Here is a 56,114-nt window from a genome sequence, read left to right as displayed (position 1 = left end):
TATCCCCTGAGGCACAGCACCGATACCCGTTCAATAGGATCGGCTTCGGGGAGCTCGTCGGGGAGGCGAACCGTATCGTGCATGAAGCGGTCGGCGTCGAAGTTGCGTTGCGTCTCGTCGGAAAGGAGCGACAGTGCAGGTTGCAGATCGAAGATGAGGTACTCCGAGGCGTACCTGAGGGCCAAGTCGCGGTCCCCGGCACGTGCCGCCCGCAAGACGTTAAGGAACCACGGGTACCCAGCGAAGAGTTCGTCGCCACCGGTACCGGAAATGGCTACCTTGACGTGCCGGCTAACGGCCAGCGAAACGAGGTACGAGTTGACGCCATCAACGGTCGGTTGGTCAAGGGATGCCGCAATGTGTGAGATCCGGTCGCGGACATCGCTTCCACCGATTTCCACCCGCGTATGGTCGCTGCCTACGAATTGTGCCGTACGCCGTGCATCGTCGGTTTCATCCATGGCGCTCCCTTCGGGGCCGAAACCGACCGAAAAGGTCTTGACGCGGTGGTCGGAGAGGCGAGCCATCATGGCTACCATGAGCGAGGAGTCCACCCCACCACTCAAGAAGGCACCCACTGGCACGTCGCTTACCATCTGGAGCCGTACCGATTCCTCCAACCGTTGCCGCACGGCGGCCACCTGCTCCTGGAAACTGGCGCCCCTGAGCCCGGGTACGCGATCGATCCCGAAAGACCAGTAGCGTTTGGTATTGCAGCAGCCATTCTGCATAACGAGGTAGTGCGCGGGGGGGAGCATGGTCACGCCGGTGATGGCGGAAAGCGGCTGCGGTATCGATCCCTTCACCAGAAGAAAGGGGAGTGCATCGGGGTTGAAGTTCTTGGGGACCAATCCGCTGGCGAGGATCGCCTTCATCTCAGAGGCGAACACGAGGCGGGAGTTGGCCAAATGATAGAGAAGCGGCTTGATGCCGAACTGGTCACGTGCGAGCAGTAGCCGTTCCCTGCCGGTGCCGGGGCGCTTGTCGTAGATGCCGAGAGCAAACATCCCGCGCATCCGTGAGAGGAAGGCATCGCCGTACTCTAGGTACATCGCCAGGACGACTTCGGTGTCAGACTGGGATCTGAAACTATGGCCACGCCCTTCGAGGATCGTCCGCTCTTCTTTGAAGTTGTAGAGTTCGCCATTGTAGATGATGAGCACGTTGCCATCATGGCTCAGCATCGGCTGGTGCCCCCCGGGAGAGAGGTCAAGGATGGCGAGGCGGGTCATGCCGAAGGCTGCCCCTGTCTCGACGTGAATACCGAAATCATCCGGCCCCCGGTGTCTGAGGGCCTTTACCATCGAGACGACAGCGCCGTGCCGACTTTCACCGATAATGCCGCATATGCCGCACATTCCTGCTCTCCCTCTATACCGGCTCTCACTGCATGCCGGTGCCTTCTTGCGCATTGTTGTGCCTGGATGCGGGGACATCCCGCGATGGGACACTGTCAGGGGACCACGTCATACGGCTAATCAAGGAGCCGCCGCAGTTGGTAGTTCAGGTGGTTCATCCCTGCAGGCCGATTCGGCTTCCTTCCAGGGCTTTGATGCTGATGTGGCATAGTGCCAGGGTCAGAATCGCATACAGTCTTAGCAATGTGCGTGCCGGCCTGTGCTTGTCGTGTTATGTGCCTGAAATGGCGAAGATAAATTTTGCGCGCGACTGCATGTCAAAAATATGAAAGGCTGGCTGGGGAAAACGGCGGACGGGATAGAGGCTCCGGTTTCAGCATTTCGCTGCCACCTGCAGGGTACCTAATGGCCGGGGTGGGGGCGTCGTCATAGTCCGCGACGGTAGGGGGATGTTTTTGGCTTCAATGTTTCTGCCACAATACTCTGCCTGGACCGGGTCATGGCTGTCCGGGGGCTCTAGAGAAGAGTAACGGGGGGCGTGGGGGGGCGGCCCGGCAGGCCAAGCATGTCGAGTGGCCGGAGGCGTTTCCACCTCGCGCGGCGAATGCTGACGCGAGAGTTAGAACGGTTCGTCGGCCGCGCCGGCGTATTCGTCCGCCGTCGGGTCCATGACCTTGCCGCGGGCATCGGTGCCGGTGAACTTGAAGACCATGTGCGCCGGATCGATGGTGGCGTCGCCGGTGGAGTTCTGGCTCAGCATGAAGGTCACGGTGGCGCTTTGTTTTTCCGGGTCGTAAATCACGCTGGTCGGGTTCTGCGGGATGTAGGCCTCGGTGGGGAGCACCGGCAGGAGGTTGTTGTAGTAACCTGCCGCGCCGCCGCTGGCCTTGGTGATGGTCCAGTTACTGGTGTCCTGCACCGAGTTGGCATCCATTGAGGAGTCGAAGTAGAAGGTGAGGCTGAACTCCTTGGCCTGGATGTTGGTCCCGGTGGTGTCGACGCCGAGGAGACTACCGAGGTCGGTACCGGCCTGGAGTGCAGGGGTGAATGTGTCGGTATCACCGCCGCCGGCGGCCACGAACTTGGGTTGGGCGATGGTCTGCTGCAGGAGGGCGCCCTGCGTCGCGTCAAGCTGGGTCACGGTGGTAAGCTCCGCCTGTGCGTTGGTGCTGTCCCCCAGGGCGGCGTAGGCGACCCCGAGTTCGAAGTGGGCAGCTGTCATCTTGGGACGCAGCTTCACCGCCTGGGTCAGCTGCTTGACCGCCTCGGCGTATTTGCCTTCCTTGTTGTAGGTCGCTCCCAGGCTGTAGTAGGGGTTGGGGTCGTTGGGGGCCATCCTGGAGACCTTCTTGAATTGCGTCTCCGCCTCGGCATAGCGCCCGGTCTGGACATAGAGCTGCCCGAGGGTGTACGGCGCCACCGTGTCGGTCGGGTTCAACCGTGCCGCATCCTTGAACTCCTTCTCGGCGAGGTTGTAGTTCTTCTGCTGCAGGTAGATGTTGCCGAGGTTCGTGTGTACCGAATCCTGGGTCGGATCGAGGGAAAGGGAACTCTTGTAGGTCTTGATCGCCTCGTCGTACTTCTTCTGCGCCAGGTAGGCGTTGGCCAGGTAGTTGTAGGACTGGGCGTTGGTGGGGTCCAGTGAGATGGCTCGCTTGAACTCGTTGGTGGCACGGGCGTAGTCCTTCTTCTGGAAAAAACCGGCGCCGCTGGCCATGGCGCTGGTCGCTGCCTGGGCCTTCATGCTGGTCTGGGAGGTCAACGTGTCGAACATGTCGCCCAGGTAGTCCCAGGCCGTCTTCTGGGTTGCCATAACATCCTCCGCGCTAGATGCTCATTAGCCGCCTGTCGTATCGGCATCCCGCGCTGTTAACTTTAATCAAAACTGCATTCACTAACGAAAACGCCCGGTTGCACCTTTAGGCCGCCGGGCGTTTTGGGCTCTTCTTGGCGCGCCTTCTTGCTAGGAGTTGGCGGCCTGCTTCAGGGTGTCCAGGCACTCGCGGGCGTCGCGGTTCCAGGGTTCCAGGTGGATCACCTTGCCGTAGAAGGTCTGGGCTTCCTCCGGCCGGTCCAGGATGGTGCAGATCTTGCCGAGGTTCATCAGCGTCTCGATGTCGCGGGGCTCTTTCCTGAGCTGCTCCAGGTAGATCTTGATGGCCCCGTCCACGTCGTATCCCTCGACGAAATAGAAGTCGGCAAGATTCTTCTGGAAGGTGCTGTTGCCCGGGGCCAGCGTCGCCGCCTTTTCGTAGTTGCGACGGGCGGTGTCCTTGTCACCGTTTTGGTAGGCGAGTACGGCAAGGTCATTATAGGCCGGCGCGAAATCGGGATAGAGTGCCACGATTCTCTGCAGTTCCCGATCGGCCCCAGCGAGGTCGCCCCGGTTCACCAGTTCCTGCGAGTTCAGGTAGTGGTCTTCAGCCGTGAGGTCGTCCTCCTCCTCGGCTGCTGGTGCCGGTGCTGCAGCTGTCGCCGGTGCCACAGGTACTGCCGCGTTTTGCCTTAGTTCGGAAAGCCGCTCGCGCACCGTCATGTTGGCCGGTTCAATCTCCAGCGCCCTTTGCAGGAACGACTCTGCTGCGTTGGGCTGTCCGACCCCCTCGCAGATGATGCCGAGGTTCAGCAGGGTCTCCACGTCACGCGGCGACCTCTCGAGCAGTTTCAGGTAGATGTTGATCGCCTCGTCCGTCTGTCCGGTCTCGACGTAGAGGAGGTCGGCGAGGTTCTTCAGGTAGACGTCCTCGTCGGACTCCAGGGCCACCGCCTCGCGGTAATGGACCAGGGCCTGGTCGGGATCGCCGAGCTGGTAGCTGACCGCGGCGAGGTCGTTGTGGGCGACGGCGTGCCGCGGATACTTGGCAAGGTGCTGCCGCAACATGGTGGCAGCCTGTTCGATGTCGTCGGCGGGAAACTGCGACCTCAGGGCGGCGTAAGCATCTTCGGCGCTCGGCACCGTGACCGGCCCAGGCGTCGGCATCGGGGCGGGCTCCGCCTGTAGCGGGGCTGTGACGGCCTGCGCCGCGGCGGGAGCACTCGGCACCTCCACCGGTTGCGGCGCCTGTTGCGGTGCCGATTGCGGGACGGCGGCAATCAGCTTGAGGCCGGTGAATTCGTTGATGTGCTGGATGCGGAAGCGCTCCAGCACATTGAGCAGGAACTCGCGCAGCCCGTGGTTCGGGTAGCCTTCGGGGAGGTAACCGACGCTGTCGTGCACCTCCCTGCGCCAGAGCAGGTGAGGGGCCACTTCGGAGAGCTGGGAGAGCTGCTGAGGGGTGTAGTCAGGCCAGATCACCTTGCCGTAGCTGGTGTGGTTGGCGAAGCTTTCGTGGGCGATCGCGGTGAAGCAGGTATCGCCGTAAGCGACCATGGCCGCTGCGTTTTGCTCCAGGACCAGCGCCAACTGCTCGTAGGCGTCGCGCCTGAGGCGATCGGTTACGTCAAGGATGGTGAGGTATCTCCCCGACGCCATCTTGAGAGCCATGTTGACCCCACGGCACACCGCCCCGGAAGGGAGCTTCAGCGCGGTGAGGTTCGCGTAACGTTGCTGCAGGTCCGCCACCACTGCCCATTCGCACTGCGCCGAGCCCGCGTCGACGACGATTACTTCCATCCTGCTGGAGACCGTCTGCTCCATCAGCTCGCCAAGGCATTCCCTGAGGTGGGCTTCCCGATCCCGGGTCACGACTATGGCGGAAACAAGCGGTCCATTCTCCATAACGGCAATCGCGCCGCTGGGGCGGGTGACTAACTGGCTCATGAATTTCTCCATTTGGGTTTGATGGCCTGCTGGTCCCCGTGTCTGGCAGGTGATGAGTGGACACGGGGTAAACAGAAATAAGGGAAGCAACTGCCATGCCAGCGTTGGCACTATCCCTGGGCCGGAAGCTTTTGGCAGGGCACGGTCCCACTCCGCCCGCTTCCCTTGCCCCGGTACGTCCGGGGATACTGCTGATCTTGCACGGTTTTTGACCGTGCGCGCATCGACGGTATAGCGGCGTGGCGTCAGCGATTCCCTGCGTGGTCAATTTTTTGAAAAGTGCGCCCCGCGACGTGAGTCAGAAACCCGACAGCTCCTTTTTCCAGGATCATCTCCAGTATCGGCAGGTGCACCTCGATGACGTAGCCATGCGGGTAGCCCTTGTAGTGGCAGGCGCTGGTGAGTTGGAAGTAGCGGTGGTGCAACTGGTGGCATGGGAGGATGTTGCACGCGTGATGTCCGTGGAAGGAGACAGCTCGATGACCATGGAGCGCTCCGGGGTTATGCCGGCGCCTTGGCCCGAAGAGGGGCGCGCCGTCATCCTCCGGCAACGATGAGGAAGACTCCCAGGAGCATGATGATAGTGGAGACGATGCCGCCGCGTTCCTTGAACAGGTAGTGGCCGTAGAGCACGCCGAAAAGGAGGCTCAGGCGCTTAACCGCTATCATGTAGGCGACGTTAGTGAGGTTGACGGCAAAGACGTGGGTGAGTGCCTGGAGGGCGTAGCAGATGGCAGGGAGGATGACGGCCTTGGCGGTTCCGTTGCGCAGCGCCGGGCCCAGTTCACCGCGGGACTTGTACAAGGCGAGCGGCGTGAGGACGAGCACCAAGAGGGGGAGGTAGACCCCGGCGAAGAAAAGGGGCGAGGAGGCCGCGATGGCGCGCTTGCCCAGGGTGGAAGTGACGCTGTAGATGGTGGCGACGGCGAGCATACAGAGCGCTCCTTTCTCCCTGGCCAGTGCTTTCAGCGGCGCGAGCACCCCGGTTTCGCCCCTGCCCGTGTTGAGCAGGTAGCCGCCCAGGGCGATCAGCAGGATTCCGATGCCTCCGGTGGGCGAGATCCTTTCGCCCAGGAGGAGGTACGGCACTACCAGCAGCAAAAGCGGCGTGAGCGAGAGCAGGGGCAGGGTGAGCGAGAGCGGCGAGAGCTTGAGGGCCTTGGTGTAGAGGATAATGGCCACCGCCTCCAGCGGTAGTCCCGCGAAGATGCAGAAGTAGAAGTCGTCGCCGATTTTGGGGATCGGAATGAAGGGGAGTGCGACCAGGAACAGCGGCAGGGTGGGGACGATGCGCAACCAGGTGACCAGGTACTCGTTCCTGCCGGTCAGCGCGCGCTTGGTGGTCGCGTCGCTGGTGGCGAGGAAGAAGGCGGAGAGAACGGTGAGCGGGAACCATAGTGGCATCATGGCGTTAATGATAACCGAAAAGCGGCGGGACGCAGCACCGCTTTGATAACCCCAGGCAGCACAAATATCGCCACTTCTGTTGACTGCGACCGGAATCGGGGGCCTAATTAAAGATGTGGGGTGAGGCAGTTAATCCTTCAGGGGAGGGCGTCATCATGGGCAACATTTTAATCCCGTCGATTGAACAGCGATTGCACGGCTTGATGGAGGTTGGCCGGAGGAACCTGCACGAACATGGCATGGAGCGGGCCAACCCGACGGTGACCATAACCCGCGAGTTCGGCTGCGAGGGGTACCCGGTGGCGGAAAGGCTGCAGGGCATCCTCGAGAAGCGCAGCGGCAAGACCTGGGTGGTCATGGACCGGGCCCTGCTCGACGCGGTGGCCAAGGACCATAACCTTTCCGAAGGAATCCTGCGCAACCTGGGCACCAAGAACCGTTTCCTCGACGACATGCTCTCCAGTTTCTCCTCGCGCTGGAAAAGCGACAAGGACTACTACCGCCTGCTCTGCCGCCAGATCGTGGCGCTGGCCACCGAGGGAAACGTAATCCTGGTGGGAAGGGGTGCTTCCATCCTCACCCAGAACACCGGCAACTGCTACCACTTTCGCATCATCGCACCCATGAGCTTCAAAGTGAAGGCTGTGGCCACCCGCTGCGGGATCTCCGCGGACCAGGCGCAGGACATGGTCACGGAGAAGCAGCGCCAGCGCGATGCTTTCCTGAAGGACTTCCTGGGGCGCGATATCGTCGACCCGACCCTGTACCACCTGGTCTTCAACAACGCCCGCCTGTCGGCGCAGCGGATCGCGGATATTATGGCCGACGTCGTCATGCCGACGACGCGCGACTAGCCCATTACCTCCTTTGCTGAGAACTGGGTGGGGTCCGAAGGGTACAGGGTTACCAGCGCCACTTCGGGAGGGTTGTTGATGCGGATCGGGACCCCACTCTCCCCCAGACCGCCGTTGACGATCATGGTGCTCTTCCCTTGTCGGTACAGGCCGTAATCCCACCTTGGCAGGTAACCCATGAAGGGAACGTAGAGGGCGCCGATCAAGGGGACGCGGATCTGTCCCCCGTGGGTGTGGCCAACCAGCATCAGGTCCACACCGTCCTGCACCGCCTGCGGGAAGGGGTGCGGCGAATGGGCCAGCAGCAGGCGCGGTTGGCGGGTATCAGTACGGCTTAGCGCCTGCGTCAAGTTCGCCCTTCCGGTTACGGGATCGTCCACCCCGGCCACCCAGAGCCGGTCCTCCCCACCTCGCAGCAGCTCCGCTTCGTTGGTCAGCACCCTGACACCAGCCTGTTCCAGTTCCGCGTTGACTTGCGGTGCCAGTTGCGCGCCCCATTCGTGATTGCCGCTCACCGAGAAGATCGGGCTCTTGGAAAAGCTGCGAATTCCCCTGATCAATTCGAGGGCTGCCTCCACCCTTGGCGAGGTCCGCAGCACCAGGTCTCCCGTGACGGCCACGAGGTCAAAGTGCAATGGACGCAGTATCGCAAGCAGATCCTCACCGTGGTCCCCGAATTCCTTGTCGTGCAGGTCGGTGATATGCAGGATGGTGAAGCCGTGGAAAGGTGGGGGTAGGTTGTGCACCGGCACCCGGTAGCGCCGCACCGCCACCGAAACCCGCTGGTAGTAGAGGTAGGGAAAAAAGGCGATCCCGCCGGCTAGGAATGCGCGCCTGCTGATAGCTGTCATAAACGCACCTCCGGAATCAGCCGGAGATTATACCAAGGAGGCCCAGGTTGTCGTTCCGCGACCTGCAAGGGCGAACAATTATTCTCCCTTACGGCGGCCCCGGACCTCGCTAGCCATCGGGCGGTGTGGGTGGGGCTTTGGCAGGGCAAATAGTTATTTGCCAGTAGCAATCTCTTTCGGGATTACGGGTGCTCCCGTTCGTCCTCTTGTCGGCACCTTTTGACTTCCCCATTGCCGGACGCTATCATGGCCGGACTCGAAGAAGGGAGGGGGCAATGGCTGATTTTGCGGTGAGCGAGGAAAAGAACCGCTGGCTGAAGGCGAAGATGGAACAGCTCGGGATCGCGGAGAAGGACCTGGAGGAGCGCTTTGTCCATTCCTCAGGCCGCGGCGGTCAGCACGTCAACAAGAGCTCGTCCTGCGTCTACCTGAAACACCTCCCCAGCGGGCTGGAAGTGAAATGCATGGAATCGCGCAGCCAGTCACTGAACCGGTTCCTGGCGCGGCGGCTGCTGCTGGAGAAGATCGAGGGGGCCGGCGGCGGCATGACCAAGAAAGAATTGGCTGCGGAAAAGCTGAAAAGGCAGAAGGCTCGCAGAAAGCGGCGCAGCGGTGCCAAGTATGGCACCGATACTGCAAAAGATGTTGACCAAGGCCCGGAAACGGGGTCTGTAGCGTCAACTATCCGGAATGAGAGCCAATAATTTGACCACCTTCAGCCGTGGAATCCCTGTAGGTTCCAGTTGTTCGGGCGCCGCCCCGGCTATAAAGGACGGAAAAAATAAAGTTGACAAGGTAACGAGGGGAAGGGTATAAATTCTCAATATCCTCAATAAGACCTTTTGCAGACACCTTTTAATACCCCAATTTTTTTCTCATACCGAACCGGTACCGACACCTCAAGAATAAATTCAAGGCGTACTTACTCACAGATCCTTTACACGATAGCGCTCGTCAGGCACGCCTCGCATGTTACCCATGCCGCATCGGTGAGACATTCCCATATTCCCAGTCAGGCATTTTGCCGTTAGATCTATATTTGCGCCATATCAGGAGAACAGATGAACCTACAGGAACTTAAAGAAAAGAAAATCAACGATCTCACGGCCATTGCCAAGGCGTTGAACATCGAGGGGGCGTCCAGTCTCAGGAAACAGGACCTGATCTTCGCTATCCTCAACGCCCAGACCGAGAAGAACGGCATGATCTTCGGCGAGGGGGTCCTCGAGACCCTGCCTGACGGGTTCGGCTTCCTGAGGGCGCCGGATTACAACTATCTGCCGGGTCCGGACGACATCTACGTGTCGCCGTCCCAGATCCGCCGCTTCAACCTGCATACCGGCGACACCGTTGCCGGCCAGATCAGGCCGCCCAAAGAAGGGGAGCGTTACTTCGCGCTCCTGAAGGTCGAGACCGTCAATCACGAGTCTCCCGAGGTCGCCCGCGACAAGATCCTCTTCGACAACCTGACCCCGCTCTACCCGGAAGAGAAGCTCATCCTCGAGACCACCCCGGACAACATGTCGAGCCGTGTCATGGAGCTGGTCGCACCGATCGGCAAGGGGCAGAGGGGCCTGATCGTCGCTCCGCCGCGCACCGGCAAGACCATGCTGATCCAGAACATCGCCAACTCCATCGCGCTGAACCATCCCGAGGTGTTCCTGATCGTCCTCTTGATCGACGAGCGCCCGGAAGAGGTTACCGACATGCAGCGCTCCGTTAAGGGTGAGGTCATCTCCTCCACCTTCGACGAGCCGGCCTCCCGCCACATCCAGGTGGCCGAGATGGTCATCGAGAAGGCCAAGCGCCTGGTCGAGCACAAGCGCGACGTCGTTATCCTGCTCGACTCCATCACCCGTCTGGCCCGCGCCTACAACACCGTGATCCCGCCCTCCGGCAAGATCCTCTCCGGTGGTGTCGACTCCAACGCCCTGCACAAGCCGAAGCGCTTCTTCGGCGCGGCGCGTAACATCGAGGAAGGGGGCTCGCTCACCATCATCGCCACTGCCCTGGTCGATACCGGCTCCAAGATGGACGAGGTCATCTTCGAAGAGTTCAAGGGCACCGGCAACATGGAGCTCCACCTGGACCGCAAGCTGGTCGAGAAGAGGACCTTCCCCGCCATCGACATCAACAAGTCGGGCACCAGGAAAGAAGAACTCCTTATCCCGCAGGCCTCTTTGAACCGCATCTGGATCCTCCGGAAGGTGCTCCATCCCATGAACGTGGTCGATTCCATGGAGTTCCTGATCTCCAAGCTGCAGGGGACCAAGACCAACCAGGCCTTCCTCGATTCCATGAGCAAGTAAAAAAGTGTTGAAATCTTGCAGTGAAGGTGCTATTTATGACTACTTTCCGGCAAGAACATCAAAGTTAGATAACGGGGTGCGCCCCGCCAGGAGGAAGATATGAAAGAAGGGATCCACCCCAAGTACGAAGAAATTACCGTAAAGTGCCTGTGCGGTAACCAGTTCCAGACCCGTTCCACCAAAGCGGAGATCTCCACCGAGATCTGCTCGCAGTGCCACCCGTTCTACACCGGCAAGCAGAAGCTCATCGACACCGCAGGCCGTGTCGAGCGCTTCCGCAAGAGATACAACCTGGAGAAGTAGGCTTTCGCGGTTGCGAATCCGTTCGGAGGGGATTTTGTCTATGGCGAAATCCCCTTGTTTCGTTTTCTATGGCCCGATTGCAAAACAACGCAGCATGTGAAGGATCTTCATGAAGGTTGCCCTTCTGCAGCACACCCCCGATCCCGAGTTGACCATCGCCCTGGCCGCCCGGCTCTGCTATTCGTCGGCCGACATCGAGGCGCTCAAGGACAAACTCTCCGGCGCTGACGTCAAAAAATTCCTGGACAAGATCATGTCGCTTGGGCACCAGTCGGTGCTGGAGCACGCCTCCTTCACCTTCGGTGTGGACGGGATCTCGCGCGTCACCAGCCACCAGCTGGTACGGCACCGGGTCGCCTCTTTCTCCCAGCAGTCCCAACGCTACGTTTCGCACAAGGAGCGCTTCGCGGTGGTTACGCCGCAGTCCATCGCGGACAATCCCAAGCACCTGGAGCTCTTCGAGGCCCAGGTCGCCTCGCTGCACGCGGCCTATGCCGCCCTGGTCGAGGCGGGTGTTCCGGCCGAGGATGCGCGCTACCTGCTCCCTAATGCCACCGAAACCAAGATCATCATCACCATGAACGCCCGGGAGCTTCTGCACTTCTTTGCCGTGCGCTGCTGCGAGCGGGCCCAGTGGGAGATCCGCGCCATGGCCATCGAGATGCTCCGTCTCGTGAAGCCTGTGGCGCCCACCGTTTTCGACAAGGCCGGCCCCGGATGTCTTGCCGGCCCCTGCCCCGAAGGTGCCATGTGCTGCGGCAAGATGGCCGATGTCAGGGAATTCTTCCGGGAGATGTAGGCCCACCCATTCCGGTTTCTCAGATTTTCTCAGTGTCTCCGTGGCTAAGGGTTTTACGAGGTAATACGTGTCAAAGATAAACATAGGCGGACAGGCGGTTCTGGAAGGTGTCATGATGCGGGCTCCGCGCTCGATGGCCATCGCGGTGAGAAGGCCCGACGGCGACATCTCGGTTAAGAGCGAGACGGTGATCCCGCTTTCCGAGCGTTTCCCCATCACCAAGCTCCCCATCGTCCGTGGAGCGGTGGCGCTCTTCTCGTCGCTCATCATCGGCATCAAGGCGCTCAACTTCTCCGCCAACGAGGCGCTCGCAGAGGACGAGGAGAAGGAAGAGGTCAACAGCTGGGCCATCGCCGGCACCATGGCCGCGGCCTTCGGCTTCGGCATCCTGCTCTTCTTCATCCTGCCGCTCTACCTGACCAAGCTGCTCGTCCCGATCATCGGCGACTCCAACATCGTTTTCAACCTGGTTGACGGCGTGATCCGGGTCGCGGTGTTCCTGATCTACATCATCGGCATCTCGCGCATGAAGGACATCCAGCGGGTGTTCCAGTACCACGGCGCCGAGCACAAGTCGATTTTCACCTTCGAGGCGGGCGAGGAGCTCACCGTCGACAACGTGAGGAAGTACAGCTGCCTGCACCCGCGTTGCGGCACCAGCTTCCTCTTGATCGTCATGCTGGTGAGCATCGTGGTGTTCTCCCTGATCCCGAAGCTGTGGCCCTTCTACTTCAAGGCCGGGTCCAGGGTGATCCTGCTGCCGATGATCGCCGGGCTTTCCTACGAGGTCCTCAAGTGGACGGCGAAGCACGACAACCACGCGCTGGTGAGAATGGTGATCGCCCCGGGTCTCGCCCTGCAGCGGCTGACCACCCGCGAGCCCGACGATTCCCAGATCGAAGTCGCCATCAAGTCGATGCAGGTGGCCCTCGAACTGAACGACGGCTTCAAGGACGATCGGCTCGTCGTGTAAATGAACTTCTCCCGCAAGGGGGGGTGACTAATTAAAATGAGGCCGTTGGCCTGTTGAGGAATATCGCATGTCCATGTTCGACAAAATAGCAGATCTTGAAACCCGTTTCGGCGAGCTGGAATCGCTCCTCTCCGATCCGGAGGTGCTCGCGAACCAGGTGGAGTTCCGGAAGCTCTCCAAGGAGCACGCCGGTCTGTCCGAGCTGATCGCGGCCTACCGCGAGTACAAAAAGGTGCTCTCCGACATCGAAGGCAACCAGGAGCTCCTGAAGGAGCCGGACCAGGAGATGCGCGAGATGGCCCAGGCCGAGCTCGAAACCCTGGAGGAGCGCCGCGAGCAGCTGGAAAGCGAGATCCAACTGCTCTTGCTCCCCAAGGACCCCAACGACGACAAGAGCGTCGTGCTCGAGATCCGTGCTGGCACCGGCGGCGACGAGTCCGCCCTCTTCGCGGGCGACCTGTTCCGCATGTACAGCCGCTTCGCCGAGACGAACCGCTGGAAGGTTGAGGTGATCTCCGCCTCCGAATCCGAGCGCGGCGGCTTCAAAGAGGTGATCGCCCTGGTCGAGGGCGACGGCGTCTTCGCGAAGCTGAAGTACGAGTCCGGCACCCATCGCGTACAGCGCGTTCCCGAGACCGAGGCGCAGGGTCGTATCCATACCTCCGCCTGCACCGTGGCGGTCATGCCCGAGGCCGAGGACGTCGACATCGACATCAACCCGGCCGACCTGAAGATCGACGTGTATCGTTCCTCCGGCGCGGGTGGCCAGCACGTCAACACCACCGACTCCGCGGTCAGGATCACCCACCTCCCGACCGGCACTGTCGTTGCCTGCCAGGAAGAGCGCAGCCAGATCAAGAACCGCGCGAAAGCGATGAAGGTCTTGAAGTCCAGGATCCTGGACAATATCGTGATGGAGCAGAACGCCAAGATGGCCGCCGACAGGAAGAGCCAGGTGGGCAGCGGCGACCGCAGCGAGCGTATCAGGACCTACAACTTCCCGCAGGGGCGCATGACCGATCACCGCATCGGGCTCACGCTGTATCGCCTCGATTCCATCATGGCCGGCGACATCGCCGAAATCGCCGACGCCCTGCGCGCCCACTACCAGATGGAAGCCCTGCAGGCTCAAAGCGAAGGTATGTAATCCCGCTGCCCGGCGCCGTGGTCACCACGGCATCGCATCCACAGCGCCCAGGTATTTTGACATGACCACCACCCCCGAAAAATGGGATGTCCTCAAGGTTCTCAATTGGACCAAAGGCTACCTTGCCGAGAAAGGCGTGGAAAACCCGCGTCTCGAAGCGGAGTGGATGCTGTGCGAGGCGCTCTCCCTGGACCGGGTCGGGCTCTACCTGAACTTCGACAAGCCTCTTTCCGACGCCGAGCTGGCCGCCTACCGCACCATGGTGGCGCGGCGCGGCAAGCGCGAGCCGCTGCAGTACATCCTGGGTACCCAGGAATTCATGGGGCTCGAGTTCCGAGTCACCCCGGCGGTCCTGATCCCGCGCCACGATACCGAGGTGCTGGTGACCGAGGCGATTAACCGGGCTACTGCCGCGAACAGCATCCTCGATATCGGCACCGGTAGCGGTTGCGTGGCGATTGCGCTTGCCAAGTCCATGCCGCAGGCCGAGGTCTGCACCGTGGACGTTTCCGCGGAAGCCCTCGAGGTGGCACGCGGTAACGCCGACCGTAACGAGGCCGCCGTGCAATTTTTCCAGGGCTCCCTGTTCGAACCGTTTGCGGGACGACGCTTCGACATGGTAGTATCCAACCCGCCCTATATTCCCAATTCCGAACTGGCCACGTTGCAGGCCGAAGTGCGCGGCTTCGAACCGATGGGCGCGCTCGACGGCGGGGCCGATGGTCTCGACTTCTACCGGCGGATCGTGGGCGACGCGCCCGGCTATCTGAACCCCGGCGGCTGGCTGATCTTCGAGGTCGGAGCCGGACAGGCACCCCAGGTGCTGGGGCTTTTGAAGGCCGGCGGTTTCGCCGGAGAAGCCTTCACCCAAACCGATCCCGCAGGCATCGAGCGCGTGGTCGGCGGCAGGCTGACCGCCTGAACATTTCCTTCCGCCCCTCGGGGCCTTGAACAAAAGAAAAGAGCACAGAGGTAACAGTGGAAAAACTGGTAATCAAAGGTGGCAACAAACTCTCCGGAGAAGTGACCGTCAGCGGGTCGAAGAACGCCGCCCTCCCCATATTCATCTCGACCATTCTGGCACCCGGGTGCCACACCATCAGTAACGTTCCCTTCCTGAGGGACATCAACACCACCATCAAGGTGCTGGAAAAACTGGGCGCCAGGGTCGACGGCCGCGGCAACGTGGTCAAGATCGACACCACCGACCTGAACAGCTGGGAAGCGACTTACGACCTGGTGCGCACCATGCGCGCGTCGGTCCTGGTTCTCGGCCCGCTTTTGGCCCGCTTCGGCCAGGCCCGCGTATCGCTCCCCGGCGGCTGCGCCATCGGCGCACGTCCCATCAACCTGCACCTCAAAGGCCTTGCCGCGCTGGGCGCCGAGATCACCCTGGAGCACGGCTATGTCGAGGCGAAAGCCAAGAAACTGAAAGGCGCCCGCATCAACTTCGACATCTCCACCGTCGGCGGCACCGAACAGCTCCTCATGGCGGCAGCCACCGCGCAGGGTGAGACCATCCTCGAAAACGCGGCCCGCGAGCCGGAGATCGTCGACCTTGCCGACATCCTTACCAAGATGGGCGCCAACATCGAGGGCGCCGGCACCGACACTATCCGCATCAAGGGGGTAGAGCAGTTGACGGCAGCCGAGCACGCCGTGATGCCGGACCGCATCGAGGCCGGGACCTTCATGATCGCCTCCGCCATCACCGGCGGCGACGTCAAGATCAAGAACATGCGCCTGGAGCACCTGGACGCGCTGACCTTCAAGCTGCAGGACGCCGGCGTGGAGATCATCAACAAGGACAACGTGGTCCGCGTCAAGGGGCCCAAGAAAATCCGCAACGTCAACATCAAGACCCGTCCCTACCCGGGCTTCCCGACCGACATGCAGGCCCAGTTCATGGCCCTCATGTGCATCGCGGAAGGTGCCAGCGTGATCTCCGAGAACATCTTCGAGAACCGCTTCATGCACGTCTCGGAGCTGCTGCGTTTCGGCGCGGACATCATCTGCGAGGGGAACAGCGCCACCGTGAAGGGCGTCAAGAAGCTCTCCGGCGCGCCGGTCATGGCCACCGACCTCAGGGCCTCCGCCTCCCTGATCCTCGCCGCCCTCGCCGCCGACAACACCAGCGAGATCTCAAGGATCTATCACCTGGACCGCGGTTACGAGAATATCGAGAAGAAGCTCGCCGGCCTCGGCGCGGATATCGTCCGCGTCCCGGATGTTGACGCGCCGTAGCAATTACCGGGGGGGCACAACACGCTGATGTTGTGCCCCCCAGCTTTACCCCCGGCGGATTCCCCGGGTCCGACAAATGCCATGCTCCCACGGAGTTTTTAAAATGACCGACTACGTCACCATCGCCATCCCGAAAGGCCGCATCCTGCAGGACTCCGTTGCCCTGTTCAAGAAGATCGGCATCGACTGTGAAGAGCTCCTCTCCGACACCCGCAAGCTGGTCTTCGAGAACCACGAGCAGAAGATGCGCTACATGATCGTGCGCGCCACCGACGTCCCCACCTACGTGGAGTACGGCTGCGCCGACCTCGGCATCGTCGGCAAGGACACCCTGATGGAGGCGGAGAAGGATCTCTATGAACCGCTCGACCTGAAGTTCGGCTACTGCCGCCTGATGGTCGCCGAGCCGGTCGAGCTCTCCAGCAAGGACGATCCTGCCGCCTGGAACAACATCAGAATCGCCACCAAGTACCCCAACGTCACCGAGAAGTATTTCGCGGCCAAGGGCGTGCAGGTCGAGCTGATCAAGCTCTACGGCTCTATCGAGTTGGCCCCGCTGGTCGGCCTCTCCGAGCGCATCGTTGACCTTGTTTCCACCGGCGAGACGCTGAAGCAAAACGGCTTGGCCGAGATTGAGACCATCGCCGAGATCACCTGCCGCCTGATCGTCAACCGGGCGAGCCTCAAGACCAAGCACGAGCGCATCTCCAAGATCATCGAAGGGCTGGAGCAGCATATATAAGAAAATAGGTGCGGAGGGTTCGCCAACCTTCTCCAAGCTCAATCCAGCTTCCCCTTTTGCAAAGGGGGATTTGACTTCGTTGCAGCCAGGATGCCGTGGCCACCTGGGCTAAATCCCCCCTGTCCCCCCTTCGCAAAGGGGGGTAAATGCCAGACTATATAAAATTTATTGCCACCATTCGCGAGGTTTAAAGATGCAGTTCCTCGACATCAGGGAAGCAGATTTTCAGGCGAAGTTCGATGCCATTGTTGAACGTGGCGAGGAGTCGGGGCGCGAGGTCGAAGAGGTGGTGCTGGGCATCATCTCGGATGTGCGCAAGCGCGGCGACGAGGCGCTCCTTGAGTACACCCGCCGTTTTGACCGGGTCGAGTGCGACGCGGCTGGGCTAGAGATCACCGAGGAAGAGTTCGCCAAGGCGTTCGCCCAAGTGGACGAGAAGGACCTCGCGGCGCTGAAGCTCGCCGTCGAGCGCGTCGCCCGCTACCACGAGAAGCAGAAGCAGCAGACTTGGCTTTCCACTGAGGAAGCCGACATCATGCTGGGGCAGAAGGTGACACCGCTCGCCAAAGTGGGCATCTACGTCCCCGGCGGCAAGGCCTGCTATCCCTCCAGCGTCATCATGAACGCCGTTCCCGCCAAGGTTGCCGGCGTCGGCGAGATCATCATGGTCGTCCCCACTCCGGGCGGCGAAACCAACGCACACGTGCTGGTCGCTGCCAAGCTTGCCGGCGTGGACCGCGTCTTCCGCATCGGCGGCGCTCAGGCCGTCGCTGCACTCGCCTACGGCACCGCCACCGTCCCCAGGGTCGACAAGATCACCGGCCCGGGCAACATCTACGTCGCCACCGCGAAGAAGCTGGTTTTCGGCCAGGTCGGCATCGACATGATCGCCGGCCCGAGCGAGATCCTGGTCATCAACGACGGCAGCGGCAATCCGACCCACATCGCGGCCGACCTTCTGTCCCAGGCCGAGCACGACGAACTCGCCTCCTCTGTCCTGATCACCACCGACCGTGGCTTCGGTGAGAAGGCGGCGGCGGAAGTAGAGCGCCAATTGAAGGAACTGTCCCGCGAAGCGATCGCCCGCAAGTCCTGGGAATCCTTCGGGGTCATCATCGTTGCCGGCAACCTGGAAGAGGCCATTGCCTTCTCCAATCGCATCGCCCCGGAGCACCTGGAACTTGCCGTGGAGAACCCTTTCGAGATCATGCCGCTTATCACCAATGCCGGCGCAATCTTCATGGGGCACTACACCCCCGAGGCCTCCGGCGACTACCTGGCCGGCCCCAACCACACCCTTCCGACCGGCGGCACGGCACGCTTCTTCTCGCCCCTCTCGGTGGATGACTTCGTCAAGAAAAGCTCCCTCATCTATTTCACCAAGGGCGGCCTGCAGCGGGTCGGCAAGGACATCGTCCGGATCGCAACGCTGGAAGGGCTGGAGGCCCACGGCAAGTCGGTCAGCTTCAGGCTCGACAGCTAGTTTGGAATTCATTGCGGCTTTGATCATCTAATTCAAGGAGGCAGCATGGCCCGGTCGGCAAACATCGAACGCATCACCAAGGAGACGCAGATCAAGCTCTCCCTCGAAATCGACGGCAAAGGCGAGGCGCAGGTCTGCACCTCGGTTCCTTTCCTGGACCACATGCTGGACCTTTTCGCCAGGCACGGCCTCTTCAACCTCAAGGTTGAAGCGCACGGCGACATCGACATTGACTTCCATCACACCGTCGAGGACATCGGCATCGTGCTCGGTTCGGCCTTCAAGGAAGCGCTGGGCGACAAGTGCGGCATCCGCCGCTACGGCCAGGCCACCGTGCCGATGGACGAGACCCTTGCCAGCGTCGCTACCGACCTCTCCGGTCGTCCTTACCTGGTCTACAACGTTCAGCTCCCCAAGGTGAAGATCGGCGATTTCGACGTCGAGCTGGTGCGCGAGTTCTTCCAGGGCTTCGTGAACCACTGCGGCGCGAACCTCCACATCAACGTCATGTACGGCGACAACGTGCACCACATCCTGGAAGCCTGCTTCAAGGCCGCCGCCCGCGCGCTGGACATGGCGACCCAGATGGATTCCCGAATCGAAGGGGTTATGTCCACCAAGGGCAAGCTGTAAAGGCGGCCCTCACCCCAGCCCTCTCCCGGAGGGCGAGGGGGAGAGTCCATCCCTTCCCCCGCCGGGGGAAGGTGCCCCGAAGGGGCGGATGAGGGCGCTGGCATCTCCTCAAATCTCGCCCTAGCAACAAAAACTGGTAGCAAGTGACAGGCACTGCAACGTGCCGGAAGGATAGATAGATGATCGCGATCATAGATTACGGCATGGGCAATCTGCGCTCCGTGCAGAAAGGGTTCGAGAAGGTTGGCTACGAGGCTGTGGTCACCACGGACTCGAAGGTGCTTCTGGACGCCGAGCGCGTCGTGCTCCCGGGCGTCGGGGCCTTCCGCGACTGCATCAGGAACCTGGAGGAGGGGGGCTTCGTCGAGCCGATCCTTAAGGTGATCAAGGAAGGCAAACCCTTCCTCGGCATATGCCTCGGCCTGCAGCTCCTCTTCACCGAGAGTGAGGAATTCGGCATCCACAAGGGGCTGGATATCATCCCCGGCAAGGTGCTCCGTTTCCCGGAAGGGATGGAGCAGGCGGGTGAGGAACTGAAGGTGCCGCACATGGGCTGGAACCAACTCGACATCAAGCGCCCCTCGCCGCTGTTCAACGGCGTCGACAACGGCTCCAACGTCTACTTCGTGCACTCCTACTACGTGAAGCCGAACGACGAGAGCGTGGTGGCGGCGACCACCAACTACGGCATCGACTTCTGCGCCGCCATCTGGCGCGACAACGTCGTAGCCGCCCAGTTCCACCCGGAGAAGTCCCAGGACAAGGGGCTCGCCATGCTCAAGAACTTCGCGGCAATGAACTAGCCTTCGCCCGGGTAGTTTGTCTCCCCTCGCCCTCCGGGAGAGGGGCGGGGGTGAGGGCAATGCAATCTGCAATAATGTCGCTCCATGGCAAATCCCTCACTCGGCCTCCGGCCACCCTCCCCCGGAGGGGGAGGGGGTTTGACAGGGGTGAGAATTGAAATATCGATGAGGAATTGAAATGATCATTATTCCGGCAATAGATCTGAAGAATGGCTGCTGCGTCCGCCTTGAGCAGGGGCTGATGGAGAAGGACACGGTTTTCAACGATGATCCGGGCGCACAGGCGGCCGAGTGGCAGCGCCAGGGCGGCGAGATCCTGCACATCGTCGACCTGGACGGCGCCTTCGCCGGCGAGCCGAAGAACCGCTCCGCCATCGAGTCCATCGTGAAATCCGTCACCATCCCGACCCAGCTCGGCGGCGGCATCCGCGACATCGCCACCATCGAAGCCTATCTCTCCCTCGGCATCGGCCGCGTCATCATCGGCACCGCCGCGCAGAGAAATCCTGCTTTCGTGAAGGAAGCCTGCGCCAAGTTCCCCGGCAAGATCGTGGTCGGCATCGACGCCAAGAACGGCATGGTCGCGGTCCAGGGTTGGGCCGAGGTGACCGGCATCACGGCCACCGAGCTCGCCAGGCAGTTCGAGGGTGACGGCGTCTCCGCCATCATCTACACCGACATCAGCCGCGACGGCATGATGCAGGGGCCGAACATCGAGGCGACCAAGGCGCTGGCCGAAGCCATCAACATCCCGGTGATCGCTTCCGGCGGCCTCTCGTCGCTGAAGGACATCGAGAACCTGATCGCGATCGAGTCCTCCGGTGTCACCGGCGTCATCACCGGCAAGGCCATCTACTCCGGCGCCATCAACCTCGCCGAAGCCATCGCACTGACCAAGAAGCAGCGCTAAAACAAAGCTGGAGTTTTAAGATGCTTACAAAAAGAATCATCCCCTGCCTGGACGTAAAAGGTGGTCGTGTAGTTAAGGGGGTCCAGTTTCTGGGCCTGCGCGACGCGGGCGACCCGGTCGAGATCGCCGAGCTGTACGACCAGCAGGGCGCCGACGAGTTGACCTTCCTCGACATCACCGCTTCCTCCGACGAGCGCGACATCATCATCGACGTGGTGCGCAGGACAGCGGAGCGCGTGTTCATGCCGCTCACCGTCGGCGGCGGCGTCCGCACCGTCGACGACATCCGGCGCCTGCTCAACGCAGGTGCCGACAAGGTCTCCATCAACACCGCGGCGGTGCACCGTCCCGAGTTCGTGAACGAGGCGGCGGAGCGGTTCGGCTCGCAGTGCACCGTGGTTGCCATCGACGCCCGCTCCCGCGCCAATGGCGGCTGGGAGGTCTACACCCACGGCGGCCGCAACCCGACCGGCATCGACGCCATCGAGTGGGCGCAGCGCATGGAAGAGCTGGGCGCCGGCGAGATCCTGCTCACCAGCATGGACCGTGACGGCACCAAGGACGGCTACGATCTGCCGCTCACCCGCGCGGTGGTCGACGCGGTCAGCATCCCGGTCATTGCCTCGGGCGGGGTCGGCGGGCTGTCGCACCTCTACGACGGTTTCACCCAGGCCGGCGCCAGCGCCTGCCTGGCCGCATCCATCTTCCACTACCGTGAGTACACCATCGAGGAAGCCAAGACCTATCTCCGCGAGCGCGGCGTGCCTGTCAGGCTCTAATCCCTTGACTATTCTTGCTCCCTCCCCCGGAGGGGGAGGGCAGGATGGGGGGATGGTTTTGTCCTGCTAGCATAGCCCCCCTCCCAACCTCCCCCCTCCAGGGGGAGGAGCAAAACGAAGGAGCTTCATCATGGAGCAGCACAAAGACGACATCATCGCCGCGGTCTACCGCGTCATCCAGGAACGCAAGGCCAACCCGAGCGAAAACTCCTACACCGCAAGCCTCATGGCCAAGGGAATCGATAAGATCCTCAAGAAGCTGGGCGAGGAGGCGACCGAGGTCGTCATCGCCGGCAAAGGGGGCAAGCGTGAGGAGATCGTCTACGAGACCGCCGACCTTTTCTTCCACAGCCTGGTCCTGCTCGGCTTCTATGACATCGACCCCGAAGAGGTCTACGCGGAGCTCAGGCGCCGCTTCGGCATGTCCGGCATCGAGGAGAAGAACTCCCGCGTCGGGTAGCTCGTACCACAATGGCACAAATGCCTTGACAAAAAAGACCGCAATGGTATATTGCTGGTTCCTTGAATAATGTCTGCCGGCCCGTACCCACACAAGTCGTAAATCTAGCTAGAGAAGGGGGGGGAATATGAATGCCGGGAGTAAAGGTAAAAGAAGCTGAACCGTTTGAGCTTGCGCTCAAGAAGTTCAAGAAGCAGTGCGAGAAAGCCGGAATCCTTTCTGAGGTCCGCAAAAGAGAGCACTACGAGAAGCCGAGCATCAAGAAGAAGAAAAAGGCCATTGCCGCTCGCAAGCGCGCTCTGAAAAAACAGCGCAAGATGGTCGACTAAGAAGAGGGTTTCATGCAACTGAGGGAGAGACTCAACGCGGAACTGAAGGAGGCGATGAAAAGTCGCGATGCCCTGCGTTTATCCACCATCCGCATGGTACTCTCCTCGGTGAAAAACCGCGATATCGAGCTCAGACGTGAACTGAGCGATAGCGAGATCACCGAAACCATCGTTACCCTCTGCAAGCAGCGCAGGGAATCCATCCGACTCTTTAAGGAAGCAGGCAGGCAGGAGTTGGTGGATAAAGAGGAAGCGGAGCTCGCGCTCCTTATGGACTACCTCCCCCAGCAGCTGACACGGGAAGAGCTGGGCGACCTGGTGGCGAAAGTCATCGCGGAAGTCGGCGCTACCGGCGGCAAGGATATGGGCAAGGTCATGAAGGCCGTCCAGCCCCTGGTCGCAGGCCGTGCAGAAGGCAAACTGGTGAGCGAAGTTGTGAAGGAAAAACTCGCATGATCAATGCCCCCGGGACCAGTCCCGGGGGAGCTTGCGGGTTTTGGGTGTCATGAGTAGGGGCGAATCGCAGCGATTCCCCCTTCTTTTGCTTTGTGGCTAGTGACCAGGTGTTTGCATGATCCTTCTCGACATCCTTATCTGGGTCGTATTGCTTTTCTTTGTGGCGAAGGGGTTCTCGAAGGGGCTGGTGCGTGAGGCTTGCTCCCTGCTCGGCCTCGTCACTGGCGGCTGGGCCGCCTTCCGATACTATTCCACTCTCAGTCTGGGGATCAGGCACTTCATCAACCTCCCCCCGCAGGTCGCGCAGCCGCTGGCGTTCCTCCTTATCTTCATGCTGCTCGGCATGCTTTTCTATTTCCTCGGTCATCTGCTCACCGTCGTCTTGAAAGTCATGCTCCTGGGCGGGATCAACCGCGCCGGCGGGATCGTCTTCGGTTTCCTCCAGGGTGGCTTCATACTCTGCGTGCTCCTCTACCTGGCAACCACCAAGCCGATGCCGGAGAAGGTGAAGGTCTGGATCCACGGTTCCAAAACCGCGGCCGCGTTCGCCTCGACGGGTGCGGACATCGCGGCCGGTTGGGAAGGTGCTATAACCCACGCCAGGGAAACGAAAGAGACCAACGACACCAAGGAAGGCAGCGAAAGCAAAGAAGTAAAGGCGCCGACTCCGCACGGAGCGCATAAGAAATAAGGATTAACCGCAGTGTCGACGATACCGGACGAGAAGATCAGGGAAGTACGCGAGAGGGCCCCGATCCTCCAGGTTGTCTCCGACTACATGAGCCTCAAGAAGTCCGGGGCGAACTACCAGGGGGTCTGCCCCTTTCACGGCGAGAAGACCGCGTCATTCAACGTGAACCCGGCGCGCGGCATCTTCCATTGCTTTGGTTGCGGCGTGGGAGGGAATGCCGTCGATTTCGTCATGCGCATGGAAGGGCTTTCCTTCCCGCAGGCGGTCAAGTTCCTGGCCAAGAAAGTGGGGGTGGAGATCCCCGAACGTCCGCTGACCCGCGAAGAGAAGCGCAAGGTGGACGAGCAGGAGCAGGCCTACCAGATCAACGAGCTGGCCTGCGAGTTTTACCGCCGGGTTTTGGAGTCCGACGAGGCAGGTGCCGCCGGCAGGGCCTACCTGGAGAAACGCGGGGTTGATAAGGCGACCGCCGCCACCTACCGCATGGGATTCGCACCGGCGGGATGGGACAACCTGACCAGCTTTCTCCGGCGCAAGGGGATTCCGCTGGATGCGGCCGAGAAGCTTGGCCTGCTACGGAAAAGGGAAGGGAAGGACGGCTACTACGATACCTTCAGAAACCGTCTCCTCTTCACCATCGCGGACCTGCACGGCCGCGCCATTGGTTTCGGCGGGCGGGTCATGGATGACTCGCTCCCCAAGTACATAAACTCTCCGGAGTCCATCGTGTACCGCAAAAGCGAGGTCCTCTTCGGAGTCGACCTGGCCAAGAAGGGAATGCGGGAGAAGGGGAGCGCCATCGTGGTCGAGGGATATTTCGATCACCTGGCACTGTACCGCGCCGGCTTCACCAACGTGGTGGCCACCTGCGGCACGGCGCTTACGCCGCCGCACGTGAAGCTGCTGCGCCGCTACGCCGACCGGGCCTTCATGCTCTTTGACGGCGACGAGGCTGGACGCAAGGCGACGGTCCGTTCCATGGAACTGTTCCTCGAAGAGGGGTTCCCGGCGCGGGTGGTCGAAGTCCCGGCGGAGGACGACCCGGACACCTTCATCAACCGCGAGGGTGGCGAGGCCTTCCAGCCGCTTTTGGACAAGGCGCTACCCATCTTTGAGTCCTTCTACAAGGGACTCCTCAAGCGCATGGATGTGAAGAGCGTGGAAGGGAAGGTCGCCTTCGTGAACGAGGTGTCGCCCCGCCTGCAGAAGATCGGCGACCCGGTGGAGCGCGGCCTCTACGAGAAGGAGATCTGCCGGGCGCTCGGCATCGACCGCGCCATGCTGCTCCAGAAGGTCGGCATACCGGCAAGGCCTCAGGCGCCGCGTCCGCAACCCAAGGGTGCTCCGAAGCAGACTGGCACCGAAGAGGTGCTGCTTACCTTGATGGTGAAGTACCCGGATGTCGTGTTAAGGGTTCGTGACCACGGTGCCGATAAGCTGTTCAGCGCCAGCCACCTGAAGCTGGCGCAGGCCATCGTGGCACAGTCGGAAACGGGGGATCTCGATCTCCCCCTGGTGTTGGAACAGATCGAATCGCACGAGGAAAGAAGCCGTCTCTATTCGCTGTTCGTGGAGGATGCGCACCTGGAGGACCTTGACCCGGTCAAGGCCTTCGAGCAGTGCTGCCAAGCCCTGGAACGGCGAGCGCTCAAGGGGGACGGCAAGGCCCTGGCACGGGAGTTGGCCACGGTCGACCCGGATTCTCCGAGGTACTTGGAGATACTGTCTGAACTTGAGCGGTTGCGTAATAAAAAATCGAAATTACTATAGTAGGATTCAAGCGGTAGCTGTGCTGGATTCAAGCTGTAGCGGAGCGTGGTAAATGGCCAAGAAAAGCATGGATGAAGTGAAGCAGCTTATCGACCTGGGCAAGGAGAAAGGTTTCCTCACCTATGAAGAGGTGAACGACCTGCTCCCCCCTGACATCGTCTCTTCCGATCAGATCGACGATGTGATGAGCATGTTTGGCGATATGGACATCGAGATCGTGGACTCCGCTCAAAAGGTGAAGATCCCTAAGATCAAGATGGACCTCGAGGAAGAGGAAGAGCACGAAGGCGGCGAGGGTGAGGAAGTCGAGTTCGAGCCCGGCACCCTCGGCCGTACCAGCGACCCCGTGCGCATGTACCTGCGCGAGATGGGCTCCGTATCCCTGCTGACCCGCGAAGGCGAGGTCGAGATCGCCAAGCGGATCGAAGTCGGCGAACGCGATGTGGCCAGCGTCATCCTGAACACCCCGATCACCGTGCGCGAGGTAGTTTCCCTCGGAGAGCGTCTGCGCAAGCAGCAGATCGGCGCCATCGAGATCTCCAAGGACGTAGAGGAAGAGGTCCTCGAAGAGGGTGAAGAGGACCTGCAGGCGCTGCGCGTTCTTGGCATCATCGACGAGATCCACGAGATGTCCCAGCGCATGGAGCAGATCCAGACCGCACTGGAAGGTAAGGTCTCCGCCAAGGAAGGCGAGGCGCTCAACACCGAGCACGGCGAGCTGAAGGTCAAGATGGCCGAGACCCTGAAGTCGCTGCGCCTCAAGGACCGCCACATCGAGAAGATCGCCCAGCGCCTGAAGGAGCTCTCCTGCAAGGTAGACACCGTGATGCAGGAAGTTGCCGAACTGGAGAAGGAGACCAGCACCGTCAAGGACGTGTTCCTGGCTGCCTTCGAAGGGCTGAAGAACGCATCCGACGCCGACTTCTCCAAGAAGATGAACATGTCGCTCGAGGAGGGGCAGAAGCTCGAGAAGCGCTACCGCTCCAGCGAGGCGAAACTGAAGAAGATCGAGCAGGAGTCCGGCTTCAAGGCAAGCGAGCTCGCCAACGCGCTCCTCGCCATTGAGGAGGGCGAGCACAAGGCCAAGCTGGCCAAGAGCGAGCTGGTCGAAGCCAACCTCCGCCTGGTCGTTTCCATCGCCAAGAAGTACACCAACCGTGGCCTGCAGTTCCTCGACCTGATCCAGGAAGGTAACATCGGCCTGATGAAGGCGGTGGACAAGTTCGAGTACCAGCGCGGCTACAAGTTCTCTACCTACGCTACCTGGTGGATCCGTCAGGCCATCACCCGCGCCATCGCGGACCAGGCCCGCACCATCCGCATCCCGGTGCACATGATCGAGACCATCAACAAGCTGATCCGTACCAGCCGCCAGCTGGTGCAGGAGATCGGCCGCGAGCCCTCCCCGGAGGAGATCGCCGAGCGCATGGCTCTGCCGCTGGACAAGGTCCGCAAGGTCCTCAAGATCGCCAAGGAGCCGATCTCCCTGGAGACACCGATCGGCGAGGAAGAAGATTCCCATCTTGGCGACTTCATCGAGGACAAGGGCGTGGTATCCCCCCTCGAAGCGGTCATCAAGGCGAACCTCTCCGAGCAGACCTCCCGCGTGCTCTCCACCCTCACCCCGCGTGAGGAGAAGGTGCTCAGGATGCGTTTCGGCATTGGCGAGAAGAGCGACCATACCCTTGAGGAGGTCGGCCAGGACTTCGAAGTAACCCGCGAGAGGATCCGGCAGATCGAGGCCAAGGCGCTCAGGAAGCTGCGGCACCCGAGCCGGGCGAAGAAGCTGAAAAGCTTCGTAGAGTAGTCACCAAGGCCGCACCGGAATCGCCGGCGCGGCCTTTTTCTTTGAAAAAAACAAACCCGGAACACAGAGGGCACCGAGGCAAAGCCGGAGCGGACACAGAGTAAAGCCGCTTCAGGTCCAACCCCAGCCCCACCCCCCGGACCCGCCTTTCATCCCCTCCCCTGGAGGGGGAGGGCTAGGGAGGGGGAAGGTTCCCCACAGTTCCCCCCTCCCAACCTCCCCCCCTCCGGGGAGAGGAGCATAGACAGAGGTAAGCAATGAAGAAGAAAGCGGTAATCCTGTACAGCGGCGGGCTCGATTCGACCACCTGCATGGCCATCGCGAAGCACCAGGGCTTCGAGCCCTACGCCATGAGTTTTAGCTACGGACAGCGTCACCAGCACGAAGTGGCCCTTGCTAAGAAGAACGCGCGCCCGATGGGTGCCGTGGACCACATGCTGGTCGAATTCGACCTGAGGATGATGGGTGGCAGCGCCCTCACCTCCGATATCGCCGTCCCCAAGGAAGGAGTGGGTGAGGAAATCCCCGTTACCTACGTGCCGGCCAGGAACACCATCTTCCTCTCGTTCGCGCTGGGCTGGGCCGAGACGCTGGGCGCCTTCGACATCTTCATCGGTGTCAACGCGCTGGACTACTCGGGCTACCCCGACTGCCGCCCGGAATACATCGCGGCTTACGAGACGATGGCGAACCTCGCCACCAAGACGGGCGTGGAAGGGAAGAAGATGACCATCCACACGCCGCTGATCAGCCTCACCAAGGCGGAGATCATCAAGACCGGCCTGACCCTTGGGGTGGACTACGGCAAGACCCATTCCTGCTATGATCCCACCGAGGACGGCGCCGCCTGCGGCCTGTGCGACTCTTGCCGCCTGCGCCTGAAAGGGTTCGCCGAACTCGGCGTCACCGACCCGGTCCGCTACGTCAAGCGCTAACCCCGCCAAGTCTCTTACGGGCAGGTCTACTATCATTCCACCGTCCCTCCCTCTCCCGCCGGGAGAGGGCCGGGGTGAGGGCGCCTCAACAGGCGATTCGTCACTCCGTGGCAACGCCCTCACCCCTTCCCCTCTCCGGTGGGCGAGGGGATAACGGCTGAGGAAAAGGCATGAGCAAAGATATGGAGCAGAAGACAGAAGGCAAGGCACTCACCGACGTGCAACTTACCCGCGATACACGCAACATCGCCATCGGCAAAGTGGGTGTGAAGGACGTCTCGTACCCTATTGTGGTGATGGACAAGAACAAGAAGTTCCAGAACACCATCGCGCGCATCAACATGTACGTCGACCTCCCGCACCACTTCAAGGGGACCCACATGAGCCGTTTCGTGGAGATCCTGAACAAGTACCGGGAGAACATCGCTCTCGACAAGCTCGAAGTGATTCTTTCCACCATGAAGGAGAAGCTGGGGGCCTCCAACGCGCACCTGGAGATGGAATTCCCCTACTTCGTGGAGAAGAAGGCGCCGGTCTCCAAGGCGAAAAGCCTCATGGAGTACACCTGCACCTTCAGCGCGTCGCTTTCCGACCGTTTCGACTTCGTGCTGGGCATCAAGGTGCCGGTCACCTCGCTTTGCCCCTGCAGCAAGGAGCTCTCCAGCTACGGCGCCCACAACCAGCGCTCCATCATGACCGTCCAGGTCCGCTACAGCGAGTTCATCTGGATCGAGGACCTCATTGACATCATCGAGGAGTGCGGTTCCTCGCCTGTGTATTCCCTGCTGAAGCGCGAGGACGAGAAGTTCGTCACCGAGCGGGCCTACGAGAATCCCCGTTTTGTCGAGGATATGGTGCGCGAGGCAACGGTGCGTCTGCTATCTATGGAAAATATCACTTGGTTTTCCGTGGAAGCCGAGAACTTCGAGTCGATCCACAAGCACTCCGCCTATGCCGCGATCGAGCGGAAAAAAGGGTAGACGGTATCGCAAAGGTCAACAGCTTGACTGGCTCGGTCTGTGGATAACTTTGTTGAAAAGTAGGAAAATTGTGGACAACTCTAGCTTTTACCCCTTCATTTAACTCCCTTAAGGTTTCGCTCTCTAATGAAACGCGCGCTCGCCATCTTTGCCAAGACGCCGCTGCCGGGACGGGTGAAGACCCGTCTTTCTCCTCCCTTGCTGCCGGCGCAGGCGGCCGAGCTCTACCGCTGCATGCTGCTCGACATCATCGAGCGGTCCGCGGGGCTCAGCGCTGCCATCGTGATCTTCTACGAGGGGAGCACGGACTTCTTCAGGAAAGCGGCGCCGGAGGCCCTCCTGGTGCACCAGAGCACGGGCGGGCTAGGTGAGCGTCTGGAACACGCTTTCCAGGAACTCTCCGGGCATGGCTATGGTGCCCGCGTGGTAATCGGAACCGATTCCCCCGACCTCCCCTTGGCCTTCATCGAGGAGGCTTTCCAAAAACTGGAGCAGGGGAGCGATGTTGTTTTCGGTCCGGCGGAAGATGGCGGTTACTACCTGGTCGGGGTGAGAGACAGCTACGGCGCACTCTTCCAGGACATCCCCTGGTCCAGCGAGAAGGTGCTGGAGACGAGCCTCCGGCGTGCCGAAGCGTCGGCGCTTACCGCCGCCGTGCTTTCTTCCTGGCACGATGTCGACAGCTGGGATGACCTGCTTCGCCCGAGTCTCCTGGAGCAGTCCAACAGGGCCCCGCGCACCCGCGCATTTATTGCGGCGCTGGACCTTGCCGCTCCGCTTGCCGCGGACGCGGTGTAGTTGACAAGGTTGCCAGACCTGTTTTGATCTATGGCGTGGCTCAGGCCGCGCCTTTCGTTTTCCCACCCACACCAGCCCTAAAGGGACTTACATGTCGCTTTCCCACACCCAGATCCTGAACGAGGTTTTCGGCTTCAAGACCTTCCGGCCGCGCCAGCAGGAGATCGTGGAGACGGTGCTCTCCGGGAAGGATGCCTTCGTGCTGATGCCGACCGGCGGCGGCAAGTCCCTGTGCTACCAGGTCCCCGCCCTGTGTCTCCCGGGCACCGCGCTCATTGTCTCTCCGCTTATCTCGTTGATGAAAGACCAGGTCGACGCGCTGCGTGAGAACGGCGTCGCCGCTGCCTGCTACAATTCCTCCCTGGGGGAGGCCGAGGCGCGCCGGGTGCTGGCCGAACTGCACGCGGGCGAACTGAAACTCCTTTACGTGGCGCCGGAGCGACTGCTCTCGGACGGCTTTATCGATCGCATCAAGACGCTTCCCATCTCACTTTTCGCCGTGGACGAGGCTCACTGCGTCTCGCAATGGGGGCACGACTTCCGTCCCGAGTACGCGCAGTTGGGCCAGTTGCGCGATATCTTCCCGCAGATCCCGATGATCGCCCTCACTGCCACGGCCGATGCTCAGACGCGCGGCGATATCCTCTCGCGGCTCGGGCTTCAGGACGCTACCTGTTTCTGCACCGGTTTCGACCGCCCCAATATCCGCTACAGCGTGATGGAGAAAAATAAGCCGTTCAGCCAGCTGATGGCCTTTCTCGCCACCCGCAAGGACGAGGCGGGCATCGTCTATGCCCTGTCCCGCAAAAGGGTAGAGGAGGTGGCCAGGAAGCTGTGCGAGGCGGGAGTAAAGGCCGCCGCCTACCACGCGGGCCTGCCGGACAAGGAGCGCCACGAGGTACAGGAAGCCTTCCTGCGCGACGACGTGAAGGTGGTGGTCGCGACGGTCGCGTTCGGGATGGGGATCGACAAGTCCAACGTCCGTTTCGTGGTGCACTACGACATGCCCAAGAGTATCGAGAGCTACTACCAGGAAACAGGCCGCGCCGGTCGAGACGGGCTTCCCGCCGATGCCCTGCTGCTCTTTGGCTACGGCGACATCGCGGTGGCGCGTGGGCTGATCGGCAACGGCGGTAATGAGGAGCAGAACCGGATCGAGTTGCACAAGCTTAACTGCATGGTGGGGTTCGCCGAGGCCCAGACCTGCCGGCGCCAAGTGCTTCTGGGCTACTTCGGCGACAGCCTGGCGACCGGGTGCGGCAACTGCGACATCTGCGAGAGTCCGCCGGAGCGTTTCGACGCCACCGACGATGCCCGGAAGGCGCTCTCCTGCGTGTACCGCGTCGGCCAGCGCTTCGGGATGGGGCACGTCATCGACGTGTTGCGCGGCTCGCAGAATCAGAGGATCCACGAACTGAAGCACGACCAGCTCTCCACCTTCGGGATCGGCAAGCACCACTCCCAGGAGGTCTGGGGCAACCTTTTACGCCAGTTGATCCACTTGGGGTACCTGGAGCAGGATCTGGCTAATTTCTCGGTGCTGAAGCTGACGGAAAAGGCGCGACCACTGTTACGGGGGGAGATGGCGCTGGAGTTGGCGAAGCCGAGGGATACCCGTGTGGTCGAGAAGAAGACCGCAGCCAAGAAGCCGAGTTACGACGGCGAGCTCTTTGGCGAGTTGCGGGAGCTGCGCAAGCAGATTGCGGATGAGCAGCAGGTGCCGCCGTATGTGGTCTTCCCGGACGCAACCTTGGCCGAAATGGCGGCGCAGATGCCCAAGGACAAGTGGGAGTTACTGAAGATCACTGGCGTCGGGCAGCACAAGCTGGCGCGCTACGGCGACGCGTTCCTGCGGGTGATTAAGGGACACGAGGCGAAAACCGACCCACCTTCGCGCTGAAGCGCTACGGTGGGCACGCCCGTGACAAATAAAATGGGGACAGGCTACTTTTTCGAAAGTTAGCCTGTCCCCTTTTCCTCTCAGATGTCCTCAGATTTTCTCAGAGCCTCCGCCTTGGAGCGCTATGGTCCGCAAACGTGGCCAAGTGTTTTGGTTTAACCTTCCTACTTAATGACTTCGATCTGGTATCCGCACTTGCCGAGGTGCCTGGTGACTTCCTGGATATGCTCGGCGCCACGGGTCTCCAACTCGACCAATACCTCGGTCTTTCCTATCGGCAACGACTCTGAGCGACGATCGTGGGTGATGATAGAGATATTGGCCCGCGCCTCCGCGATCTCGGCCGCGAGCCGCGCCAGCGCACCCGGCACGTCGTCCAACTCCACCTTCAGCTTCAGATAACGCCCCGCCGCCAGCAGACCTCGCTCGACGACCACTGCGATGGTCTTTACGTCGATGTTGCCGCCCGATAGCACCGCCACGGTCTTGCCGGTAATCTTTTTTACCTTCCCGTTCAACAGAGCCGCCAAGCCGACGGCTCCGGCGCCCTCTACCATCAACTTGTTGCGCTCCATGAGCGACACGATGGCCAGCGCGATCTCTTCCTCATCGACCAGTACGATCTCGTCCACGTAATCCCGCACAACAGGAAAGGTGTTGCTCCCGGCCGTCTTCACAGCGATGCCGTCGGCGAGACTGGCACGGATGGGCACGGTGATTACCTCGCCCGCTTTCACGGCTTGGCGCATCGACGGGGCGGCAGCCGATTCGACGCCGATGACCCGCACGTGGGGATGGGTTTCCTTGATGGCCCGGGCGATCCCGGCTATCAATCCTCCACCGCCGATCGGGACCAGCACGTTGGCGAGATCCGGTAGGTCCTCCAACAGCTCCAGTCCGATGGTCCCTTGCCCGGCCATCACCAGCGGATCATTGAAGGGGTGCACGAACAGGGCGCCGGTCTGCTCGGCCTGCCTCAGGGCGGCTGCACAGGCCTCATCGAAATTCTTCCCTTCGAGGACCACCTCTGCGCCGTAGTCACGGGTGGCAAACACCTTCTGCGGCGGCGTGCTTTCCGGCATGTAGACCACGGCCTTGACGCCGAGCAGGTCGGCGGAGAAGGCGACACCTTGGGCATGGTTGCCTGCCGAGGCGGTGATCACACCGCCGGCGAGGGCTTCGCGCGACTGGGCGGTCATGAAGTTGAGCGCACCACGGATCTTGAAGGCGCCGGTGCGCTGAAGGTTCTCGCACTTGAAATAGAGGGGGAGGCCGAGGCGTTCGCTGAAGTGATGGGCTTGGATCAGTTCCGTGCGACGCACCCTTTTCTTGAGCCGCTGGGCCGCGTCGAGGATCAGGTTGTAATCGAGCATCTATTCTTCCATTCGCAGGTTAATGTGTGTGGTCATGGTCGTGGCAGTGATGGTGCCCCTGGCACGTCCCGTGCGGGTGATGATGTGGGTGCGCGTGGGCATGTGCCAGCGAGGCGGCTCGGGGACGGTGGCGGAACTGCTTGGCCCCCGTACCCTCGGCGCAGCGGGTGGTCTCCACCTGCAGCGTGGTGTGGGAGATGTGGAAATGCTGGAACAGCTTCTCCTCTATCTTGCGCAGGATCTCTCCCTGCTCATTGGGGGCGCAGTCGGGTACCACCACGTGCGCAGAGAGGGCGATGATGTGGGAGCAGATGGTCCAGATGTTGAGGTGGTGTACCTCCGCAACCCCCTCAACCTCCTGCATGGCAAACGCAACCTGGTTGATGTCGATGCCGCGCGGCACACCCTCCAGGAGGATGTGCACCGACTCGCGCATGACCCGCCACGAACCCCAGAAGATGATAAAGCCGATCCCCACCGAGATGATGGCGTCCAACAGGTACCAGTTGGTGAAGTACATGATGATGCCGCCCACGATGACGCCGACTGAAGCGGCCGCGTCGCCGATCACGTGCAAGAACGCGCTGTGGACGTTGAGGTCGTCGTGGGAGTGCGTGTGCAGCGCGCCGGCGGAGAGCAGGTTCATGGCCAGACCGACTGCGGCAATGATGAGCATCTCGAGGCTTTTTACCGCTTGCGGTTGCAGAAGTCGCTCGAAGGCCTCGTAGCAAATGATGCCGGCGATGAGGAAGACGGTGCTGCCGTTGATGAAGGAAGCGAAGACCTCGGTGCGGTGCCAGCCGAAGGTCCGGGTGTCGCTGACCGGGTAGGAGGCGAGCTTGATTGCACCCAGGGAGAGGAGCAGGGCAAACAGGTCGAGGAACACGTGCGCGGCGTCGGACAAGAGAGCCAGCGAATTGGTCCAGATGCCTCCGACCAGTTCTGCCACCAGGGTCAGCGAGGTCAGCAGGATGGCGTACTTGAAGCGTCCGGTTATGCTCTGATCCAGATGGCTGTCGGCATGAGCATGCATAGGCGTGTCCCGATGGGAGGGGGCGAGGCCCCCTCCCCGTTGGTTAGAAGCTGAGCCCGGCCTTCACGGAGTAGATCAAGCGCTCCTGGTACTCCACCTCGGCGGTGACGCCGAGCAGCGGGAGCGGAGAGAACTTGATGCCCCCGAAAACGCGGGGCTGGAAAACGTTTTCCGAATCCAGGTTCGGCGCGAGTGTTTTCAGGTGCCCCTTCGCCTCACTGTTCACCCAGACGCCGCCCACGCCGGCGTACGGTGTCATGATCAGCAATCCCTTGCTGATGGATGCGTCGATGCCGGCCGTTTGAAGGTTGAGGTCGTTGACGCCGGAAAGCCTACTGTAGGTGGCGCGCACTCCCAGGGCCGGCGTCGCAGCAGTCCCTTCGAGAATCGCTTTGCTCACCTCGATGCCCCAGAGCTTGATGTTGGAGTCGGGGACGTAGGAGTACATGGCGCCGATGTCGATCCCCATGGGGAGGCCCTTCCTGGCGCGCAGCTTCGGGATCACCAGGTAGGAGGGAGCATCGCCGCTGTAGGCTGCATTCCAGTAGTTGCTGTTGCTGATGTCAATCGCTGAAAGCTCGACGCCGATGTCGAACCCGGGAATACCCAGGGGCTCGGCCGGGGCCATATTCTTGTAAGAGATGGCGGCACCCGCCTCCCTGGTGAGCTCTCTGAACTGCTGCTGCGTCAGAGGGCTCGTGAAGCTGATGTCCTTGGCCATGGCCTGTACGGCTCCGGAAAGTGAGAAGGTCAAGGCTAATAATACCGCGAGCTTTTTCATGGTTCCCCCCTTTTCATTATACGGCACAACGCGTTGAATCTTAGCAGAGCTCCCTATTGGGGTCAATGTGTTAGCCGCATGGCGCCTTGCAATTTGAACTATATACTGTTATCTTTCCGGCAAAATTCTGTCGGAGGTCTGTACAAATGGAACCGATTCACCATCGTCTCATCATATTAGGCTCAGGTCCCGCGGGATATACTGCAGCGATCTATGCAGCGCGCGCCAACCTGAATCCTGTCCTCATTACCGGGCTGCAGGCGGGGGGACAGTTGATGACGACGACCGAGGTGGATAACTGGCCGGGCGACCCTGCCGGGGTGATGGGGCCCGAGTTGATGGAGCGCATGCGCCAGCACGCCGAGCACTTCGGCACCCAGTTCATCTTCGACCATATCAGCAAGGCCCAGGTAATGAAGCCTCCCTTCGTCCTGGAAGGCGACAGCGGCAGCTACAGCTGCGACGCGCTCATCATTGCGACCGGCGCCTCGGCCAAATACCTGGGGCTCCCGTCCGAGCACGCCTTCAAGGGCAAGGGCGTATCGGCCTGCGCCACCTGCGACGGTTTTTTCTACCGTAACAAGCCGGTCGCTGTTATTGGCGGCGGCAGCACCGCGGTCGAGGAAGCGCTCTACCTCTCCAACATCGCGAGCCACGTTACCGTAGTGCACAGAAGGGACAAGTTCCGCGCGGAGAAGATCCTGGCTGACAGGCTGATCGAGAAGACCAAGAACGGCAACGTCACCATCGAGTGGAACCATCAGCTGGAAGAGGTGATCGGGGACGAGTCCGGCGTGACCGGCATCAGGCTGCGCCACAAGAGCGGTTCGGACAAGCACATCGACGTGCACGGCTGCTTTATCGCCATCGGTCACCAGCCTAACACCCACATCTTTGAAGGGCAGCTCGAAATGGACGAGGGATACATCCGCACTAACTGCGGCTACGAGGGTAACTCCACCGCCACCAGCACCCCGGGCGTCTTCGCCGCCGGCGACGTGCAGGACCGCAACTACAAGCAGGCCATCACCTCCGCCGGCACCGGCTGCATGGCCGCCCTCGATGCCGACCGTTACCTGGAGATGCTGAAAGCCTGATAACCCTCCTTCTCCTTCCCAGTAAGGGGACTGGCGCCGTCAGGTGCCTGTCCCCTTTTCCCCCCTTTCGGGTGAGCGAAGGCAAGAGGGCCGCTAAACCAGAAGCAGAGCACCACCGCAGCCACCGCAGGAACTTACCCTTCACCGTTAGTTGGGGGTTCTCATGCTTGCCAAGGTTCTCGCCAGCGCGCTCTTAGGCATCGACGCCATCCTCGTCGACGTGGAAGTCGACATCACCCAGGGACTTCCCCAACTGGCCACGGTAGGGCTCCCCGACGGCGCCGTCAAGGAGAGCAAGGACCGGGTCAAGGCGGCGCTCAAAAACTCCGGCTACGATTTCCCCAATCGCAAGATCACCGTCAACCTCGCCCCCGCCGATGTCAAGAAAGAGGGGGCCTCCTTCGACCTTCCCATCTCCATCGGTATCCTCGCCGCCACCGGCGTTATCAAAGAAGAACTGCTCAAGCGTTACATCCTCTTGGGAGAGCTGTCGCTGGACGGCGGTGTCAAGCCCGTGCGCGGCTGCCTCTCGGTCGCGGTCGCCGCACGCGAGGCGGGGCTGGCCGGCATCATCATCCCGGCGGAGAACGTTTGCGAGGGAGGTGTGGTCGAGGGGGTGGAGGTAATCGGCGTCACCGAACTCTCCCAGGTGGTTGAATTCCTGAACGGCAACCTTGCCATCGCCCCGTACTGCGCCGACATCGAGGCCCTCTTCAGCCAGGGGTGCGAGGCCGGCGACGACTTCTCCGAGGTGAAAGGACAGGAGCACGCAAAGCGTGCCCTCGAGGTTGCCGCAGCGGGAAGTCACAATATCCTGATGATTGGTCCGCCCGGATCCGGCAAGACCATGCTGGCCCGGCGCATCCCCTCCATCCTCCCCCCGATGCTCTTTGAGGAGGCCATCGAAACCACCAAGGTCTACAGCGTGATGGGGCTACTGGAGCGGGACCATGCGCTCATCTCCACCCGCCCTTTCCGTTCCCCGCATCACACCATATCCGACGTCGGCCTCATCGGCGGTAGCAACACCCCGAAGCCCGGTGAGGTCTCGCTGTCCCACAACGGCGTCCTGTTCCTGGACGAGCTTCCCGAGTTCAAGCAGCACGTCCTGGAAGTGCTGCGCCAGCCCATGGAGGATGGCCGGGTCACCATCTCCCGGGCGCTCTCCTCGGTCACGTATCCGAGCCGAATAATGCTCGTTACAGCAATGAATCCGTGCCCTTGCGGGTACTTGTCCGATCCGGTACACCAGTGCTCGTGCACTCCGCTCATGATCCACCGCTATCGTTCCCGCGTTTCGGGACCGCTTTTGGACCGCATCGACATCCACATCGAAGTCCCGGCGGTGAAGTACCGCGACCTAGCCGACCGGGGTGAGAGCGAGAGCTCCGCGGCCATAGCCGCGCGCGTGGCGCAATCGCGGGAGGTGCAGAAGGAGCGTTTCAAGGGGACTAAGGTGAGGAGCAACTCCCAGATGACCGCCCGGATGATCCGCAAGTTCTGCGAGCCCGACGCGGCGGGGAACCGGATGCTCGAGGTGGTGACCGACCGCCTCGGACTCAGTGCCAGGAGCTACACCCGCATCCTTAAGGTGTCCCGGACCATCGCGGACCTTGAGGGAAGCGAGTCTATCCAAGAGCACCACATCTCCGAAGCGATCCAGTACCGCAGCCTGGACCGAAAGACCTAAAAGGGGACTGGTTCCGATAGTGCCAGTCCCCCAAACTCCTTTGTGTACATGACCCCGCGGCTAGGATGGGGACGTCGCGACGGCAAGCTGATTTATGGTCCGGAACGAGAGTGTTGCATATGTGAAGGGTGGAATGGGTGATGCCCCTCAGGGCAAGGGGCACCGTGCCTGCTATAACTCCCGAATTCACATTTACATATGTTTGTGCATTTTTTGTGAGTTAACTCACCGGATTAGAGCTGGTATTTAGTTGTACATTCATGAATGCTGGTATAATGTCTACCGTGCTTTATGTCAGTTGAATAACTCCGGGTTGCATGCGCTATGGCGCCTATGAGTGAGATATGCACAACATGGACATAAATGTGAATGTGGCCACCCCCGGCCCTGAGATTGAGATGGTGCAAAAGGCCAGGGAGGCCTTGGGGGAGGGGGGGCTGAAGTCGGTCCAGTTTCCGCAACCGCTGGAGTCCGCCTTCAACGAGTACTACCGGGAAAAGACGCTGAAACACGTCCGGGTAGCGCTGCTGACCGGGCTCATCCTCTACGCGGTTTTCGGGCTCGTGGACGGCCTGCTCCTCCCCGCGGACCGGGCCCACATGTGGTTCATCCGCTACGCGGTGGTCTGCCCCACGGTCATCGCGGGCCTTGCTTTCACCTACTGTGCACAGCTCAGGCGCTTCATGCAGCCGGTGGTGTCGCTAGTGATGCTGGTCGGGAGCCTGGGCATCGTCTCCATGGTCTACTACGACCCGACCCCCACCAAGAACTACTACTACTCCGGCCTCTTGCTGCTCATTATGGGCGCTTTTACCTTTGTGAGCCTAAGACTGCGTTACGCGGTCTACTGGGCGGTGATAACCACGGTGGCATACGAGGTCGTGGCCATTTACATCAACCATACCGACCTCACCATCCTGATCCAGAACAGCTTCAGCATCATCGCTACCATCATCATCGGGGCGTTCTCCAACTCACTGATGGAAAACTACCTGCGACGTGACTTCCTGAACGCCAACCTCCTCGAGCACGAAAATAGGCAGCTCCAGAACGCCACCCTCGAGTTGCGCAGGCTCTCCATCTCCGACCCGCTCACCGGCCTCGGCAATCGTCGCCATTTCGAGGTCATGCTCGACCAGGAGTGGCAGCGTGCAGTCCGCTCGGAGAGGCACATCGCACTCATCTTCCTCGACATCGATTTCTTCAAGAACTTCAATGACAACTACGGACACCAGGCCGGCGACAACTGCCTGAAGGTGGTAGCCCAGGAACTGGGGCGCTTCGCCAGGCGACCGGGGGATACCGCGGCACGCTACGGCGGAGAGGAGTTCGTCCTGCTCCTTTCCGGCATCGGGCTCGCTGATGCGGCGACCATTGCCAAGGCCTGTCGCAAGGCGGTGGAGGCGCTCCAAATCCCGCACAGCCATTCGCCGGTGGCGGCGGTGGTCACTGTCAGCGCAGGCGTTGCAGCCATGATTCCCGACCTGGACGCGGACAGGCAGCAGTTGGTGGAGGCCGCCGACCAGGCGCTGTACCGGGCCAAGCTTAAAGGCCGCAACAACGTGGTCGCTTCAAATCGGCAGACGGACAGGAGAGCTCGGCAGGTGTACCCCCAGGCAGTCAGCTGAAGGTGGGATAAAGATTACTCAACAGTAGGGAAAGGGCCGGAACCATGCGAGGTTGCCGGCCCTTTGTCGTACGGGGGCGCGGAGCGGGCATCAGAGTTCGCGGCGCGGGATGGTGAGGATCTCGTCTATGTAGGACAGGTGCCAGAGCTCCTGCGACAGGTTGGTGCGCAGGACCTCCATCACGTCGTCGGGAAAAGGCTGATCGACGGTTTCCTGGTACTTTCGATTGGTCAGCTTTTCGTTGCTTTTCATCGCCTCCAGGGCCTGTCTGGCGCCGGTCAGGCTCATGAGGGCGGTGAATCCTTCGATCAGGTAGCCCTTCAGGTCCGGGGTCGGCTTGAGCGGTGTGCCATCCATCTGCTGTACCAATGCCGTGAGGTTGGTGATGTGGTTACGGTGGTCGTCCTGGTACTCCCGAAACCTCTTGGCGATGTCCTTGTACCCGATGTGCTTGATGGCCTGCTCGTAGGCCTCGACCGCATCGACGTCTAACTGGATCAGGTCGTTCAGCCGGTCGATCATCTCCGTTTTTTCCATGGCCGCCTCCTGCAATATGTGAAAAAATTAATCTTTAACGCAGACATACATTGTAGCTGCTGCCGGGGTGATGGCAACCGCCGCGGTTCACAAGTATCCTGCTGTGCTTGACCTCTCTTTGCCAGCCGTTATCATCCTTGTGTCGGATCATCACACAGAGATATTCCACGGAGAACTACATGGGAACAAAGACGAGGTTCAAAGCACTGGTGGTGGAGAAGAGGGCGGACCAAACCTTCACCAGGAGCGTTAAAGAGCGTGACATAAACGAACTGGATGCGGGCGAGCTGTTAGTGCGGGTGCACTATTCCTCGCTCAACTACAAGGATGCCCTTTCCGCCACCGGGCATCCCGGCGTGACCAGGCGGTTCCCGCACACCCCGGGGATCGATGCCGCGGGGGAGGTCGTCTCCTGCAGCGACGGCAGGTTCAAGCCGGGTGACCAGGTGGTGGTAACGGGGCATGACCTCGGTATGGAAACCGACGGAGGGTGGGGCGAGTACATCCAAGTCCCGTCGCAATGGGCGGTGCCCCTTCCAGCCGGACTCACCCTGCGGGAGAGCATGATCCTGGGAACGGCCGGGTTCACGGCAGGCCTGTCGGTGTTAAAACTGGAGCGGGCGGGGGTGAGGCCGGAAAGCGGCGACATCCTGGTCACCGGCGCAACCGGTGGTGTCGGTACCCTGGCGGTCAGCATCTTGGCCAAGGCGGGCTACCGCGTGGTGGCCGCCACCGGCAAGACGGGGGACGCCCCCTTCTTGACGGAAATGGGTGCGGCGGAGGTCATTTCGCGGGAAGAGGTGACCGCGGGAGGGGAGCGGGCCCTGATGAAGGAGCGCTGGGCCGGTGCAGTAGACGTAGTCGGTGGCGAGACGCTTGCCGCGGTGCTCAAATCGACCCGCTACGGCGGGACCGTCACCTGCTGCGGCCTGGTGGGCTCGGCGGAACTCCCGGTCAACGTGCATCCTTTCATCCTGCGCGCCGTTACCCTGGTCGGCATCGACTCCTCGCGCTGCCCGAGCGAGATGCGGCTGGAAGTATGGCAGCGGCTGGCGGGTCCCTGGCGCCCGGCATTGCTGGATCAGATGGCGACCGAGGTGTCACTCGAGGGGCTGGAAGAGAAGATTGAGCGCATCCTGCAAGGAAAGGTCACGGGGCGGGTGCTAGTACGGTTGTGATGTAGCCGCGTGTCGGCAGAGTTCTCCTTGATGTACGTGCGGTCCCGTGCGGCCGCAGAGCCCACAATTGAACAGTCCAATGGTTCCAAAAGACCGGCCGCCCCTAAAACCAATCTGGGGGCGGCTTCTTCGTTTTTCCCTCAAGCCGATTCGATTTCCCCCGATAAATGCGGCATGTAGCCAGCACCCGGAGGCCAGTGCAGCCTAGCTGAGCCAAATGTGAGGTCATATGCAGTGGTTCAACGATGCTTCCATCAGGACAAAGCTTGTCATATCTTTCCTGCTCCTTCTGGTTCTCACCGCCCTGCTGGGCGGCCTGACCATCGTCCGCCTGGGCGCCATCAGCGGCACCGCCAACGATCTGGCTCAGCGCCAGCTCCCCAGCCTGCTTTCCATCTCGAAGATCCAGGATTACTTCGGGAGCTACCGGCGGGGAGAGCTGCTCCAGATTGTCTCGACGGAGCAAAAGGACGTGGAGAAGTACATCAAGCGCAATAGCGAGATGCAGGCAAAACTGCAGACAGAGCTGGAAAACTATCGCAGGCTCATGGACAGCGATGAAGAGAGAAGGCTTTTTACCGCGTTCACTGACGAGCTCAAACTCTACCAGGCCGAGGACCCGAAGATCAGCGAGCTGGCACTGGTGAACAAGGATACCGAGGCTGGTGAGCTGGTGCGTGCGGCATCCAGTACCCATTTCAACGCGGCTCTTAAGGCGCTGGACGAGCTGATGGCCGTGCAGGTAAAACAGACCATGTCGAAAACTTCGGCGATGGACTCCAGCAGCGCCAGTTCCCGGACGCGGGTCATGGCTGCCCTGGTTCTCTGCCTGGTTCTAGGCATAGCGATGGCTTGTGTCATAGCTCACCTTATGAGTACACCGTTGCGAGCCTTGGCCGGAAAAGCCGACCAGATAGCAAAGGGAGACTTGAACGTCGAAGTGGAGGAAACGTCACGGGACGAGATCGGCCACCTAAGCGGCGCCTTTGCCGCCATGACCCACAGCCTCAAAGAGATGATCGGACGCCTTACCGAAACGGCGCGGGGCCTTTCGGACGCCGCCGGTGTCATCACGGCAGGGGCGCAGCAGATTTCGGTCGGCACTGAGGAGGTCGCTGCCCAAGCGGCTACCGTGTCCGTGGCCAGCGAGCAGATGGCGGCAACTTCGGCCGACATCGCCCGCAACTGCCAACTCGCAGCCGGTAGCGCGAAAGAGGCAGCGGTGACGACGCAGGAAGGATTCCAGGTAGTGCAGCGCACCGTGGACGGGATCCGGCAGCGGGGGCTGGATGCTCGTGCCAACTCCAAAAACATTGAATCTCTCGCGGAGCGGTCGGACCAGATCGGCGCCATCGTCGCCACCATCGAGGATATCGCCGATCAGACCAACCTTCTGGCCTTGAACGCTGCCATCGAGGCTGCGCGTGCCGGCGAGCAGGGACGGGGATTCGCCGTCGTTGCCGATGAGGTCCGCGCCCTGGCGGAGAGGACCACGCGCGCCACCAAGGAGATCGGGGACATGATCAGGGCCATCCAGGGAGAGACCAAGTCGGCTATCGTGCTCATGGAAAACGGTGTGCGCGGAGCCGAGCAGGAGGCCGAGGCCGCGGCGCAACTGGAAGGGGCGTTGCAACTGATCCTGGCGCAGGTCGACGCGGTCAGCACGCAGGTAAGCCAGATCGCCACGGCTGCCGAAGAGCAGACGGCTACCACCGGTGAGATCAGCAGCAACATCCAGCAGATCACCCAAGTGGTCAACGAAACCTCCCGCAGTGCCGAGGAATCGGTAACGGCGGCTTCGGGATTGACACGACGGGCTGAGGAGCTTATCTCCTTGGTGCAGCGCTTCCGGATTTAATCGGCAGGAAACAGAAACAAAGGCCAGTCCGTTTGCGGACTGGCCTTTGTCTTTGGGGGGGCTGTTCAGGAAATAGGGATGCGGTGCCCTGTGCCGCGTTGCTGTCCCGGCTTGGGGAGCCGGATGGTGAGGACCCCGTGGGTGAGGTCTGCCTTGATCTTATCTTCCTCGACCGGGTAGGGGAGCAGCAGGCTACGGGAGAAGCTGCCGTAGCGACACTCGGAGAGGAATCCCCCCGAGCCACCTTTCCCTTCGCGCACCACTTTCTTCTCTCCCCTGATGGTGAGACGCCGGTCAACCAGTTCCACGCTGAAATCTTCCTTTTTCATACCCGGCACTTCGGCACGTACCACCAGTTCTTCGGCTGTTTCGTGCATGTCGACCAGCGGACCGCCACGCTGCATGAAAGCGGGGATCGTGTCGGCGCTAAGGGACTCCAGCGGTTGTTCATTCTTCCTGGCCGGCACCAGGTTGTTCAGCATGGTGCCTATCTTATCCTGTACATGCTCAAGGGCTTCACGCCACTTTTCAGGTACCAGGCTTGCCATCCCTCATTCACCTCCTGTGTAAAGTCCTCAGCTCACCTGCACCTCGATGCGACGCGGCTTGGCGATCTCAGCCTTCGGTATGCGCAGGGTGAGGATGCCGTTGGCAAAGTCCGCCTTGGCTTTGCTGTGGTCGAGGCTTTCGGGAATCGTGAACTGCCGGAAGTAGCTGCCCAGTTCAAATTCCCGGTACACCGCGTTGCCGGGGACGGAGTGGGCCGCGGGAGCGCTAATGGTGAGGACTCCCTTTTCCACGTTGACGTCGATGCTTTCCTTGGTTGCGCCCGGGAGGTCGGCAGTCACGAACAGGCCTTCCTCGGTTTCGATGATGTTCACTGCCGGGCGTATGAATCTTTCGTTCGACCTCGTCTCTTCACGGGCCTGGACGTTCATTTCGTCGTTTCTTTCGGTCAAGCTGTTGGGTGCCATAGCGACGACCTCCTTTCTTCAATGTTCTAGCTTATGAAAGCTTGATCTCGATCTTTTTCGGTTTGGCGTGTTCCGCCTTGGCCATGGTTATGGTCATGATGCCGTCCTTGCACTGCGCGGTGATCTTGTTGGCGTCGATGTCTACCGGAAGCTCTAGGGTGCGGCTAAACTTGCCAGAGCCGAGTTCGGTACGGTGCACGATCCCCTTTATTTCGGCAAAGGGTTTGCGCTCGCCGCTGATGGTGAGGGTGTTTCTCAGTACGGAGAGCTCAACATCCTTGGGATCGACCCCCGGCACCAGGGCTTCGACGTAGACGTTGCCCTCATCCTCGCTGAAGTTAACCATCGGGAACCGACGGCTGGTCACCGGCGAGAGGAACGTCGGCCCAAAGGGGCGGTTCATCCCGGCGCCGCGGAAAGCTTCGTCGATCTCCCTTCTCAGATTGTCCAGTTCTCTGAAAACATCCCAACTTGCCATGTGGATTACCTCCTTTTGGTGAGTCAATTTCTGAGCGTAAGATAATCATCGTTCTTGCCATGTCAAGGGGGGGCGTGTGGAGAAAAAAGGGGGATGTTACGGGTAGTTGAAACGGTTAAATATTTTAAAGGACGCAGAGGTGGACCATGCGTGTGGCCGGATGGAGGTGGCCGGATATACTTTTCCATCATGCCAAGGGGGTGGCGCATGCATTCGATCGGCAACGAGGCATTGCTTGAGCTGCGCAAGGTGGCGTTCCTGTGTTCCCGCAAGTTTCCCCAGGAGGCGGCGGAAAAAGCGTACCGCTGGGCCGACGCGCAGCGCCTGGCCGGCACCTGCGTGATCTCGGGGTATCACTCGCCCATCGAGAAAGAGGTGCTGTGCCGACTGTTGCAGGGAAACCAGCCTATCATCATCGCCCTGGCCCAGGGGCTCGGCAGGCTGGACCCGGCATGGGAGCGACACCTGGCGGCGGGACGCCTGCTGGTGATCTCGCGCTACGCCAAGAGCGTGAGCCATCCCTGCGAGTCGAAGTGCTATCAGCGCAACAAGATGATGATCGACCTTGCCGACAGCATTGTCATAGCGCACGCCTCCGCTGGAGGCAGCCTGGAACGGCTTTGCTCAGGCTACGATGCCAAGGTCGTCCTGCTGTGAAAGCACTGGTTCGGTAAATTCTAAAAATAAAAATATTGACAATGCGCGCTTGCTTCTCTATAAACGAAAACAACTTTCAAAACCAACCGCATCGTTGATCCAGTCAACCGCTTCAATCCCCGGTCAATCGAGTGTTTAGCCGGGGGAGCGTCGTTGGGGGAACACTCTCGATCCCACGCGTTCCTGTCAGTGTATTGCTGTGCTGATTGTCTGAAAGTGAATGTCATTGTATGTAAAATCAGGAGGGTTCCCTCCGGTACCACAGAGGCATGTGTGAACCAAACAAAGCAGAAGGTGAAAGAGCAGTTTCACCTTTTCCTCTCCAAGCAAGGGCTCAAGGGGACGATGCAACGCAACCTGATCCTGGATGCGTTTCTCGACCTTGACCGCTCCACCCATATCGACGAGCTGTACCTGCTCCTGCGGAGCAAGCATCCCACTATCGGTCACGCCACCGTCTACCGCGCGCTGCGACTCTTTACCGCCGCCGGAGTAGCACGGGAAATCAACCTGGGCGACGGATTGACCCGCTATGAAGTCGCGCGGCTGGGAACGCGCCGCGATTACCTGGTGTGCACCGACTGCGGCGCCGTCACGGAGTTCGATAACAGCAGTGTCGAACAGCACCAGGCTGAAGTAGCCGGCAGTATGGGATTCAACATTCAATCGCTGAAGATCGAGTTGCGCGGCGTCTGCAACAGTTGCGTGGCACAACAAGGCTGACTTTTCACAACACCCCATTTCACAGACAAAGTTCGCGGCGCAACAGTGTCAGGCACACTCGGCGGCGCTCAAGGGAGTAGTCTTTTTTTTCTCCATTGGGTGAAATTGGTTTTCAGTTTTGATAGATGACGACAAGAGGATACAGGTACAGAAAGACCCATGTGCTGAAACAGCAAGTTACCGAAACTGGTGACAGCAGCTGGCGTACTGGCAGAAGAGAGAAAGAGGAGATTCTATGTTCAAAGCGAAGAAGATGACCGTGGCCGGCATGTTCCTGTTGGGGAACCTTTTCCTTACCTCGGGGGCGGCGTTCGCGCTGCATCCCGAACTGGTGGTGCCGGAGCAGGTCGAATGCAAGGTCAAGGCCTGTCAGGAGATCATGCGCCTGGGCAACAAGTACCAGGTGGAGGGGCTCTTCTCGAAGGAGTTCCAGGAAGGAAAGGCGCACTGCTCCCGCATGGACGTGGCGCTCGCGGTGCATCTTCTTACCGAGAAGATGGCGGAGAAGGTGGTCAAGGAAGGTAACCAGGCGGTGGCCAAGGAGGACCTGGTGCTCTTGAGCGACCTCAAGGAGGAACTGCGGGCCGAGATGCTCCTGGTGGGGACGAGGACCTTCCAGTCGCGCCACGAGGATCTCGGTACCAGGTTCACCGCCCTCACCAAGAACATCTCCCTCTCGGGCGGGATGGTGGGCGTCCTGCAGGGGACGAGCGGCAACAAGCCCAAGGACTCGACGGACGTGGTCGGACGTGCCGATCTGGTCTTCAACTTCAAGGTGGGTGACAACACCATTGCAGTCATCGACGTGGAGGCGACCGGCGGCGACGGTGTCGACGCCAAGGTGCCCTCCTTTTCCGGGCTGAACGGCGTGGCCGGCTCCACCGGGGACCGGGTCCGCTTTCGCGAGGCGTGGGTTGAGCACTCCGCACTGAACGACCGCCTGCTCTTTACCGCCGGCAAGGTCGATCTCTCCAACTACTTCGACAGCAACGCCGTCGCGGGCGACGAAAACAGCCAGTTCCTCTCCGGCGCCTTTGTCCATTCCGTGGTGCTTCCCTTCCCGGCCAACGGTCCGGGGGCGCGGATCCAGGCCAAGCTGGCGGAGCCGCTTGTCTTCGGTATCGGCTACGGCAGCGGCGACGCCGACAGCGCGGGAAGCTCGGACAGCGCCGATATCTTCAATCACGGCGTCGCCATCGCCGAGTTGGACTACAAACACAAGGCGGGCGAGCTGGAGGGTAACTACCGGATCTACGGTGCCTACGATGGCGCACCTGCTGACGGGGCCGGCAAGCTGGTCGCCAAAAACGCCTACAGCCTGGGCGTCAGCTTCGACCAGCAGGTCACCGACAAGCTGACCCTGTTCGCCCGCTACGGGCAGCGCGACAAGGGCGTCTACGCGGCAACGTGCGCCTGGAGTGCGGGCGGTCAGTACCAGGGACTCATCGCCGATCGCAAGGATGACGTCGTTGGCTTCGCCTACGGCCAGGTGAAGGCGGCCGGGACCGTGGCCGATGCCCAGGAAAAGGTGGCCGAGGTCTATTACAAGTACAAGGTGAGCGACCAGATCGAGATCTCGCCGGTGGCGCAGTACCTAGTCGACCCCGCCGGCCTGAGCGGCAACGACAACGTGCTGGCGCTCGCCCTGCGCGCGAAGATCAGCTTCTAGAGACGCGGAACAAGAAGGGCGGCGCCGAAGGCGCGGCATGGGACGGAAACAGGAAAAGGAGCACAGATGATACCTCTGGGACTTTTAAGCGCGGGAGAAAACGGCGAGATCGTCGAGATCGCGTTCGGCAGGGGGGAGGCGGGCTGCACCGGCAGCACCGAACAGGAAAAGAGCATGGTCCGGGTCGAGGAGATGGGGCTTCGCGTCGGCAAACACGTCGAGATGCTGACCAACGGCGGCAGCACCATCCTGCTCAGGGTGGACGAGGCGAGGATCGCCCTGGCCCGCCGCATGGCGATGAAAATCATGGTGAGGAGATAGTGTGATGAATCTGGCAAAGCTGAAACCGGGGCAGAAGGGGAAGATCACGTCGATCGGATCGATCGGTCCGCTGAAAAGGCGGCTCATGGACATGGGCGTGCTGGTAGGGGAGGACGTCAAGGTGCTCAAGGTGGCTCCCCTGGGCGATCCCATCGAGGTGAGTATCAAGAGCTACAACCTGTCGCTCAGAAAGAAGGAAGCCGAAGGTATCGCGGTGGAGGTGGCAGGATGAGCACGCAGCTGAAATACCGGGACGAGGAATTCGACGGCGAGGTCTCCGGCCAGGGCGCCCAGGCGCGCATCATCACGGTGGCGGTGGCCGGCAACCCGAACTCGGGCAAATCGACCCTGATCAACGCCATCGCCGGCACCAGGCTCCACGTGGGCAACTGGGCCGGGGTCACGGTGGAAAAGAAGGAAGCGCTCTTCGAGTTCGGCGGCAGGAAGATCCGGCTGGTGGACCTCCCCGGCACCTACTCGCTCTCCCCCTATTCGCAGGAGGAGATCGTGGCGCGCGATTACCTGGTGCACCAGCGCCCGGACCTGATCATCAACGTGGTCGACGCCACCAACCTGGAGCGCAACCTCTACCTCACCGTCCAGATCATGGAACTGGGCATCCCGGTGGTGATGGCGCTCAACATCTACGACGAGGCCCAGGAGAAAGGGTACCGGATCGATGACAAGGCGATCGAGCAGATGCTGGGTATCGCGGTGGTGCCCACCTCGGCTACCAAAAAAACCGGCCTGGACGAATTGCTGGCGACGGTGCTGCACGTGGCGGACACGCCGGAGCCGCGGGCTCCCAAAAAGCTCAACTACGGCGAAGACATCGAGGTCGCCTCCGACTACCTGGCCAAGGCCTTCAGTACCAGCTATCCCGCGCTGTTGCAGCGCTACCCGCAACGCTGGCTGCTCCTGAAGCTGATGGAACAGGACTGCCACGTGATGAAGGAGCTGAACCTGGACAACCTCGGCTTCCTGGACCAGGCACTGCACCACCTGAGGCGGGTCCACGGCGAGGACGTCGAGTCCATCATGGCCGACGCTCGCTACTCGCTCGCCTCCGGCCTGACCCGGGAAGTGCTGCACAAGCCCGAACTGCGCCAGACCGAGCTGACGGAGAAGATCGACAAGGTCGTGCTGAACCGCTTCCTGGGCATCCCGATCTTCATGGCGGCCATGTGGCTCTTGTTCAAGCTCACCTTCGACCTCTCCGCCCCCTTCGGCAAGTGGATCGGCGCCATGACCGACGGTCCCTTCAAACGCTGGGCCTCCGCCATCCTGACCCCGCTCGGGGCGCCGGACTGGACCGTGTCGCTGGTGAACGACGGGGTGATCGCCGGGGTGGGATCGGTGCTGGTCTTCGTGCCGGTCATCTTTGCCATGATGTTTTTCATCACCTTCCTGGAGGGGAGCGGCTACATGGCCCGCGCGGCCTTCGTAATGGACCGCACCATGCACGCCATCGGCCTGCACGGCAAGTCCTTCATCCCGATGCTGCTCGGTTTCGGCTGCAACGTCCCCGGCATCTACGCGACGCGCACGCTGGAGAACCCCAAGGACAAGGTGCTCACCGCGTTGCTGGTACCGCTCATGTCCTGCGGCGCGCGCCTGCCGGTATATGTGCTCTTCGTGGGCATCTTCTTCCCGAAGAACTCGAGCACCGTGATCTGGTCGCTGTACGTGATGGGGATCCTGCTCGCCGTAGGCATGGGGCTCGTCTTCAAGAGGACACTGTTCCGCGGCGAGGCGCCCATGTTCATCATGGAGCTCCCCCCTTACCGCATGCCGAGCCTGCACAGCCTCTGCGTGCACACCTGGGAGAAGGGGAAACACTTCCTGTTCAAGGCCGGTACCTACATCTTCGCCGTCTCGGTGCTGGTCTGGTTCCTGTTGAACCTCCCCTGGGGCGTCGAGCACAAGCGCGATTCCTACCTGGGGCAGGCCGGCGCCGCCATCGCGCCGGTGTTCCAGCCGGTGGGTTTCGGCAACTGGGAGGCCGCCTCCTCGCTGATCACCGGCGTCATCGCCAAGGAGATCGTGGTCGGGACCATGGGCGAGATCTACGCGCCCAAGAAGGACGAGAAGAAGGAAGTCCCGACAGTGCGGGAAGACCTGAAGGAAGTGGGCACCTCCTTCGGCGCGGCCTGCGTCACTGCGGTGAAAACTCTGCTCTACCTGCCCCAGGCCGAAGAGAAGGAGCAGGACCAGGGCGGCCTGAAGCTCGCCATCCAGGGAGCTTTCACCCCGCTTAGCGCTTATGCCTTCATGGCCTTCGTCCTGCTCTACATGCCGTGCATTGTCGCCATCGCGGCCATGCGGCAGGAGTTCGGCACCTGGAAATGGGCTGGCGTGGGCCTGATCTACCAGACGGCACTGGCGTGGACCGCAGCGCTCATCATCTACCAGGGGGGACGTCACCTGGGCTTGGGAGGTTGACAATGGGAGTCGCCGATGTGGTCATTGCCGGCGCTATCGTGGCCGGAGCCTGCTACATCCTGTACGCTACGCTGTGGAAGAAGAAGGGATGCTGCGGCTGCGAAGGGGGGAGTTGCTGCAAGAAGTAGTATGCCGAAACGACAAGGGCCGGGGATTTCCCCGGCCCTTTGCGGTTGACGATGGTTGGTTGATTCAGGCGTACACGGAGAATCCCTCTGGTGGGTTCACCGCCGTGGCTTGCTGGGCCAGGATGTTGGCCATCTGCATCTGGGCCGCGGCCGCGTTCTTCATCAGTGCCATGGAAGCCGTCTGCTGGGCGAGGGCAGCGGCGCCTGCTACCTGCATTGTTGCTATGGTGGTTACATCCATAACGTGTCCTCCTGCCGCCCACGTAGCTCGGGCGTTACACCTCTTTTCGGCAAGCGGAGCCAACTCTTGAGGGAAATTCCCTGCCGGTGGCAGGTCGTCTCCCTTTCTATACCTCGACCATGCTTTCCTTCAGCCTCGTTTCCACCCGGATCTCGCTGGTGAGAGTGCGATGCACCGGGCACTTCTCGGCAATCTCCAAAAGCTTCTGCCTCTGTTCCTGGTCCAGTGCGCCGATCAGTTCCAGTTCCCGCACGAACTGGTCCAGGCGACGGTCCTGGGAATCGCAATCCTGGCAGTCCTCGGCGTGGATCTTGTGATGGGACAGCCGCACCAGCGCCTCGACCAGCGGCCACCCCTTGCGCCGGGCGTACATCTGCACCGTCATGGTGGTGCAGGCCGCGAGGCCCGCCATCAGGAACTCGTACGGCGAGGGTCCCTCGTTGCTGCCGCCGTAGCTGATCGGCTCGTCCGCTGTAAGGTTGAAGCCGTTGGCGAAGATCTCGGTGCGGAAGCCTTCGGCCCCGGTGCGGGCGGTGACCCTGTTGTCGGCGGCCAGAAACTGCCGCTGTGCCACGGGCTCGGCCCCGACGCCGTCGAGATAGCGCATGGCCCAGGAGGCGATCACCTCGCCGGCATAGCGCGAGTCCGCCGCCTCGGAAAGCAGGTGGTCGGCGCTCCCCAGCGAGACGAAGCTCTTAGGGTGGTGGGCCGCCTGGAAGATCTGGGTCGCGTTGTCGATCTTCACAATGGTGTCTGCGGGAGAATGCAGCACCAGGAGCGCCCCCTGCAGATGGGCCAGTGTCTCGGTCGGTCGCTGTGCCGCCAGGTCGTCGAGCAGGCTTTTCCGGATGGTGAAGTCGCTGCCGCCGAGGTTGACGGTCGCTTCCCCCTGGCGCTCTGCCTCTTCGGCTGACTCTCCCAGCAGGCGGCGCAGGTGGGACGGGTTGTAGGGAGCCGCGATGGTGGCCACCGCCGTCGCCGAAGGTATCGCACCGGCGGCAACGAGCACCGCCGAGCCCCCCAGTGAATGCCCCACCAAAAGCCGCGGCGCCTCGTACTCGCGCTCCAGGAACTCCGCCGCTGCCACCAGGTCGCTCACCTGCGAAGAGAAGGTGGTCTCGGCGAAGTCCCCTTCGCTCTCGCCGAGTCCGGTGAAGTCGAAGCGAAGCACGGCGATGCGCCGGCTGCTCATGGCCCGCGTGATGTTGACCGCGGCCTTGATGTTCTTGGAGCAGGTGAAGCAGTGGGCGAAGATGGCGTAGGCGACCGGGCGCTCGTCGTCGGGAAGCTCCAGCCTTGCCGCCAGCCTAGTACCGTTGGCATTGGTAAAGGTGATTTTCTTCGTGTTCATGGTGCACTCCTGGACGGCCATACTGCCCGTAGTTCCTACTAGTTACTTTGACCGGTTCGAAAATCATAATAGCCGGCTGTATCGAGTCAATCCATTGTTACAAAAAATTTAACTGAGTTGCTTTCCCCGAAAATTCCATGCCGGCTGAAGTTCAAATATTGGGTTTCAAATCACAAAACGGTAACGGTTTCCCCCTTTTTTCTTCAAGAAGAATGAGTTATAAACGTAACCTCCATTTTTTTATTGTAATGCGATGCTGATCGGGAGTCGAATGATGTTTGCCATGTGGTCCATCAAGAAGAGAGTTGTCGTTTCCGTTGTCGCTTTGTGTGTCGCCAGTATCACCATCCTGGGGCTGTTCGCCTACCAGTACCAGATGCACCAGATGCGCGAAGGGCTGAAGGACGAAGCTGCCAACAGCGGCCGCCTGTTCGAGGCGATCCTGAAAGGGGACGCCGAGGGGTTGGCCCGCGCTCACGCCGGCCTGGATAAGCTCGACGTGCTGCTGGCGCCGTTTGCCGCCGGCAACAAGGATGCGCTGCTTGCCGCCGCCAAGCCCATCTTCAGCGAGATCAAGCAGAACAACAATATAACCCACATGTACTTCATCCAGCCCGACGGCAAGGTGCTGCTGCGGGCGCACAAGCCGGAGCAGGATGGGGATATCCTGAAGCGGGAAACGTTCCTGAAAGCGCAGGCCACCAAGCAGATGAGCTGGGGGCTGGAGATGGGGAAGAACTTCTTCTCCTTGCGCTGCGTGAAACCGGTCAGCTACCGGGGTAACGCCCTGGGGTACATGGAGGTGGCCGAGGAGATCGACCACGTCTTCCAGCAGATGAAGCAGATCACCGGCAACGACGTCTCCCTCTTTCTCACCGAGGAGTTCCTGAAGAGTAAGTCCACCGAGGTGAAGAGCGAGGCGGTGCATTCGTTCCGGATCCTCTACCCGACCCAGAAGGCGGTCGCTCTTGGGCTGGCCGCCAAGGTCGGCCCCGATATGGTCGAAGGGCTCAAGGAGCCCCGCATCGCCATCGTTTCCCTCAGCGGCGGCAAGTACCTGGTCGGTATCAGCCCGGTCAAGGACGCCTCGGGGGGGACCGTCGGCGTCATCTTCTCCCATAAGGAAATCAGCCCGCTGTTCATGACCATGTGGAAAGGGGTGGCGGCGCAGATGGCGATCTTCATCGCCATCCTCCTTGCCGCCATTACCATCCTGTACCTGTCGCTCAAACCGAGCCTCGATCTCTTCAACACCCTCAAGGAGCACATCGTCTCGGTCACCTCGACCTGGGGTCTCAATCGCCGGCTCGAAGTGGAAACCCAGGACGAAATCGGAGCCATGGCGACGGAGTTCAACGCCATGACCGACAAGCTCGCCCTTATGGTGCGCCAGGTAAGCCACTCCAGCAACGAGCTGGGCGCCGTTTCCGAGAACCTGATGCAGGTTTCCGGCACGGTGGTGTTGGCCGCCGAACAGCAGTCCACCTCGGTCAACGAGGCGTCCAGCGCCATGGCCCAGATCACCGCCTCAATTAAGGGGGTGGCACAGGCGGTGGAGGGGCTGTCGCAGTCGGCGTCCGAGAGCTCCTCGTCGGTGCTCGAGATGGCTGCCAGCGTCGAGGAAGTCGCGCTGAACGCCGAGGCACTGGCCCAGCAGGTGGACGAGGTCGGCTCCGCCATCATCGAGATGGCCGCCTCCATCAAGCAGGTGGGGAGAAACGCGGACCTGCTTCTCGAAGAAGCCAGCATCAACTCATCCTCCATTGTGCAGATGGACAGCTCGATCAAGGACGTGGAGAAGAACGCACTGAGTACGGTGCAGATTTCCGAGGTGGTCAAGCAGGATGCCGAGGTGGGCAAGAGCGCGGTCGAGTCGACCATCCTCGGTATCAGCGCCATCAAGGCTTCCTCGCGCATCACTTCGGAGGTTATTGCTACCCTTTCTCAGCGTGCCGGCGACATCGGCACCATCCTTTCGGTCATCGACGACGTGGCCGAGCAGACCAACCTGCTGGCGCTCAACGCCGCCATCATCGCGGCGCAGGCCGGCGAGCACGGCAAGGGCTTCGCGGTCGTGGCCGGCGAGATAAAGCAGCTTGCCGAGCGCACTAGCGCATCCACCAGGAAGATTTCCGAGGTCATCAACGGGGTTCTCGAGGAGACCGACCGGGCTGTCGGCGCCATCCGGCAGGCGGAGCAGAACATCGCCCAGGGGGAGGAACTGTCGAGGAAATCGGGCGAGGCGCTGGAGAAAATCGTCGCCGGCGTGCAGATGGCGACCGAGCAGGTCAACGGCATCGCCCGGGCCACGGCCGAGCAGGCGCGCGGTAGCCTGATGATCCGCGAGACCACCGACAAGGTGACCACCATGGTGCGCCAGATTGCGATCTCCACCCGCGAGCAGGGGGAGGGGAGCAGTCTTGTCCTGAACGCGGTGGAAAAGATGAAGATGCTCACCGAGCAGGTGAAGAGTTCCACCCGCGAGCAGAGCAACGTGGGCAATTTCATCGCTAACTCCACCGAGAACATCACCGAGATGATCCGCCGCATCCAGAGGGCGTGCGACGAGCAGAGCAGGGGCGCCGACCAGGTGCTGCCGGCGGTGGAGAGCATCAAGTCGGCAACCGAGAGCAACCTCGGTGCGGTCAAGGTCCTCGGCGAGAGTACCTCGGCCCTAGCCGACCAGATCGCCGTGCTGCAAAACGAGATTGACCGCTTCGACGTCTCGTCCTCCAAGGAGTAAGGATCCCACCGCCGAACCACAATCCCGTTTCCAACCGTAGGGGCGAATAATCATTCGCCCCTTTTTTGTCCCGCTGCCATCCAACTCCCATCCGACAGTGCTGATAAAACCCGGTATAATTCCTGTCGTTGTTTTTACTCAGGGTTCTACGGTACAAGAAAGGGCGGCTGGTATGTCTGCAAACGATGGCACCTTCACCGTCATGACCTACAACGTGCACCGGCTGACCGGCAATGACCGGCACACCTCGGCCGCGCGCATCGCGGAGGTGATCGAAACCTATCAGCCCGATATCGTGGCGCTCCAGGAGCTTCCCGGTGCGCGCTTTCGGCCCGAGATCGGGGGCGCCTGCCAGGACCTCGCCCACGAACTGGCCCTGGTGATGAGAAGGGACGTGCACTACCAGTTGGAGAGGGAACGCTGGGGCAACGTGGTCTTCAGCCGCTTTCCGATGCGGCTGGTCCGGGCAGGGGGGCTGCACCCGGAGAACCGCTACCGGACCATGGTGCCGCGCGGGGTGATGTGGGTGGAGATCGACCTGTACGGGCAGAAACTGCAGGTGGTGAACACTCACCTCGGGCTTACCCCCCAGGAGCGCAACTACCAGGCGAAGGTTCTGACCGGTGCCGAGTGGCTGGCCCATCCCGACTGCCGTCCCCCGATGGTGCTCTGCGGCGACTTCAACGCCCTCCCCAGCTGGAGCATCCACAAGCGCCTGAGGAACGCGCTGCAGGACGAGCAGGAGCGACTCAAATTCGGCCATACCCAGTTCACCTTTCCGAGCCAAATGCCCATCGTCCGCTTCGACCACATCTTCATCTCGCCGGACCTCGCGGTGGAAAGCGAAACGATCCCGCGCACCAAGCTGACCCAGGTCGCCTCGGACCACCTGCCGCTCATCGTAAAGCTGCGCCTGGCTTGCCCGGAGCAGGATGGGACGTCAGTGAAGTAGCACCGAAAGTTTCCAAAAGACCTAAAGTTCATGGCCGTCCCGGCCGAAGAGAGGGAAGGATTAAACACATGCCCCGCAGCGGGGAAACGGAGAGAAGCTATGAGCGAATACACGGAGATGCCGAACGATATGGAAGTGCAGGAAGTTATCATCGAGCGCGTGCTGCAGAACACGGGCTCTTTGCTGGAAATCTGCCTGGTGAAGCACGGCCGCCAGTACGAGGCGGCGATCTTCGTGGAGAAGAAGTACAAGCCGGGGCCGCCGCTGCCGCGCCCGCTGGAATCCCCCTCCGGCAACTTCAGCCACTGGATGGGGGTGCGTCCCAAGGTCGGCCTCTCCCAGGAGGAGGCGGACCAGATCTTCTACGAGGTGAACGGCCTGAACGCCCTGCACCGGATCCAGATGAAGGATGAATGGGGCCACCTGTTGGATACCGTCTAGTCGCCCCGCTTTCCACACATCGCGCCACCAATAAAAAAGGGCCGCTCCCATCGAGGGGGCGGCCCTTTTTTATTAGCCTGTGGTGCGTTGTCACCAAGAAAAGCGGGTGGGCGCAACCCCTCCCCCTCCGGGGGCGGGGACGCTTCGGCACTCCCGTCGGTTACATCTCGACCCGGGTCAAAACCCCCTGCAGCTTGCTGGCGGGGAGCTGGTTGAACTGGACGAAGTTCGGGCTCAGCTTCTTGATGGCGTTGAATACCTTCCAGATCGGGTTGTTGGTGGTGATGTCCTCGACGCCGTAGAAGATGACCTTCTCGTGGATGTTGTTCTTCTTCAGG

56 protein-coding genes (2 of these 56 cut by a window edge) are annotated in these 56,114 nt (G+C 61.2%); 41 read left to right on the top strand and 15 right to left on the bottom strand.

Annotation, left to right across the window (positions count from 1 at the left end; genetic code table 11):
• The 3 genes from asnB to K7R21_RS12700 form a co-directional block, all read right to left on the bottom strand.
• Window positions 1–1,358, bottom strand: the 5' portion of a protein-coding gene (gene asnB, locus K7R21_RS12710) for an asparagine synthase (glutamine-hydrolyzing) (RefSeq protein ID WP_224983683.1). Its footprint begins 466 nt before the window's first position; 1,358 of the gene's 1,824 nt are visible here — the first part of the coding sequence; it begins with the start codon at window positions 1,356–1,358; its stop codon lies beyond the left edge, outside the window.
• Between the two features lie 619 nt (window positions 1,359–1,977).
• Complete coding sequence (locus tag K7R21_RS12705; RefSeq protein ID WP_224983682.1) at window positions 1,978–3,171, bottom strand: tetratricopeptide repeat protein; 1,194 nt, start codon at window positions 3,169–3,171, stop codon at window positions 1,978–1,980.
• 150 nt (window positions 3,172–3,321) lie between these two features.
• A complete protein-coding gene (locus K7R21_RS12700; RefSeq protein WP_224983681.1) occupies window positions 3,322–5,118 on the bottom strand; it encodes a tetratricopeptide repeat protein in 1,797 nt (598 codons plus the stop codon).
• A 293-nt stretch (window positions 5,119–5,411) separates the two neighbouring features.
• On the opposite strand from K7R21_RS12700, the gene K7R21_RS12695 reads away from it, so the two are divergent.
• Complete coding sequence (locus K7R21_RS12695) at window positions 5,412–5,675, top strand: hypothetical protein (RefSeq protein WP_224983680.1); 264 nt, start codon at window positions 5,412–5,414, stop codon at window positions 5,673–5,675.
• Here the strand turns inward: K7R21_RS12695 and K7R21_RS12690 are convergent.
• Window positions 5,656–6,525 (bottom strand): EamA family transporter, encoded by an 870-nt coding sequence (locus K7R21_RS12690; RefSeq protein ID WP_224983679.1) that lies wholly within the window; start codon window positions 6,523–6,525, stop codon window positions 5,656–5,658. The two genes, K7R21_RS12695 and K7R21_RS12690, sit on opposite strands and share 20 nt — an antisense overlap.
• Before the next feature lie 155 nt (window positions 6,526–6,680).
• Here K7R21_RS12690 and K7R21_RS12685 point away from each other — a divergent pair, with 155 nt between their 5' ends.
• Entirely contained in the window at window positions 6,681–7,379 is a 699-nt protein-coding gene (locus tag K7R21_RS12685) for a cytidylate kinase-like family protein (RefSeq protein WP_224983678.1), read from the top strand.
• Here the strand turns inward: K7R21_RS12685 and K7R21_RS12680 are convergent.
• The gene (locus tag K7R21_RS12680; protein WP_224983677.1) at window positions 7,376–8,230 is read right to left on the bottom strand and encodes a metallophosphoesterase; all 855 of its coding nucleotides are present in this window, start codon (window positions 8,228–8,230) and stop codon (window positions 7,376–7,378) included. The two genes, K7R21_RS12685 and K7R21_RS12680, sit on opposite strands and share 4 nt — an antisense overlap.
• A 275-nt stretch (window positions 8,231–8,505) precedes the next feature.
• On the opposite strand from K7R21_RS12680, the gene K7R21_RS12675 reads away from it, so the two are divergent.
• The 24 genes from K7R21_RS12675 to recQ all read left to right on the top strand — a co-directional run bounded on the left by K7R21_RS12675 (window position 8,506) and on the right by recQ (window position 31,481).
• Complete coding sequence (locus K7R21_RS12675) at window positions 8,506–8,934, top strand: peptide chain release factor family protein (protein ID WP_224983676.1); 429 nt, start codon at window positions 8,506–8,508, stop codon at window positions 8,932–8,934.
• Window positions 8,935–9,291: 357 nt separating this feature from the next.
• Complete coding sequence (gene rho, locus K7R21_RS12670; protein WP_135869296.1) at window positions 9,292–10,539, top strand: transcription termination factor Rho; 1,248 nt, start codon at window positions 9,292–9,294, stop codon at window positions 10,537–10,539.
• 99 nt (window positions 10,540–10,638) lie between these two features.
• Window positions 10,639–10,842, top strand: a complete 204-nt coding sequence (gene rpmE / locus K7R21_RS12665; protein ID WP_183349277.1) for a 50S ribosomal protein L31 — start codon at window positions 10,639–10,641, stop codon at window positions 10,840–10,842.
• Between the two features lie 109 nt (window positions 10,843–10,951).
• Window positions 10,952–11,641 carry an FAD-dependent thymidylate synthase gene (thyX, locus tag K7R21_RS12660; protein WP_224983675.1) on the top strand — a complete coding sequence of 230 codons (690 nt, stop codon included), beginning with the start codon at window positions 10,952–10,954 and terminating at the stop codon, window positions 11,639–11,641.
• A 67-nt stretch (window positions 11,642–11,708) separates the two neighbouring features.
• The gene (locus tag K7R21_RS12655; RefSeq protein ID WP_224983674.1) at window positions 11,709–12,614 is read left to right on the top strand and encodes a DUF1385 domain-containing protein; all 906 of its coding nucleotides are present in this window, start codon (window positions 11,709–11,711) and stop codon (window positions 12,612–12,614) included.
• A 73-nt stretch (window positions 12,615–12,687) separates the two neighbouring features.
• The gene (prfA, locus tag K7R21_RS12650) at window positions 12,688–13,761 is read left to right on the top strand and encodes a peptide chain release factor 1 (RefSeq protein ID WP_224984897.1); all 1,074 of its coding nucleotides are present in this window, start codon (window positions 12,688–12,690) and stop codon (window positions 13,759–13,761) included.
• Between the two features lie 61 nt (window positions 13,762–13,822).
• Window positions 13,823–14,683 carry a peptide chain release factor N(5)-glutamine methyltransferase gene (gene prmC / locus K7R21_RS12645; protein ID WP_224983673.1) on the top strand — a complete coding sequence of 287 codons (861 nt, stop codon included), beginning with the start codon at window positions 13,823–13,825 and terminating at the stop codon, window positions 14,681–14,683.
• Window positions 14,684–14,739: 56 nt separating this feature from the next.
• Window positions 14,740–16,005: a UDP-N-acetylglucosamine 1-carboxyvinyltransferase gene (gene murA, locus K7R21_RS12640; RefSeq protein ID WP_216499724.1), complete on the top strand. Its 1,266-nt coding sequence runs from the start codon at window positions 14,740–14,742 to the stop codon at window positions 16,003–16,005.
• Window positions 16,006–16,108: 103 nt separating this feature from the next.
• Window positions 16,109–16,747, top strand: a complete 639-nt coding sequence (hisG, locus tag K7R21_RS12635) for an ATP phosphoribosyltransferase (protein WP_224983672.1) — start codon at window positions 16,109–16,111, stop codon at window positions 16,745–16,747.
• 193 nt (window positions 16,748–16,940) lie between these two features.
• The gene (gene hisD / locus K7R21_RS12630) at window positions 16,941–18,230 is read left to right on the top strand and encodes a histidinol dehydrogenase (RefSeq protein ID WP_224983671.1); all 1,290 of its coding nucleotides are present in this window, start codon (window positions 16,941–16,943) and stop codon (window positions 18,228–18,230) included.
• Between the two features lie 45 nt (window positions 18,231–18,275).
• The gene (hisB, locus tag K7R21_RS12625) at window positions 18,276–18,863 is read left to right on the top strand and encodes an imidazoleglycerol-phosphate dehydratase HisB (protein ID WP_224983670.1); all 588 of its coding nucleotides are present in this window, start codon (window positions 18,276–18,278) and stop codon (window positions 18,861–18,863) included.
• 179 nt (window positions 18,864–19,042) lie between these two features.
• Window positions 19,043–19,666, top strand: coding sequence for an imidazole glycerol phosphate synthase subunit HisH (gene hisH, locus K7R21_RS12620; protein WP_224983669.1), 624 nt, complete (start codon window positions 19,043–19,045; stop codon window positions 19,664–19,666).
• A gap of 178 nt (window positions 19,667–19,844) precedes the next feature.
• Window positions 19,845–20,576, top strand: coding sequence for a 1-(5-phosphoribosyl)-5-[(5-phosphoribosylamino)methylideneamino]imidazole-4-carboxamide isomerase (gene hisA / locus K7R21_RS12615; protein WP_199395664.1), 732 nt, complete (start codon window positions 19,845–19,847; stop codon window positions 20,574–20,576).
• Between the two features lie 20 nt (window positions 20,577–20,596).
• A complete protein-coding gene (hisF, locus tag K7R21_RS12610; RefSeq protein WP_224983668.1) occupies window positions 20,597–21,355 on the top strand; it encodes an imidazole glycerol phosphate synthase subunit HisF in 759 nt (252 codons plus the stop codon).
• Between the two features lie 130 nt (window positions 21,356–21,485).
• Window positions 21,486–21,815, top strand: a complete 330-nt coding sequence (locus tag K7R21_RS12605; protein ID WP_199391170.1) for a phosphoribosyl-ATP diphosphatase — start codon at window positions 21,486–21,488, stop codon at window positions 21,813–21,815.
• Between the two features lie 131 nt (window positions 21,816–21,946).
• On the top strand, window positions 21,947–22,144 hold the full coding sequence (gene rpsU, locus K7R21_RS12600) for a 30S ribosomal protein S21 (RefSeq protein WP_011940832.1): 198 nt from the start codon (window positions 21,947–21,949) through the stop codon (window positions 22,142–22,144).
• A 12-nt stretch (window positions 22,145–22,156) separates the two neighbouring features.
• A complete protein-coding gene (locus K7R21_RS12595) occupies window positions 22,157–22,600 on the top strand; it encodes a GatB/YqeY domain-containing protein (protein WP_224983667.1) in 444 nt (147 codons plus the stop codon).
• 115 nt (window positions 22,601–22,715) lie between these two features.
• Window positions 22,716–23,291 carry a CvpA family protein gene (locus K7R21_RS12590; RefSeq protein WP_224983666.1) on the top strand — a complete coding sequence of 192 codons (576 nt, stop codon included), beginning with the start codon at window positions 22,716–22,718 and terminating at the stop codon, window positions 23,289–23,291.
• A gap of 12 nt (window positions 23,292–23,303) precedes the next feature.
• Window positions 23,304–25,061: a DNA primase gene (dnaG, locus tag K7R21_RS12585; RefSeq protein WP_224983665.1), complete on the top strand. Its 1,758-nt coding sequence runs from the start codon at window positions 23,304–23,306 to the stop codon at window positions 25,059–25,061.
• A 52-nt stretch (window positions 25,062–25,113) separates the two neighbouring features.
• A complete protein-coding gene (gene rpoD / locus K7R21_RS12580; protein WP_224983664.1) occupies window positions 25,114–26,868 on the top strand; it encodes an RNA polymerase sigma factor RpoD in 1,755 nt (584 codons plus the stop codon).
• A 257-nt stretch (window positions 26,869–27,125) separates the two neighbouring features.
• The gene (queC, locus tag K7R21_RS12575) at window positions 27,126–27,803 is read left to right on the top strand and encodes a 7-cyano-7-deazaguanine synthase QueC (protein ID WP_224983663.1); all 678 of its coding nucleotides are present in this window, start codon (window positions 27,126–27,128) and stop codon (window positions 27,801–27,803) included.
• Window positions 27,804–27,985: 182 nt separating this feature from the next.
• A complete protein-coding gene (gene folE2, locus K7R21_RS12570; protein ID WP_224984896.1) occupies window positions 27,986–28,783 on the top strand; it encodes a GTP cyclohydrolase FolE2 in 798 nt (265 codons plus the stop codon).
• A 126-nt stretch (window positions 28,784–28,909) separates the two neighbouring features.
• Window positions 28,910–29,581: a TIGR04282 family arsenosugar biosynthesis glycosyltransferase gene (locus K7R21_RS12565; RefSeq protein WP_224983662.1), complete on the top strand. Its 672-nt coding sequence runs from the start codon at window positions 28,910–28,912 to the stop codon at window positions 29,579–29,581.
• A gap of 91 nt (window positions 29,582–29,672) precedes the next feature.
• Window positions 29,673–31,481, top strand: a complete 1,809-nt coding sequence (gene recQ, locus K7R21_RS12560; RefSeq protein WP_224983661.1) for a DNA helicase RecQ — start codon at window positions 29,673–29,675, stop codon at window positions 31,479–31,481.
• 164 nt (window positions 31,482–31,645) lie between these two features.
• Here the strand turns inward: recQ and ilvA are convergent, their stop codons facing one another.
• From ilvA to K7R21_RS12545, 3 genes are read right to left on the bottom strand one after another with little or no spacing between them, the layout of a single operon-like run.
• The gene (gene ilvA / locus K7R21_RS12555) at window positions 31,646–32,854 is read right to left on the bottom strand and encodes a threonine ammonia-lyase (RefSeq protein WP_224983660.1); all 1,209 of its coding nucleotides are present in this window, start codon (window positions 32,852–32,854) and stop codon (window positions 31,646–31,648) included.
• A 19-nt stretch (window positions 32,855–32,873) separates the two neighbouring features.
• Window positions 32,874–33,887, bottom strand: coding sequence for a cation diffusion facilitator family transporter (locus K7R21_RS12550; protein WP_224983659.1), 1,014 nt, complete (start codon window positions 33,885–33,887; stop codon window positions 32,874–32,876).
• A gap of 43 nt (window positions 33,888–33,930) precedes the next feature.
• Entirely contained in the window at window positions 33,931–34,668 is a 738-nt protein-coding gene (locus K7R21_RS12545; RefSeq protein ID WP_224983658.1) for a hypothetical protein, read from the bottom strand.
• Window positions 34,669–34,814: 146 nt separating this feature from the next.
• On the opposite strand from K7R21_RS12545, the gene trxB reads away from it, so the two are divergent.
• The 3 genes from trxB to K7R21_RS12530 all read left to right on the top strand — a co-directional run bounded on the left by trxB (window position 34,815) and on the right by K7R21_RS12530 (window position 39,083).
• A complete protein-coding gene (gene trxB / locus K7R21_RS12540; RefSeq protein WP_224983657.1) occupies window positions 34,815–35,765 on the top strand; it encodes a thioredoxin-disulfide reductase in 951 nt (316 codons plus the stop codon).
• A gap of 163 nt (window positions 35,766–35,928) precedes the next feature.
• Window positions 35,929–37,455 (top strand): YifB family Mg chelatase-like AAA ATPase, encoded by a 1,527-nt coding sequence (locus K7R21_RS12535; protein WP_224983656.1) that lies wholly within the window; start codon window positions 35,929–35,931, stop codon window positions 37,453–37,455.
• A 344-nt stretch (window positions 37,456–37,799) separates the two neighbouring features.
• On the top strand, window positions 37,800–39,083 hold the full coding sequence (locus K7R21_RS12530; protein WP_224983655.1) for a diguanylate cyclase: 1,284 nt from the start codon (window positions 37,800–37,802) through the stop codon (window positions 39,081–39,083).
• Between the two features lie 90 nt (window positions 39,084–39,173).
• Here the strand turns inward: K7R21_RS12530 and K7R21_RS12525 are convergent, their stop codons facing one another.
• Window positions 39,174–39,620: a DUF2383 domain-containing protein gene (locus tag K7R21_RS12525; RefSeq protein WP_224983654.1), complete on the bottom strand. Its 447-nt coding sequence runs from the start codon at window positions 39,618–39,620 to the stop codon at window positions 39,174–39,176.
• Window positions 39,621–39,799: 179 nt separating this feature from the next.
• Between K7R21_RS12525 and K7R21_RS12520 the strand changes: the two genes are divergently transcribed.
• Both K7R21_RS12520 and K7R21_RS12515 read left to right on the top strand, forming a co-directional pair.
• Window positions 39,800–40,798 carry a YhdH/YhfP family quinone oxidoreductase gene (locus K7R21_RS12520; protein WP_224983653.1) on the top strand — a complete coding sequence of 333 codons (999 nt, stop codon included), beginning with the start codon at window positions 39,800–39,802 and terminating at the stop codon, window positions 40,796–40,798.
• A gap of 229 nt (window positions 40,799–41,027) precedes the next feature.
• The gene (locus K7R21_RS12515; RefSeq protein ID WP_224983652.1) at window positions 41,028–42,656 is read left to right on the top strand and encodes a methyl-accepting chemotaxis protein; all 1,629 of its coding nucleotides are present in this window, start codon (window positions 41,028–41,030) and stop codon (window positions 42,654–42,656) included.
• Between the two features lie 65 nt (window positions 42,657–42,721).
• On the opposite strand, the gene K7R21_RS12510 is transcribed toward K7R21_RS12515, so the two are convergent.
• The 3 genes from K7R21_RS12510 to K7R21_RS12500 are packed head-to-tail and all read right to left on the bottom strand — an operon-like array spanning window position 42,722 to window position 44,108.
• Entirely contained in the window at window positions 42,722–43,204 is a 483-nt protein-coding gene (locus K7R21_RS12510; RefSeq protein ID WP_224983651.1) for an Hsp20/alpha crystallin family protein, read from the bottom strand.
• A gap of 27 nt (window positions 43,205–43,231) precedes the next feature.
• A complete protein-coding gene (locus K7R21_RS12505; protein ID WP_224983650.1) occupies window positions 43,232–43,630 on the bottom strand; it encodes an Hsp20/alpha crystallin family protein in 399 nt (132 codons plus the stop codon).
• A 31-nt stretch (window positions 43,631–43,661) separates the two neighbouring features.
• A complete protein-coding gene (locus tag K7R21_RS12500; RefSeq protein ID WP_224983649.1) occupies window positions 43,662–44,108 on the bottom strand; it encodes an Hsp20/alpha crystallin family protein in 447 nt (148 codons plus the stop codon).
• A gap of 207 nt (window positions 44,109–44,315) precedes the next feature.
• Between K7R21_RS12500 and K7R21_RS12495 the strand changes: the two genes are divergently transcribed.
• From K7R21_RS12495 to K7R21_RS12465, 7 genes are all read left to right on the top strand, one after another.
• The gene (locus K7R21_RS12495) at window positions 44,316–44,765 is read left to right on the top strand and encodes a DNA-processing protein DprA (RefSeq protein ID WP_224983648.1); all 450 of its coding nucleotides are present in this window, start codon (window positions 44,316–44,318) and stop codon (window positions 44,763–44,765) included.
• A gap of 273 nt (window positions 44,766–45,038) precedes the next feature.
• A complete protein-coding gene (locus K7R21_RS12490) occupies window positions 45,039–45,488 on the top strand; it encodes a Fur family transcriptional regulator (RefSeq protein ID WP_224983647.1) in 450 nt (149 codons plus the stop codon).
• A 235-nt stretch (window positions 45,489–45,723) separates the two neighbouring features.
• The gene (locus K7R21_RS12485; RefSeq protein ID WP_224983646.1) at window positions 45,724–47,157 is read left to right on the top strand and encodes a carbohydrate porin; all 1,434 of its coding nucleotides are present in this window, start codon (window positions 45,724–45,726) and stop codon (window positions 47,155–47,157) included.
• A gap of 66 nt (window positions 47,158–47,223) precedes the next feature.
• Window positions 47,224–47,478, top strand: coding sequence for a FeoA family protein (locus K7R21_RS12480; protein WP_224983645.1), 255 nt, complete (start codon window positions 47,224–47,226; stop codon window positions 47,476–47,478).
• Window positions 47,479–47,482: 4 nt separating this feature from the next.
• On the top strand, window positions 47,483–47,710 hold the full coding sequence (locus K7R21_RS12475) for a FeoA family protein (RefSeq protein WP_199390792.1): 228 nt from the start codon (window positions 47,483–47,485) through the stop codon (window positions 47,708–47,710).
• Window positions 47,707–49,920 (top strand): ferrous iron transport protein B, encoded by a 2,214-nt coding sequence (gene feoB / locus K7R21_RS12470; RefSeq protein WP_224983644.1) that lies wholly within the window; start codon window positions 47,707–47,709, stop codon window positions 49,918–49,920. The genes K7R21_RS12475 and feoB overlap by 4 nt, the downstream gene beginning before the upstream one ends.
• Window positions 49,921–49,922: 2 nt before the next feature.
• A complete protein-coding gene (locus tag K7R21_RS12465; protein WP_224983643.1) occupies window positions 49,923–50,048 on the top strand; it encodes a FeoB-associated Cys-rich membrane protein in 126 nt (41 codons plus the stop codon).
• Between the two features lie 64 nt (window positions 50,049–50,112).
• Here K7R21_RS12465 and K7R21_RS12460 read toward each other — a convergent pair whose 3' ends face one another.
• Complete coding sequence (locus K7R21_RS12460; RefSeq protein WP_224983642.1) at window positions 50,113–50,289, bottom strand: hypothetical protein; 177 nt, start codon at window positions 50,287–50,289, stop codon at window positions 50,113–50,115.
• Between the two features lie 106 nt (window positions 50,290–50,395).
• On the bottom strand, window positions 50,396–51,640 hold the full coding sequence (locus K7R21_RS12455; protein ID WP_224983641.1) for a bifunctional alpha/beta hydrolase/OsmC family protein: 1,245 nt from the start codon (window positions 51,638–51,640) through the stop codon (window positions 50,396–50,398).
• A gap of 274 nt (window positions 51,641–51,914) precedes the next feature.
• Between K7R21_RS12455 and K7R21_RS12450 the strand changes: the two genes are divergently transcribed.
• From K7R21_RS12450 to K7R21_RS12440, 3 genes are all read left to right on the top strand, one after another.
• The gene (locus K7R21_RS12450; protein ID WP_224984895.1) at window positions 51,915–54,383 is read left to right on the top strand and encodes a methyl-accepting chemotaxis protein; all 2,469 of its coding nucleotides are present in this window, start codon (window positions 51,915–51,917) and stop codon (window positions 54,381–54,383) included.
• A gap of 172 nt (window positions 54,384–54,555) precedes the next feature.
• Window positions 54,556–55,335, top strand: coding sequence for an endonuclease/exonuclease/phosphatase family protein (locus tag K7R21_RS12445; RefSeq protein WP_224983640.1), 780 nt, complete (start codon window positions 54,556–54,558; stop codon window positions 55,333–55,335).
• 99 nt (window positions 55,336–55,434) lie between these two features.
• A complete protein-coding gene (locus tag K7R21_RS12440) occupies window positions 55,435–55,776 on the top strand; it encodes a hypothetical protein (protein ID WP_224983639.1) in 342 nt (113 codons plus the stop codon).
• Window positions 55,777–55,936: 160 nt separating this feature from the next.
• On the opposite strand, the gene K7R21_RS12435 is transcribed toward K7R21_RS12440, so the two are convergent.
• Window positions 55,937–56,114, bottom strand: the final stretch of a protein-coding gene (locus K7R21_RS12435) for a KUP/HAK/KT family potassium transporter (protein ID WP_224983638.1). It continues 1,640 nt past the right edge of the window; the window shows 178 of its 1,818 coding nt (coding positions 1,641–1,818); its start codon lies off the right edge, out of view; it ends in the stop codon at window positions 55,937–55,939.

Source organism: Geomonas agri (assembly GCF_020179605.1).
Taxonomy (GTDB): Bacteria; Desulfobacterota; Desulfuromonadia; order Geobacterales; family Geobacteraceae; genus Geomonas; species Geomonas agri.
This window is presented reverse-complemented; position numbering and strand designations above follow the sequence as displayed.

Bases quoted from the DNA above. Each gene is read 5' to 3' on its own strand.
- K7R21_RS12705 (WP_224983682.1), bottom strand. From the start codon at position 3,171: ATGGCAACCCAGAAGACGGCCTGGGACTACCTGGGCGACATGTTCGAC.
- K7R21_RS12700 (WP_224983681.1), bottom strand. From the start codon at position 5,118: ATGAGCCAGTTAGTCACCCGCCCCAGCGGCGCGATTGCCGTTATGGAG.
- K7R21_RS12690 (WP_224983679.1), bottom strand. From the start codon at position 6,525: ATGATGCCACTATGGTTCCCGCTCACCGTTCTCTCCGCCTTCTTCCTC.
- K7R21_RS12685 (WP_224983678.1), top strand. From the start codon at position 6,681: ATGGGCAACATTTTAATCCCGTCGATTGAACAGCGATTGCACGGCTTG.
- K7R21_RS12680 (WP_224983677.1), bottom strand. From the start codon at position 8,230: ATGACAGCTATCAGCAGGCGCGCATTCCTAGCCGGCGGGATCGCCTTT.
- K7R21_RS12675 (WP_224983676.1), top strand. From the start codon at position 8,506: ATGGCTGATTTTGCGGTGAGCGAGGAAAAGAACCGCTGGCTGAAGGCG.
- rho (WP_135869296.1), top strand. From the start codon at position 9,292: ATGAACCTACAGGAACTTAAAGAAAAGAAAATCAACGATCTCACGGCC.
- rpmE (WP_183349277.1), top strand. From the start codon at position 10,639: ATGAAAGAAGGGATCCACCCCAAGTACGAAGAAATTACCGTAAAGTGC.
- thyX (WP_224983675.1), top strand. From the start codon at position 10,952: ATGAAGGTTGCCCTTCTGCAGCACACCCCCGATCCCGAGTTGACCATC.
- prfA (WP_224984897.1), top strand. From the start codon at position 12,688: ATGTTCGACAAAATAGCAGATCTTGAAACCCGTTTCGGCGAGCTGGAA.
- prmC (WP_224983673.1), top strand. From the start codon at position 13,823: ATGACCACCACCCCCGAAAAATGGGATGTCCTCAAGGTTCTCAATTGG.
- hisG (WP_224983672.1), top strand. From the start codon at position 16,109: ATGACCGACTACGTCACCATCGCCATCCCGAAAGGCCGCATCCTGCAG.
- hisD (WP_224983671.1), top strand. From the start codon at position 16,941: ATGCAGTTCCTCGACATCAGGGAAGCAGATTTTCAGGCGAAGTTCGAT.
- hisB (WP_224983670.1), top strand. From the start codon at position 18,276: ATGGCCCGGTCGGCAAACATCGAACGCATCACCAAGGAGACGCAGATC.
- hisH (WP_224983669.1), top strand. From the start codon at position 19,043: ATGATCGCGATCATAGATTACGGCATGGGCAATCTGCGCTCCGTGCAG.
- hisA (WP_199395664.1), top strand. From the start codon at position 19,845: ATGATCATTATTCCGGCAATAGATCTGAAGAATGGCTGCTGCGTCCGC.
- hisF (WP_224983668.1), top strand. From the start codon at position 20,597: ATGCTTACAAAAAGAATCATCCCCTGCCTGGACGTAAAAGGTGGTCGT.
- K7R21_RS12605 (WP_199391170.1), top strand. From the start codon at position 21,486: ATGGAGCAGCACAAAGACGACATCATCGCCGCGGTCTACCGCGTCATC.
- rpsU (WP_011940832.1), top strand. From the start codon at position 21,947: ATGCCGGGAGTAAAGGTAAAAGAAGCTGAACCGTTTGAGCTTGCGCTC.
- K7R21_RS12595 (WP_224983667.1), top strand. From the start codon at position 22,157: ATGCAACTGAGGGAGAGACTCAACGCGGAACTGAAGGAGGCGATGAAA.
- K7R21_RS12590 (WP_224983666.1), top strand. From the start codon at position 22,716: ATGATCCTTCTCGACATCCTTATCTGGGTCGTATTGCTTTTCTTTGTG.
- rpoD (WP_224983664.1), top strand. From the start codon at position 25,114: ATGGCCAAGAAAAGCATGGATGAAGTGAAGCAGCTTATCGACCTGGGC.
- queC (WP_224983663.1), top strand. From the start codon at position 27,126: ATGAAGAAGAAAGCGGTAATCCTGTACAGCGGCGGGCTCGATTCGACC.
- folE2 (WP_224984896.1), top strand. From the start codon at position 27,986: ATGGAGCAGAAGACAGAAGGCAAGGCACTCACCGACGTGCAACTTACC.
- K7R21_RS12565 (WP_224983662.1), top strand. From the start codon at position 28,910: ATGAAACGCGCGCTCGCCATCTTTGCCAAGACGCCGCTGCCGGGACGG.
- recQ (WP_224983661.1), top strand. From the start codon at position 29,673: ATGTCGCTTTCCCACACCCAGATCCTGAACGAGGTTTTCGGCTTCAAG.
- ilvA (WP_224983660.1), bottom strand. From the start codon at position 32,854: ATGCTCGATTACAACCTGATCCTCGACGCGGCCCAGCGGCTCAAGAAA.
- K7R21_RS12550 (WP_224983659.1), bottom strand. From the start codon at position 33,887: ATGCATGCTCATGCCGACAGCCATCTGGATCAGAGCATAACCGGACGC.
- K7R21_RS12545 (WP_224983658.1), bottom strand. From the start codon at position 34,668: ATGAAAAAGCTCGCGGTATTATTAGCCTTGACCTTCTCACTTTCCGGA.
- trxB (WP_224983657.1), top strand. From the start codon at position 34,815: ATGGAACCGATTCACCATCGTCTCATCATATTAGGCTCAGGTCCCGCG.
- K7R21_RS12535 (WP_224983656.1), top strand. From the start codon at position 35,929: ATGCTTGCCAAGGTTCTCGCCAGCGCGCTCTTAGGCATCGACGCCATC.
- K7R21_RS12530 (WP_224983655.1), top strand. From the start codon at position 37,800: ATGCACAACATGGACATAAATGTGAATGTGGCCACCCCCGGCCCTGAG.
- K7R21_RS12525 (WP_224983654.1), bottom strand. From the start codon at position 39,620: ATGGAAAAAACGGAGATGATCGACCGGCTGAACGACCTGATCCAGTTA.
- K7R21_RS12520 (WP_224983653.1), top strand. From the start codon at position 39,800: ATGGGAACAAAGACGAGGTTCAAAGCACTGGTGGTGGAGAAGAGGGCG.
- K7R21_RS12515 (WP_224983652.1), top strand. From the start codon at position 41,028: ATGCAGTGGTTCAACGATGCTTCCATCAGGACAAAGCTTGTCATATCT.
- K7R21_RS12510 (WP_224983651.1), bottom strand. From the start codon at position 43,204: ATGGCAAGCCTGGTACCTGAAAAGTGGCGTGAAGCCCTTGAGCATGTA.
- K7R21_RS12505 (WP_224983650.1), bottom strand. From the start codon at position 43,630: ATGGCACCCAACAGCTTGACCGAAAGAAACGACGAAATGAACGTCCAG.
- K7R21_RS12500 (WP_224983649.1), bottom strand. From the start codon at position 44,108: ATGGCAAGTTGGGATGTTTTCAGAGAACTGGACAATCTGAGAAGGGAG.
- K7R21_RS12495 (WP_224983648.1), top strand. From the start codon at position 44,316: ATGCATTCGATCGGCAACGAGGCATTGCTTGAGCTGCGCAAGGTGGCG.
- K7R21_RS12485 (WP_224983646.1), top strand. From the start codon at position 45,724: ATGTTCAAAGCGAAGAAGATGACCGTGGCCGGCATGTTCCTGTTGGGG.
- K7R21_RS12480 (WP_224983645.1), top strand. From the start codon at position 47,224: ATGATACCTCTGGGACTTTTAAGCGCGGGAGAAAACGGCGAGATCGTC.
- K7R21_RS12475 (WP_199390792.1), top strand. From the start codon at position 47,483: ATGAATCTGGCAAAGCTGAAACCGGGGCAGAAGGGGAAGATCACGTCG.
- feoB (WP_224983644.1), top strand. From the start codon at position 47,707: ATGAGCACGCAGCTGAAATACCGGGACGAGGAATTCGACGGCGAGGTC.
- K7R21_RS12465 (WP_224983643.1), top strand. From the start codon at position 49,923: ATGGGAGTCGCCGATGTGGTCATTGCCGGCGCTATCGTGGCCGGAGCC.
- K7R21_RS12460 (WP_224983642.1), bottom strand. From the start codon at position 50,289: ATGGATGTAACCACCATAGCAACAATGCAGGTAGCAGGCGCCGCTGCC.
- K7R21_RS12455 (WP_224983641.1), bottom strand. From the start codon at position 51,640: ATGAACACGAAGAAAATCACCTTTACCAATGCCAACGGTACTAGGCTG.
- K7R21_RS12450 (WP_224984895.1), top strand. From the start codon at position 51,915: ATGTTTGCCATGTGGTCCATCAAGAAGAGAGTTGTCGTTTCCGTTGTC.
- K7R21_RS12445 (WP_224983640.1), top strand. From the start codon at position 54,556: ATGTCTGCAAACGATGGCACCTTCACCGTCATGACCTACAACGTGCAC.
- K7R21_RS12440 (WP_224983639.1), top strand. From the start codon at position 55,435: ATGAGCGAATACACGGAGATGCCGAACGATATGGAAGTGCAGGAAGTT.